This is a genomic window from Variovorax sucrosi (genome assembly GCF_051216635.1).
GTDB lineage: Bacteria > Pseudomonadota > Gammaproteobacteria > Burkholderiales > Burkholderiaceae_C > Variovorax.
Genome location: NZ_JBPJZU010000009.1, coordinates 225,141 through 280,136, shown reverse-complemented (window position 1 = coordinate 280,136; position 54,996 = coordinate 225,141). Strand labels below are relative to the sequence as shown.

General features: G+C 67.8%; 56 protein-coding genes (2 of these 56 running past the window's edge). 23 read left to right on the top strand and 33 right to left on the bottom strand.

Going from position 1 to position 54,996, the window contains the following annotated elements:
• The 3 genes from ACSFBE_RS19055 to ACSFBE_RS19045 all read left to right on the top strand — a co-directional run.
• On the top strand, positions 1-854 hold the 3' portion of the coding sequence (locus ACSFBE_RS19055; RefSeq protein WP_435491971.1) for a transglutaminase family protein. The gene continues 91 nt to the left of window position 1, outside the view; the window shows 854 of its 945 coding nt (coding positions 92-945); its start codon lies beyond the left edge, outside the window; its stop codon occupies positions 852-854.
• 61 nt (positions 855-915) lie between these two features.
• Positions 916-1,374, top strand: a complete 459-nt coding sequence (locus tag ACSFBE_RS19050; RefSeq protein WP_435491970.1) for a RidA family protein — start codon at positions 916-918, stop codon at positions 1,372-1,374.
• A gap of 18 nt (positions 1,375-1,392) precedes the next feature.
• Positions 1,393-2,070, top strand: coding sequence for a DMP19 family protein (locus ACSFBE_RS19045; protein ID WP_435491969.1), 678 nt, complete (start codon positions 1,393-1,395; stop codon positions 2,068-2,070).
• Here the strand turns inward: ACSFBE_RS19045 and ACSFBE_RS19040 are convergent.
• The 7 genes from ACSFBE_RS19040 to ACSFBE_RS19010 form a co-directional block, all read right to left on the bottom strand.
• Positions 2,067-3,221 carry a M20 family metallopeptidase gene (locus ACSFBE_RS19040; RefSeq protein WP_435491968.1) on the bottom strand — a complete coding sequence of 385 codons (1,155 nt, stop codon included), beginning with the start codon at positions 3,219-3,221 and terminating at the stop codon, positions 2,067-2,069. The genes ACSFBE_RS19045 and ACSFBE_RS19040 overlap by 4 nt on opposite strands.
• A complete protein-coding gene (locus ACSFBE_RS19035) occupies positions 3,218-4,621 on the bottom strand; it encodes a M20 family metallopeptidase (RefSeq protein WP_435491967.1) in 1,404 nt (467 codons plus the stop codon). Before ACSFBE_RS19035 ends, ACSFBE_RS19040 begins: the two co-directional genes overlap by 4 nt.
• Positions 4,622-4,658: 37 nt before the next feature.
• On the bottom strand, positions 4,659-5,525 hold the full coding sequence (locus ACSFBE_RS19030; protein WP_435491966.1) for an ATP-binding cassette domain-containing protein: 867 nt from the start codon (positions 5,523-5,525) through the stop codon (positions 4,659-4,661).
• Complete coding sequence (locus ACSFBE_RS19025; RefSeq protein ID WP_435491965.1) at positions 5,522-6,511, bottom strand: ABC transporter ATP-binding protein; 990 nt, start codon at positions 6,509-6,511, stop codon at positions 5,522-5,524. The genes ACSFBE_RS19030 and ACSFBE_RS19025 overlap by 4 nt, the downstream gene beginning before the upstream one ends.
• A gap of 11 nt (positions 6,512-6,522) precedes the next feature.
• Positions 6,523-7,443, bottom strand: a complete 921-nt coding sequence (locus ACSFBE_RS19020) for an ABC transporter permease (protein ID WP_435491964.1) — start codon at positions 7,441-7,443, stop codon at positions 6,523-6,525.
• A 118-nt stretch (positions 7,444-7,561) separates the two neighbouring features.
• Complete coding sequence (locus ACSFBE_RS19015; protein ID WP_435491963.1) at positions 7,562-8,479, bottom strand: ABC transporter permease; 918 nt, start codon at positions 8,477-8,479, stop codon at positions 7,562-7,564.
• Between the two features lie 25 nt (positions 8,480-8,504).
• Positions 8,505-10,034, bottom strand: coding sequence for an ABC transporter substrate-binding protein (locus tag ACSFBE_RS19010; protein WP_435491962.1), 1,530 nt, complete (start codon positions 10,032-10,034; stop codon positions 8,505-8,507).
• 174 nt (positions 10,035-10,208) lie between these two features.
• On the opposite strand from ACSFBE_RS19010, the gene ACSFBE_RS19005 reads away from it, so the two are divergent.
• Positions 10,209-11,132 (top strand): LysR family transcriptional regulator, encoded by a 924-nt coding sequence (locus ACSFBE_RS19005; protein WP_435491961.1) that lies wholly within the window; start codon positions 10,209-10,211, stop codon positions 11,130-11,132.
• Positions 11,133-11,134: 2 nt separating this feature from the next.
• On the opposite strand, the gene ACSFBE_RS19000 is transcribed toward ACSFBE_RS19005, so the two are convergent.
• Both ACSFBE_RS19000 and ACSFBE_RS18995 read right to left on the bottom strand, forming a co-directional pair.
• A complete protein-coding gene (locus ACSFBE_RS19000) occupies positions 11,135-11,566 on the bottom strand; it encodes a hypothetical protein (RefSeq protein WP_435491960.1) in 432 nt (143 codons plus the stop codon).
• A gap of 8 nt (positions 11,567-11,574) precedes the next feature.
• Positions 11,575-12,591, bottom strand: a complete 1,017-nt coding sequence (locus ACSFBE_RS18995) for a 1-aminocyclopropane-1-carboxylate deaminase (protein WP_435456903.1) — start codon at positions 12,589-12,591, stop codon at positions 11,575-11,577.
• 149 nt (positions 12,592-12,740) lie between these two features.
• Between ACSFBE_RS18995 and ACSFBE_RS18990 the strand changes: the two genes are divergently transcribed.
• A complete protein-coding gene (locus tag ACSFBE_RS18990; protein WP_435491959.1) occupies positions 12,741-13,253 on the top strand; it encodes an Lrp/AsnC family transcriptional regulator in 513 nt (170 codons plus the stop codon).
• A 165-nt stretch (positions 13,254-13,418) separates the two neighbouring features.
• Positions 13,419-13,655, top strand: a complete 237-nt coding sequence (locus ACSFBE_RS18985; RefSeq protein ID WP_435491958.1) for a hypothetical protein — start codon at positions 13,419-13,421, stop codon at positions 13,653-13,655.
• 27 nt (positions 13,656-13,682) lie between these two features.
• On the opposite strand, the gene ACSFBE_RS18980 is transcribed toward ACSFBE_RS18985, so the two are convergent.
• The 9 genes from ACSFBE_RS18980 to ACSFBE_RS18940 all read right to left on the bottom strand — a co-directional run bounded on the left by ACSFBE_RS18980 (position 13,683) and on the right by ACSFBE_RS18940 (position 20,928).
• The gene (locus tag ACSFBE_RS18980; RefSeq protein WP_435491957.1) at positions 13,683-14,741 is read right to left on the bottom strand and encodes a LacI family DNA-binding transcriptional regulator; all 1,059 of its coding nucleotides are present in this window, start codon (positions 14,739-14,741) and stop codon (positions 13,683-13,685) included.
• Positions 14,738-15,727: a 2-hydroxyacid dehydrogenase gene (locus ACSFBE_RS18975; protein WP_435491956.1), complete on the bottom strand. Its 990-nt coding sequence runs from the start codon at positions 15,725-15,727 to the stop codon at positions 14,738-14,740. The genes ACSFBE_RS18980 and ACSFBE_RS18975 overlap by 4 nt, the downstream gene beginning before the upstream one ends.
• Positions 15,724-16,674 carry a sugar kinase gene (locus tag ACSFBE_RS18970; protein ID WP_435491955.1) on the bottom strand — a complete coding sequence of 317 codons (951 nt, stop codon included), beginning with the start codon at positions 16,672-16,674 and terminating at the stop codon, positions 15,724-15,726. The genes ACSFBE_RS18975 and ACSFBE_RS18970 overlap by 4 nt, the downstream gene beginning before the upstream one ends.
• On the bottom strand, positions 16,671-17,420 hold the full coding sequence (locus tag ACSFBE_RS18965) for a sugar phosphate isomerase/epimerase family protein (RefSeq protein ID WP_435491954.1): 750 nt from the start codon (positions 17,418-17,420) through the stop codon (positions 16,671-16,673). The genes ACSFBE_RS18970 and ACSFBE_RS18965 overlap by 4 nt, the downstream gene beginning before the upstream one ends.
• On the bottom strand, positions 17,420-18,196 hold the full coding sequence (locus ACSFBE_RS18960) for an amino acid ABC transporter ATP-binding protein (protein ID WP_435491953.1): 777 nt from the start codon (positions 18,194-18,196) through the stop codon (positions 17,420-17,422). The genes ACSFBE_RS18965 and ACSFBE_RS18960 overlap by 1 nt, the downstream gene beginning before the upstream one ends.
• 22 nt (positions 18,197-18,218) lie before the next feature.
• A complete protein-coding gene (locus ACSFBE_RS18955) occupies positions 18,219-19,028 on the bottom strand; it encodes a transporter substrate-binding domain-containing protein (protein ID WP_435491952.1) in 810 nt (269 codons plus the stop codon).
• A gap of 49 nt (positions 19,029-19,077) precedes the next feature.
• A complete protein-coding gene (locus ACSFBE_RS18950) occupies positions 19,078-19,731 on the bottom strand; it encodes an amino acid ABC transporter permease (protein WP_435491951.1) in 654 nt (217 codons plus the stop codon).
• A 15-nt stretch (positions 19,732-19,746) separates the two neighbouring features.
• Complete coding sequence (locus ACSFBE_RS18945) at positions 19,747-20,418, bottom strand: amino acid ABC transporter permease (protein WP_435491950.1); 672 nt, start codon at positions 20,416-20,418, stop codon at positions 19,747-19,749.
• A 156-nt stretch (positions 20,419-20,574) separates the two neighbouring features.
• Complete coding sequence (locus ACSFBE_RS18940; RefSeq protein ID WP_435491949.1) at positions 20,575-20,928, bottom strand: hypothetical protein; 354 nt, start codon at positions 20,926-20,928, stop codon at positions 20,575-20,577.
• A 220-nt stretch (positions 20,929-21,148) separates the two neighbouring features.
• Between ACSFBE_RS18940 and ACSFBE_RS18935 the strand changes: the two genes are divergently transcribed.
• A complete protein-coding gene (locus tag ACSFBE_RS18935; protein WP_435491948.1) occupies positions 21,149-21,790 on the top strand; it encodes an antibiotic biosynthesis monooxygenase in 642 nt (213 codons plus the stop codon).
• Positions 21,791-21,856: 66 nt separating this feature from the next.
• Entirely contained in the window at positions 21,857-22,366 is a 510-nt protein-coding gene (locus tag ACSFBE_RS18930) for an ureidoglycolate lyase (RefSeq protein ID WP_435491947.1), read from the top strand.
• 187 nt (positions 22,367-22,553) lie between these two features.
• Here ACSFBE_RS18930 and ACSFBE_RS18925 read toward each other — a convergent pair whose 3' ends face one another.
• Entirely contained in the window at positions 22,554-24,497 is a 1,944-nt protein-coding gene (locus ACSFBE_RS18925) for a DNA/RNA non-specific endonuclease (RefSeq protein WP_435491946.1), read from the bottom strand.
• 46 nt (positions 24,498-24,543) lie between these two features.
• Positions 24,544-28,035 (bottom strand): hypothetical protein, encoded by a 3,492-nt coding sequence (locus ACSFBE_RS18920; RefSeq protein ID WP_435491945.1) that lies wholly within the window; start codon positions 28,033-28,035, stop codon positions 24,544-24,546.
• A 142-nt stretch (positions 28,036-28,177) separates the two neighbouring features.
• Between ACSFBE_RS18920 and ACSFBE_RS18915 the strand changes: the two genes are divergently transcribed.
• A complete protein-coding gene (locus ACSFBE_RS18915) occupies positions 28,178-29,275 on the top strand; it encodes an MBL fold metallo-hydrolase (RefSeq protein WP_435491944.1) in 1,098 nt (365 codons plus the stop codon).
• A 1-nt stretch (position 29,276) separates the two neighbouring features.
• On the opposite strand, the gene ACSFBE_RS18910 is transcribed toward ACSFBE_RS18915, so the two are convergent.
• Both ACSFBE_RS18910 and ACSFBE_RS18905 read right to left on the bottom strand, forming a co-directional pair.
• Entirely contained in the window at positions 29,277-29,942 is a 666-nt protein-coding gene (locus ACSFBE_RS18910) for a carboxymuconolactone decarboxylase family protein (protein WP_435492010.1), read from the bottom strand.
• Between the two features lie 88 nt (positions 29,943-30,030).
• Positions 30,031-30,486 carry a (R)-mandelonitrile lyase gene (locus tag ACSFBE_RS18905; protein ID WP_435492009.1) on the bottom strand — a complete coding sequence of 152 codons (456 nt, stop codon included), beginning with the start codon at positions 30,484-30,486 and terminating at the stop codon, positions 30,031-30,033.
• Positions 30,487-30,620: 134 nt separating this feature from the next.
• On the opposite strand from ACSFBE_RS18905, the gene ACSFBE_RS18900 reads away from it, so the two are divergent.
• Positions 30,621-31,526 carry a LysR family transcriptional regulator gene (locus ACSFBE_RS18900; RefSeq protein ID WP_435491943.1) on the top strand — a complete coding sequence of 302 codons (906 nt, stop codon included), beginning with the start codon at positions 30,621-30,623 and terminating at the stop codon, positions 31,524-31,526.
• A 12-nt stretch (positions 31,527-31,538) separates the two neighbouring features.
• Here the strand turns inward: ACSFBE_RS18900 and ACSFBE_RS18895 are convergent, their stop codons facing one another.
• Positions 31,539-32,444 carry a LysR family transcriptional regulator gene (locus ACSFBE_RS18895; protein ID WP_435491942.1) on the bottom strand — a complete coding sequence of 302 codons (906 nt, stop codon included), beginning with the start codon at positions 32,442-32,444 and terminating at the stop codon, positions 31,539-31,541.
• Between the two features lie 284 nt (positions 32,445-32,728).
• Between ACSFBE_RS18895 and ACSFBE_RS18890 the strand changes: the two genes are divergently transcribed.
• The 6 genes from ACSFBE_RS18890 to ACSFBE_RS18865 all read left to right on the top strand — a co-directional run bounded on the left by ACSFBE_RS18890 (position 32,729) and on the right by ACSFBE_RS18865 (position 39,752).
• Positions 32,729-33,763 (top strand): alpha/beta hydrolase, encoded by a 1,035-nt coding sequence (locus tag ACSFBE_RS18890; RefSeq protein ID WP_435492008.1) that lies wholly within the window; start codon positions 32,729-32,731, stop codon positions 33,761-33,763.
• 92 nt (positions 33,764-33,855) lie between these two features.
• Positions 33,856-34,983 (top strand): MFS transporter, encoded by a 1,128-nt coding sequence (locus ACSFBE_RS18885; RefSeq protein WP_435492007.1) that lies wholly within the window; start codon positions 33,856-33,858, stop codon positions 34,981-34,983.
• Positions 34,984-35,008: 25 nt separating this feature from the next.
• Complete coding sequence (locus ACSFBE_RS18880; protein ID WP_435491941.1) at positions 35,009-35,515, top strand: cyclophilin-like fold protein; 507 nt, start codon at positions 35,009-35,011, stop codon at positions 35,513-35,515.
• 230 nt (positions 35,516-35,745) lie between these two features.
• On the top strand, positions 35,746-36,567 hold the full coding sequence (locus tag ACSFBE_RS18875; protein ID WP_435491940.1) for a 2Fe-2S iron-sulfur cluster-binding protein: 822 nt from the start codon (positions 35,746-35,748) through the stop codon (positions 36,565-36,567).
• Complete coding sequence (locus tag ACSFBE_RS18870) at positions 36,554-37,546, top strand: FAD binding domain-containing protein (protein WP_435491939.1); 993 nt, start codon at positions 36,554-36,556, stop codon at positions 37,544-37,546. Before ACSFBE_RS18875 ends, ACSFBE_RS18870 begins: the two co-directional genes overlap by 14 nt.
• Before the next feature lie 13 nt (positions 37,547-37,559).
• Positions 37,560-39,752: a xanthine dehydrogenase family protein molybdopterin-binding subunit gene (locus ACSFBE_RS18865; RefSeq protein WP_435491938.1), complete on the top strand. Its 2,193-nt coding sequence runs from the start codon at positions 37,560-37,562 to the stop codon at positions 39,750-39,752.
• An 82-nt stretch (positions 39,753-39,834) separates the two neighbouring features.
• Here the strand turns inward: ACSFBE_RS18865 and ACSFBE_RS18860 are convergent, their stop codons facing one another.
• The 5 genes from ACSFBE_RS18860 to ACSFBE_RS18840 form a co-directional block, all read right to left on the bottom strand.
• On the bottom strand, positions 39,835-40,152 hold the full coding sequence (locus ACSFBE_RS18860; RefSeq protein WP_435491937.1) for a hypothetical protein: 318 nt from the start codon (positions 40,150-40,152) through the stop codon (positions 39,835-39,837).
• An 83-nt stretch (positions 40,153-40,235) separates the two neighbouring features.
• Positions 40,236-40,424: a hypothetical protein gene (locus ACSFBE_RS18855; RefSeq protein ID WP_435491936.1), complete on the bottom strand. Its 189-nt coding sequence runs from the start codon at positions 40,422-40,424 to the stop codon at positions 40,236-40,238.
• A gap of 2 nt (positions 40,425-40,426) precedes the next feature.
• Positions 40,427-42,811, bottom strand: coding sequence for a DNA topoisomerase IV subunit A (gene parC / locus ACSFBE_RS18850; protein WP_435491935.1), 2,385 nt, complete (start codon positions 42,809-42,811; stop codon positions 40,427-40,429).
• A 32-nt stretch (positions 42,812-42,843) separates the two neighbouring features.
• A complete protein-coding gene (locus ACSFBE_RS18845) occupies positions 42,844-43,716 on the bottom strand; it encodes a lytic transglycosylase domain-containing protein (protein ID WP_435491934.1) in 873 nt (290 codons plus the stop codon).
• Positions 43,717-43,746: 30 nt separating this feature from the next.
• Positions 43,747-45,723 carry a DNA topoisomerase IV subunit B gene (locus tag ACSFBE_RS18840; RefSeq protein ID WP_435491933.1) on the bottom strand — a complete coding sequence of 659 codons (1,977 nt, stop codon included), beginning with the start codon at positions 45,721-45,723 and terminating at the stop codon, positions 43,747-43,749.
• A gap of 157 nt (positions 45,724-45,880) precedes the next feature.
• Between ACSFBE_RS18840 and ACSFBE_RS18835 the strand changes: the two genes are divergently transcribed.
• The 6 genes from ACSFBE_RS18835 (at position 45,881) to ACSFBE_RS18810 (ending at position 50,745) form a co-directional block, all read left to right on the top strand.
• Positions 45,881-47,104: an MFS transporter gene (locus ACSFBE_RS18835; RefSeq protein ID WP_435491932.1), complete on the top strand. Its 1,224-nt coding sequence runs from the start codon at positions 45,881-45,883 to the stop codon at positions 47,102-47,104.
• Between the two features lie 4 nt (positions 47,105-47,108).
• Positions 47,109-47,249, top strand: a complete 141-nt coding sequence (locus tag ACSFBE_RS18830; protein ID WP_435491931.1) for a hypothetical protein — start codon at positions 47,109-47,111, stop codon at positions 47,247-47,249.
• 62 nt (positions 47,250-47,311) lie between these two features.
• Positions 47,312-47,824, top strand: coding sequence for a class I SAM-dependent methyltransferase (locus tag ACSFBE_RS18825; protein WP_435491930.1), 513 nt, complete (start codon positions 47,312-47,314; stop codon positions 47,822-47,824).
• A 1-nt stretch (position 47,825) separates the two neighbouring features.
• On the top strand, positions 47,826-48,752 hold the full coding sequence (dapA, locus tag ACSFBE_RS18820; RefSeq protein WP_435491929.1) for a 4-hydroxy-tetrahydrodipicolinate synthase: 927 nt from the start codon (positions 47,826-47,828) through the stop codon (positions 48,750-48,752).
• Between the two features lie 113 nt (positions 48,753-48,865).
• Positions 48,866-49,957: an outer membrane protein assembly factor BamC gene (gene bamC, locus ACSFBE_RS18815; RefSeq protein WP_435491928.1), complete on the top strand. Its 1,092-nt coding sequence runs from the start codon at positions 48,866-48,868 to the stop codon at positions 49,955-49,957.
• An 11-nt stretch (positions 49,958-49,968) separates the two neighbouring features.
• Complete coding sequence (locus ACSFBE_RS18810; RefSeq protein ID WP_435491927.1) at positions 49,969-50,745, top strand: MBL fold metallo-hydrolase; 777 nt, start codon at positions 49,969-49,971, stop codon at positions 50,743-50,745.
• Positions 50,746-50,772: 27 nt separating this feature from the next.
• On the opposite strand, the gene rlmB is transcribed toward ACSFBE_RS18810, so the two are convergent.
• A complete protein-coding gene (gene rlmB, locus ACSFBE_RS18805; protein WP_435491926.1) occupies positions 50,773-51,519 on the bottom strand; it encodes a 23S rRNA (guanosine(2251)-2'-O)-methyltransferase RlmB in 747 nt (248 codons plus the stop codon).
• Positions 51,520-51,567: 48 nt separating this feature from the next.
• On the bottom strand, positions 51,568-52,266 hold the full coding sequence (locus tag ACSFBE_RS18800) for an ABC transporter ATP-binding protein (RefSeq protein WP_435491925.1): 699 nt from the start codon (positions 52,264-52,266) through the stop codon (positions 51,568-51,570).
• A gap of 14 nt (positions 52,267-52,280) precedes the next feature.
• On the opposite strand from ACSFBE_RS18800, the gene ACSFBE_RS18795 reads away from it, so the two are divergent.
• Entirely contained in the window at positions 52,281-52,928 is a 648-nt protein-coding gene (locus tag ACSFBE_RS18795) for an arylesterase (RefSeq protein WP_435491924.1), read from the top strand.
• A gap of 78 nt (positions 52,929-53,006) precedes the next feature.
• Here ACSFBE_RS18795 and ACSFBE_RS18790 read toward each other — a convergent pair whose 3' ends face one another.
• The 3 genes from ACSFBE_RS18790 to ACSFBE_RS18780 all read right to left on the bottom strand — a co-directional run.
• Positions 53,007-53,210: a hypothetical protein gene (locus ACSFBE_RS18790; protein WP_435491923.1), complete on the bottom strand. Its 204-nt coding sequence runs from the start codon at positions 53,208-53,210 to the stop codon at positions 53,007-53,009.
• A gap of 69 nt (positions 53,211-53,279) precedes the next feature.
• Positions 53,280-54,473, bottom strand: a complete 1,194-nt coding sequence (locus tag ACSFBE_RS18785; RefSeq protein ID WP_435491922.1) for a PLP-dependent transferase — start codon at positions 54,471-54,473, stop codon at positions 53,280-53,282.
• Between the two features lie 37 nt (positions 54,474-54,510).
• On the bottom strand, positions 54,511-54,996 hold the 3' portion of the coding sequence (locus ACSFBE_RS18780) for a phosphoribosyltransferase (RefSeq protein WP_435491921.1). 39 nt of this gene lie beyond the right edge of the window; only the last 486 of its 525 coding nucleotides appear in the window; its start codon lies off the right edge, out of view; the stop codon is at positions 54,511-54,513.

Genomic DNA, 54,996 nt, shown 5'->3' with positions numbered 1-54,996 from the left:
CGGCGTCGCAGCGCCTGGTGAGCCATGCACTGTCGATCACCCCGACGCCGGCGCAACGCAACGAGTCCGCCGACCTCTACGGCAACACGCGCGCCTTCTTCGCGCTCGAATCGACGCACGAGGAATTGGTGGTCACGGCCGAGAGCGTGGTCGAGACCTCCACACCTACGCTGGCCGCCAGCATCGCGCGCGAGTTGCCCTGGGAAGAGGTGCGCGAGCGCTTCCGCTTCCGCAAGGGCTCGCGCTTCGATGCGGCGTCCGACTTCGTCTTTCCGTCGCGCTACGTGCCGCGCCACGACGACTTCGCCACCTATGCACGCCCCAGCTTCGCGCCCGGCCGACCGACCTTCGACGTCGCCACCGACCTGATGCAGCGCATGTACCGCGACTTCGAGTACGACGCGGGCAGCACCGAGATCAGCACCCCGGCCGTCGAGGCCCTGGCCCAGCGCCAGGGCGTGTGCCAGGACTTCGCGCACATCCTCATCGCCTGCTTCCGCACCATGGGCCTGCCGGCGCGCTACGTCAGCGGCTACCTGCTGACCCAGCCACCGCCCGGCCAGCCGCGGCTGGTCGGTGCCGACGCATCGCACGCCTGGGTGTCGGTCTACCTGCCGGGCGCCGAGGGACCCGGCGACTGGGCCGACTTCGACCCGACCAACGGCCGCCAACCTGGCGAGGACTATGTGACCCTCGCCATCGGGCGCGACTACGCCGACGTGTCACCGATGCGCGGCGTGTTGCATGGCGGTGCGCGCCACACGCTCGACGTCGGCGTCACCGTGCGGCCACTCGAGGAGCTGCGGGCCGCGACGGCCGGCAGCTCGCAGTCGCAGTCGCAGTCGCAATCCTGATCGCGCACCGGGTCACCGCGTGTCCGTTAACCTCGGACACTTTTCATCCGGAGCGATTTCCATGAGCGTTTACGACAAACTCACCCAACTCGGCATCGAACTGCCGCCCGTCTCGGTGCCCGCCGCGGCCTATGTGCCCTTCGCCAAGACCGGCAATCTGATCTTCCTGTCGGGCCACGTGGCGAAGAAGGACGGCAAGCCCTGGGTCGGCAAGCTGGGCGAGAACATCACGACCGAAGAAGGCAAGCTGGCCGCTCGCGCGGTCGCCGTCGACCTGCTCGGCACGCTGCATGCGGCCACCGGCGACCTGAACAAGATCACCCGCATCGTCAAGGTGATGAGCCTGGTCAACTCCACCCTCTCCTTCACCGAACAACACCTGGTGACCAACGGCGCGAGCGAACTGCTGGCCGAAGTGTTCGGCGCCGAAAAAGGCGCACACGCACGCAGTGCCTTCGGCGTGGCGCAGATCCCGATGGGGTGCTGTGTCGAGATCGAGCTGATCGCCGAAGTGGCCTGAGAAGCGCTGCCGTCGGCCATGAGCGAGTCAGCCCATGCCATCCGCACGATCGACATCGATGCTGGCGCGCTGACGCTCACACAGCGCGATGGGCGCGTGCTGCGCGAGCCGTTGAAGCGGCACGTCCGCCTTGAAAAAGCCACACCTGCACAGCGACTGCAGTGGGTGTTGGTCGACGATGGCCACGGGCTCGATTGGCCTGCGCTGTGGCCGTCCTCCAACGAGGGCATGGTGAACGTCTTCACCCTGTGCTGGGAGCATCTTCAAGACGAAGGCATAGCAGCATTGAAAGCTGCCGATTGGCGACTCGACGCCTTGCCGTTGCGCGAGCAGCAGCTTTCGGCACTGTGGCGCCTCGAGGCCGACGTCAATAATGGCGGCTTTCTTCAGTTCTTCTGCAATTGGGGCGAAACCACCTGCCGCACAGCCATCGCCGCACTGGCCGACATCGGCGCGCTGCAGATGCATTCCCTCGTGCAGCGAATGCGCGCCGTGCTGGACCGTCTCGATGGATCAACGCAGATTCAGGCGTTGATGGATCTTTACAAGCATCTGACTCCTGCCGAGCAGGACGCGCTCGGAGCGCTCGACGAAGCTTTCTGGGCGTACCCCGACCGGCTGTCGAAACTCGGGGTCTTGCATTACGGTCGGGCTTCTCCGCCTGGCCCTGACGGCCTGTCGGGGACGGGCGTCTAGACCAACGCCGCAATCGTGCGCAACAGCGCCTTTGCACGCGGCACCAGCGTATCCAGGCAGCAGTACTCATGATCGGTGTGCGCCTTGGCGCCGACCGGGCCGACGCCGCACAGCGTCGGGATGCCGAGCGAGGCGGTGAAGCCCGCATCGGAGCAGCCGCCGGTGAATTCGCCCTCGACCGTAAAGCCGATCTGCACGGCGCTCGCCTGGTAATGCGCCAGCAGGTCCTGGCTCCACTTCGGTTCGAGCGGCAGGAACTCCGATGTCTGCGTGACCGTGGCCTCCGTGCCCGGAACGCCCGGCTCCGCCACGATCTCCCGGATGCGCGCGAACAGCGTCTCGCGCTGGGCCAACGTGCAGAAGCGCACGTCGAGCTTGCCCTGCGCCGACGGCGCCACGGTGTTGCTCGACATGCCGCCGCTGACGAGCCCCACGTTGGCGGTGATGCCCGCGTCGTAGTCGGTCAGCGCATGCAGCGCCTGGATCTTGCGCGCCAGGGTCTCGATGGCGCTCGCGCCGTCGGCATGATTCATGCCGGCATGCGCGGCGCGGCCGGTGACGTCGATGACGAAATTGGCGCCGCCCTTGCGCGCAGTCACGAGGTTGCCGCTGACCCGCCCCGGCTCGGCGTTGAACGCGGCCCGCGCGCCGCGTGCATGCGCCTCGATGGCAATGCGGCCGCGCTGCGAGCCGATTTCCTCGTCGGCGGTGAACAGCCCCAGCACCGGGAACGGCAACGGCGCCATGCGGCGCAGCGCCATCAGCACGAAGCACTGCAGCACCAGGCCCGACTTCATGTCGGAGACGCCGGGACCATAGCCGCGATCGCCGTCGACACGCCACGGTCGTTGCCGCACCGTGCCCGTCGGAAACACCGTGTCGCGGTGGCCCATCAGCACCACCGGTGCCTGTGACGCGTCGATGCCCGGCAGGCGCGCGAGCAGCACGTCGCCGTCGGCCGGGTCGGCATGGTGCGTCGCCTCGATGTCGTCGGCGTGCAGCCAGCCACGCATGGCCTCGGCCACGCGGTCGGTGCCGGCCTTGTCATGGCTGTTGGAGTCGATGTCGACCAGGTCGGCCAGCGCCGTCTGCATCGCGCCGCGCTGGTCGGCCAGCCAGGCAGTGGCCGCTTCGAGATCCGGCACGCTCATCGACGATCCTTGAAGACGGCAGGCCCTTCTTCGGCCAGGTCCCAGAACAGGCCCGCCATGATGTGCAGCGACTCGCGCGTCACGTCGGCCAGGATGTGTTCGTTGGGCGCGTGCTGCGAGCATGCCGGGTAGGAATGCGGCACCCACAGCGTCGGCAGGCCCAGCGTTTCGGAGAACACCTCGTTGGGCAACGAGCCGCCCAGGTTAGGCAGCAGCGCGGGCCGTTGGCCGGTGCTGCGTTCGATCGAGGCGAGCCCCCAGCGCACCCAGGCGTCGTCGGGGTCGAGCCGGGTCGCGGCCATGCGCACGTCGGTCTTGCGCAGTTCGACGTCGTCGAAGCCGTGCGCGTCCAGGTGCGCGCGGATGTGTTCGAGAAAGTGGGCGTGGTCGCTGCCCACGACGTAGCGCATGTGGCAATGCGCGCGGGCTTCCGATGGGATCGCATGTACCGGCATGGCCGGGTTGCCGGTGGTGAAGGCCAGCACCTCGAAGCTGTTCCAGCCGAGCACCCGCTCGGCCGCCGACAGGCCGGGCTCGCCCCAGTCCGGATCGATTTCGGGGTCGTCCACGTCACCACCGACCGCGATGTCTTTCAAAGCGGTCCGCACGCTCTCCGGCAACTCCTTGGGCAGCAGGCCGGGCACGAGGATGCGCCCTTTGGCATCGACCAGGCTCGCAATCGCATGCGCCAGGCGGATGCCGGGGTTGCGCAGCAGGCCGCCCCAGTTGCCCGAATGGTGGCCGCCGTCACGCAGCTTCAGGTGCAGGTCGAAGTTGAAGACGCCGCGCGAGCCGAGGAACATCGTGGCGCGCGAGGCCGAGACGCGCGGGCCATCGGACGCGATGAACAGGTCGGCCGCGAGCAGTTCGCTGTGCAACGCGCAGACCTCGTTGAGGCCCGGCGAGCCGTCCTCCTCGCCCATCTCCAGAATGATCTTCACGTTGTAGCCGAGCTTGCCCTCACGCACCGCCAGCACCTGCTCCAGCGCCGTGAGGTTGATGGTGTGCTGGCCCTTGTTGTCGGCGGTACCGCGGCCATACCAGCGGTTGCCTTCGACCACGATCTCCCACGGCTTCAGTCCGGCGCGCCACTGCGCGTCGTAGCCGCGCACCACGTCGCCATGGCCGTAGGTGAGCAGCGTGAAGGCCGCGCCGGGCTCGATGCGCTCGGCCAGCAGGAAGGGACTCTTGCCGGCGACGGGGTTGTCGACCAAGCGGCAGGCGAAGCCCAGCGCCTCGAGCTGCGGTGCGATTTCGTCGGTCAGGTAGGCCCGCAGGATCGGCCCGCTGGCGGCGTCCTGGCTTTCGGTACGGAAGGCGACCCGGCGCGCCAGCGTCTGCTGGAAGCGCCCGTCGTCGAAGCGGGCCAGCGTCTGGTCGATGGCTTGTTGGCGGCTCATGGCGATGTCTCGGAAGAAGGGTTGAAGGAACAGAAGATCATGCGACGGCGAGCGGCAGTTCGCGCTCGATGTCGGGAATGCCCAGGCCCGGCTCGGGCGTGAGCGCCGACGCCAGCAGCATGCGCGTGTAGGCGTGCTCGGGCCGCGCGAAGATCTGCTCGCGGCTGCCGAGTTCGACGATCTGGCCGCGGTGCATCACCGCCACGCGGTCGACCAGGTGCTCGACCACGCCGAGGTCATGGCTGATGAAGAGATAGGTCAGGCCGAACTCGGCCTTCAGGTCGAGCAGCAGGTTCAGGATCTGCGCCTGCACCGACACGTCGAGCGCCGAGGTGGGCTCGTCGCAGATCAGGATGTCGGGCCGCAGCACCAGCGCCCGCGCGATGGCCACGCGCTGGCGTTGCCCGCCGGACAGCTGGTTGGGGTACTGGCTGTGCGTGCGCTCGGGCATGCCGACCAGGTCGAGCATTTCCTTCACGCGCTGGCGCTGCTCGGCGTGCGTGCCGACCTGGTGCAGCCGCAGCGGCACGCCGACGATGTCGGCCACGGTGCGGCGCGGGTTCAGCGACGAATACGGGTCCTGGAAGATCGGCTGCACCGAGCGCGCCAGTGCCTTGCGCCGGGTCGGGTCGATTTCACGCCCGTTGATCAGCACGTTGCCCGAGGTCGGTGCCAGCAGCCCAAGCAGCATCTTCGCGAGCGTGCTCTTGCCGCAGCCCGACTCGCCGACCAGGCCCAGCGTCTCGCCCTTGCGGATGCGCAGCGACACGCCGTCGACCGCCTTGATCTCGCCGGGCGCGCGAAACAGGCCGCGCTTGAGTTGGTAGACACGCGTCAGTGCGCACAGCTCCAGCGCGATGTCGTCGCCGGACGAGGTCTGAGCGGGGACGGTCACTGTGCTCATGCCGCCTCCGCCATTTCGGCCTGCGCGCGCACGCAGCGCACGGCATGCCGGTCGTTCAAGGCCACGTACGGCGGCGTCTCCGCACAGGCCGGCTGCACCATCGAACAGCGGTTGGCGAAGGCGCACCCCCGCACCTCGCCCACCAGGCTCGGCACCACGCCGGGAATGGCCTGCAGGTGGCTGCCCGGCAGCGTCTTGCCGCGCACCGGGATGCAGTTGAGCAGGCCGCGCGTGTACGGGTGCGTCGGCTGCGCGAACAGCTCGCCGACGGGCGCCGTCTCGATCACCTCGCCGGCGTACATCACGGCCACGCGGTCGGCGATGCGCGCCACCACCCCGAGGTCGTGGGTGATGAAGACCACGGCGGTGCCGAACTCCTTCTGCAGCTCACGAATCAGCCGCAGGATCTGCGCCTGGATGGTCACGTCGAGGGCGGTCGTGGGCTCGTCGGCAATGATCAGGTCGGGGCCGCACATCAACGCCATGGCGATCATCACGCGCTGGCGCAGCCCGCCCGAGAGCTGGTGCGGGTACTGGCGCATGCGGTCGGCGGCCTGCGGCACGCCGGCGCGCTCGAGCAGGTGCACGGCACGGTCGCGCGCCTCGGCGGCCGTCACCTTGCGGTGTGCGCGCAGCGCCTCGCAGAGTTGGTCGCCCAGCGTGTACGAGGGGTTCAGCGACGTCATCGGCTCCTGGAAGATCATGGCCATGCGCGCGCCGCGCAGCGCGGTCATGCCCTTCTCGGGCAAGGTCTGCAGGTCCACGCCGTCGAAGCGGATGTGGTCGGCGGTGCGCACCGCCTTGCGCGGCAGCAGGCCCATCAGCGCGAGCGAGGTCATCGACTTGCCGCAGCCGGATTCGCCGACCAGGCACAGCATCTCGCCGCGGTTCACGTGGAAGTCGATGCCGCGCACGGCATGCAGCAGGCCGCGTTCGGTCGGCAGGTCGACGCGCAGGTTCTTCACGTCCAGCAAGGGAGTGTTCATGGCGATGCCTTTCAGTTGCGGCCGTCGGGCGCGGTCAGGTCGCGGATGCCGTCGCCCACGAGGTTGATGGCCAGCACCAGCAGCGCCAGCACCACGCCCGGGATCAATATCACCCAGGGCTGAAAGAACATGTAGGCCTTGCCTTCGGCCACCATCAGTCCCCACGACGGCGTGGGCGGCTGCACGCCGAGGCCGAGAAAGGACAGCGTGGATTCGAGCAGGATGGCGTGCGCCATCTCCAGCGTGGCCACCACCGTCAGCGCGCTCATCAGGTTGGGCAGCAGCTCACGCAGCAGGATGTAAGGCGTGGACGCGCCCAGCGCCTTCGCCGCGGCGATGAACTCGGCGTCGCGCAGTTGCTGCGTGGCCGAACGGGTGACGATGGCGAAGCGGTCCCACAGCAGCAGGCCGAGCAGCAGGATCACCACCTGCAGCGAGCCGCCGACCAGCGAGGCCATGGCCAGCGCCACCAGTACCACCGGCATGGCCAGGCGCGTGGTGATGATGTAGCTGATGACCGCGTCGACCCGGCCTCCGTAGTAGCCGGCCAGCACGCCGAGCGTGGTGCCGATGGCGCCGGCGATCACGGCCGTGACGAGGCCGATGATGAGCGACACGCGGGCACCGAACAGCAGCCGGCTGAGATAGTCGCGGCCCAGCTTGTCGGTGCCGAGCAGGTGGTCCCAGCTGCCCTTGTCGTGCCAGATCGGCGGGATGAGGCGACGCGTGACGTCCTGCGCGTACGGGTCGTGCGGCGCGAGCCAGGGTGCGAACAGCGCGGCCAGCACGATCAGGCCGAGGATCACCGCGCCGATGGTCAGGCCGTGTTGGCCGAGCACGCGGCGCAGCAGGCGTCGCCAGGCGGGGGTGGGCGGCAGGGCCGACAGCGCAGGCACCGGCATGGTGGGAGAGATGAGTGTGGAAGCAGTCATTTCAGTTTCCAAATCTGGCGCGGCTGAATACCAGGGATACCGTGGAACCGGCTTTGCCGGGCCACTGGTATCGCCCCCTTGAGGGGGAGGCACCGCAGGTGCTTCGGGGGTGTTCCATTTATCGCGTACGCATGCGCGGGTCGAGCGCGGCATTCAGCACATCGGCCACGAAGGTCAAGCCGATGTAGAACACCGCGATGATCAGCACCACCGCCTGCACCACCGGATAGTCGTTGCGCGAGATCGAGTCCCACGCCAGCTGCCCCAGGCCCTGCATCGAATACACCGACTCGATGACCACCGAGCCGCCGAGCATGAAGCCCAGCTCGACCGCGGCCAGCGCCACCACCGGGATGATCGCGTTGCGCAGCGCATGCTTGAAGACCACGCGTGCCGGGCTCAGGCCCTTGGCGCGCGCGGTGCGGATGTAGTCGGAGCCGAGCACGTCGAGCATGCCGGCGCGCGTGAGCCGCATCATGGCCGGCATGGCGTAGTAGCCCAGCGCCACGGCCGGCAGCACGAAGTGTTGCCAGCTGGTGTTGCCGGCCACCGGCAGCCATTTGAGGCCGACGGCGAACACGATGACCAGCGTCAGCGCGAACCAGAAGGTGGGCATGGCCTGGCCAATCACCGCCACCGCCAACGACAGCCGATCGATCCAGGTGTCGCGGTAGATGGCGGCCAGCACGCCCAGTGGAATCGCCACCACCACCGCCAGCAGCAAGGCGATGCCACCGAGCTTGAGCGTGATCGGCAACCGCTCGCCGATCAGCTCGACCACTGTGTTCTGGAAGTAGAAAGAACGCCCGAAGTCGAACCGTGCGGCCGCACCCAGCCAGTCGAAAAACTGCGACGCGATCGGCCGGTCGAGCCCGTACTGGACGCGGATCTTCTCCACGTCGGCCGCGGTGGACTCGGGCCCGGCGATGGCCGTGGCCAGGTCGCCTGACAGGTGCAGCAGCATGAAGCTGATGACGGCCACGGTCAGCATGACCGAAAGCGCCACCAGCAGCCGGCGGAAGATGTAGATCAGCATGGCAAGGGCCCTCGCTCGGCGCGTCTTACTTCCAACTGGCCGCGAAGAAGCGCGGCAGCTCGTCGGGCTGGGCGTCGAACTTCAGGTCGGACGTGAACGCGTAGTTGGTCGAGTACGAGAACAGCGGCGCCCACATGGCCTGCTCCGAGATGCGCTGCAGCGCCTGTGCGTACTTGGCTTTGCGCTCGGTCTTGTCGACGGTGGCGTCTGCCGTCTGCAAAAGCGCAATGGTCTGCGGGTCCTTGGCCGTGTCGTCGGGGCCGCCCTTGAAGAAGTTGCCGGCGAAGGCCGAGGCGTCGTTGATCGAGAACGAGCCCCAGGCCTGGAAGGTCAGCGGTGCCCGGCCGGCTCGAACCTCGTTGCGCAGCGCCGGGTACTGCACGAAATGCAGTCGCGCGCGAATGCCGATCTTGCGCAGGTCGCCGATCATGGCCTCCGCATAGTCCCGCTCGCGGTAGGCCCAGAGGTCGGTGTCGAAGCCATTGGGGAAGCCGGCCTCGGCCAGCAGCGCCTTCGCCTTGGCCGGGTCGTAGGCGTACTTCACCACCTTGGCGGTCTCGCAGCCGTACTGCGTGCGGAAACAGGTCGCGTACACCGGCTGGCTGCCGCCGCGCACCAGGCTGTCGGCCAAACCCTTGCGGTTGATCGCCATGTTCAGCGCCTGGCGCACCCGCACGTCCTTGAAGGGCGTGGATTCGGGCGTGGTGCCGTTGTTGTTCATGCTGATGAAGCCGACGCGCATGGTCTCGCCACTGAGCACGGAGAGGTTGGGCGCGGCCTTCAGCGACTCGGCCTGGTCGGCGGGCACGCGCCAGATCCAGTCGACCGCGCCAGTCATCAGCTGCGCCATGCGCGCCTCGGGGTCGCGGATGACGACGAACTTCACGTTGCCGATCTTGGGCTGGCCGATCGGGCTGTCCTTGAAATAGGCGGCGTTCTTGACCATGGTCACGCCCTGGCCGGGAATCACGGCGGTGATCTTATAGGGGCCGGTGCCGATGGGCGCCTTGCTGTAGCCCTCGAGCCCGACCTTCTTGAAGTAGGCCGCGGGGTAGATCGGCGTTGGGCCCGACAGGTATTCGAGCGCAGCGGGGAAAGGCGTCTTGAGATTGATGCGCACCTGGTACTCGCCGATCTTCTCGACGTTCTTGATCCAGTCGGTGTTCTGCCGGGTGGCGATCTTGGCGTCGGGGCCGGTGACCTCGTTGAAGGTGTAGGCCACATCGTCAGCCGTGAACTTGTCGCCGTTGTGGAAGCTCACGCCCTGGCGCAGGGTGACATTGAGTGCGGTGGGCGAATCCCACTTCCAGGCGGTGGCCAACTGCGGCTTGAACTCGCCGGTCTTCGTGTCGCGGTAGATCAGCGTGTCCCAGGCCATCGCGGCCAGGATCACGCCCTCGCGCAAGTTGTTGTGGTACGGGCTCACGCTCTCGACCTCGTTGTCGGACGCGTAGGTGAGCGTGTCGTTGGACTTGCCGGCGTGCGCGGTCGCGCCGGCCGCCAGTGCGATCGACAGGAGTGCGCGCCGCACCAGCGTGGTGGATAGATGCCCCATGACAAGCTCCTTGCAATACGTTGACGAAAAGTTGAACCGGATCGCCCGAACAATTGCAAGAATGGCGCCTCGACAGCGTTTCAGGCCTTACAGAATCTCGACGTGAGCGATGCCAAAAAGGCAAGGCTCCGACATCCGATCCAAAGGCCACGCGCCGGCACACCTCCTTCCCCCATGCCCACCTCCCAACTCGTCGCCCGTCAGCTCCAGGACACCGCCCTGCGCTACTTCCTCGAAGTCGCTCGTTGCGGATCGATCAGCGAGGCCTCGTCGCGGCTCAATGTCGCCAGCTCGGCCATCAGCCGACACATCGCGCAGCTGGAAGCGCTGCTCGAGGTGAGCCTGTTCGACCGGCATGCGCGCGGCATGGTGCCGAGTGCGGCGGGTGAACTGCTCGCCGTGCATGCCATCCGGTCGGCGCACGATGCGGAGCGGGTCGTCGGCGATGTGCAAGCCTTGCAAGGCATGCAGCGGGGCCGCGTGCGCCTGGTGGCCACGGAAGGCTTCTCGATGGAATTCCTGCCGCGCGTGATCAACGACTTCGTGGCGCAACACCCCGGCATCCAGTTCCACCTGGGTGTGCATCCACCGGCCGACTGCACCCGGCGCATCCTGCTCGGCGATGCCGACATCGGCTTCGTCATGAGCCGCGGCGCGGAGAAGGACATCAAGGTCGAACACCTGCAGCCTTCGCCGGTGCTGGCGGTGATGCGGCCGACCCATCCGCTGGTGCGCTTCAAGCAGATCAGCCTGCGGCAATTGGTGCCCTACCCGCTCGCCTTGCCGGAGCCGGACACGACGGTGCGCCAGCTGTTCGATATCGCCTGCCATCGGCAGCGGCTGCCTGTCGAGCCGGTGCTCACCAGCAGCTACATCAGCAGCCTGCTGGGCTTCCTGCGGCACGCCCCCCTGGGCATCACGATCTGCGGCGAGATCTCGGTGCGCGAAGCCGTCGAGCGCGGCGAACTGGTGGCGATGCCGCTGAAGGACCGTGGGCTGGACCTGCGCAACATCGAGGTGCAGACGCTCGTGGGCCGCACCTTGTCACGCACGGCGCAGGCCTTTCTGGATTACCTCAAGACGCAGCTCGCCGGGTAGCGTCAGATGGCAGACAGCTTCGCCCATTCGATGTCGGTCTCGCCATCGAGCCGCAGCGCGGTCGCAAGCAGCGCATCGACATCCGGCCCGCTGAGGCTGAGATAGCGGCGCCCCGCCGGGGCGAAGGCGCGGAGCATCTCGGGCCCGTCGCGCGGCCCGCGCGTGACCGCGAGGATCGGCCCTCGCGTCGGGGCCAGCAGGCGTTCGAAGCGGCTGCCCACCTCGGCACCTTCGCCCTGCCGCCAGCGCCGTTCGCAGGCGATGCCCTCCTGCGCCATACCGGCCCAGTCGTCGATGCGCCAGAGATCGACCCCAATGCCGTGCGACCGCGCCAGCACGGTCGCGACCGCCAACGCTTCGTCGACGACCTCGGCCCCGCAGAGCCACTGCATGCGCCGCCCCGACGCTATGGTGGCGTGCTGCAGCAGTTCCATGGCCCCGCTCAACCGTTGCGGAAGATGAAGCTGTACGCGCTCAACGCCGGCACGCCGCCCAGGTGCGCATACAGCACCTTCGAGCCCGGCGGGAACTCGCCCAGCCGCACCTTCTCGATCATCCCGTGCATCGACTTGCCTTCGTACACCGGGTCGGTCAGCATCGCTTCGAAGCGCGCGCTCAGGCGGATCGCCTCGAGCGTTCCTTCGCTGGGCAGACCGTACTCCGGGCCGCCGAAGCGGGTGTCGAGCACCACGTCCTTCTCCGTGATGTCGCGCCCGAGTTCGACCAGCTCGGCCGTGTTCTTCGCGATGCGAAGCACCTGGTCATAGGTCTTCTCCGGCTTGGCCGATGCGTCGATGCCGATCACGCGGTCGGCACGGCCATCGGCCGCGAAACCGACCACCATGCCGGCCTGCGTGCTGCCGGTGACGGCGCAGACGACGATGTAGTCGAACTTGAAGCCGAGCTCGGCCTCCTGCTGGCGCACTTCTTCAGCGAAGGCCACGAAGCCCAGGCCGCCCTTCGGGTGCTCGGAGCACCCGGCAGGAATCGGGAAAGGCTTGCCGCCGGCCTGGCGCACGCTGTCCATCGCGTCTTCCCAGCTCTTGCGAATGCCGATGTCGAAGCCCGCGGCATCGAGGCGCACGTCGGCGCCCATGATGCGGGACATCTCGATGTTGCCGACCCGGTCGTACACCGCATCGGAGTAGTTGACCCAGTTCTCCTGCACCAGCACGCACTTGAGGCCGAGGTGGGCCGCCACCGCCGCCACCTGGCGCGTCTGGTTCGACTGGATGCCGCCGATGGACACCAGCGTGTCGTAACCGCCTTCGAGCGCCTCGGGGATGAGGTACTCGAGCTTGCGCGTCTTGTTGCCGCCAAAGGCCAGGCCGCTGTTGCAGTCCTCGCGCTTGGCATAGAGATCGACCTTGCCGCCGAGATGCGCGCTGAGCCGCTTGAGCGGCTGGATGGGCGTGGGGCCGAAGGTCAGCGGGTAGCGGGGGAATTTCTGCAGATTCATGGCATGTGGTCCTGAGTGCGTTCAACAGCAAATGTGTGGCTTGATCTTAGGAAATAGACTGCGCCACAGGGTTGCAAAATGCGCGGCCTTCGCCGAACGGATTCGCCGTCAGAATCCACTTCTCGTTCTTTAATTTCCTGATTTCAACGATGAGCGCAACAAAACGCCGACCGCCAAGCGTCGCCACCGCAGCGACCCTGAAAGACACCCTGGACCGCACCGACCGGGCCATCCTGCGTGCGCTGCAGCGCGACGCCTCGGTCTCCAACGTTGCGTTGGCTGCCAAGGTCAACCTGAGCGCGCCGGCCTGCCTGCGCCGTGTCGAACGGCTCAAGACCATGGGGATGATCCGCGGCATCGTCGCGCTGCTCGAACCCCGTGCGCTCGACGCCGGCATGCTGGTGATGATCGGTGTGGTGCTCGACCGCTCCACGCCCGAGTCCTTCGCCGAATTCGAAAAGGCCGTGCACAAGGTGTCGGGCTGCCTCGAATGCCATGTGGTGACCGGCGAGTTCGACTACTTCATGCTGCTGCGCACGCGCGACCACGAGAGCTTCAACCGGCTGCATGCCGAGCAACTGCTCTACCTGCCCGGCGTCCGGCAGATCCGCAGCTTCATGGTGCTCAAGGAAGTCCTGTCGACCACGCAGCTGACGGTGTAGCGCTGCCCCCTGCCATGCCGGTTCTCACATCGATCGGCCGTAGCGCAAGGGCCATAACTCCGGGGTCATAGGCCTTCCGTGGTCTGGTGGGCGCCGCGTGGTTGGCGGACCATCGGCGCCCGGCATCGTCCTGTTCCGACATGCCGCGCAACCTGGTAGCCCTTCATGTCCACGCACCCGATTTCAAAAGCCTTGTTCACCCTCGCGTTCGCCACCACCCTCGCCGGCTGCGGCCCGTCGAACAAACCACCGACCTCGCTGTTCTGGGACGTCCCGCCGCCAATCGCCAGCACCGATGCCGTGCTGGTGGCGAGCGCCGCCTACATCGGCGACCTGTTCGCCGAAGCAGAGCAGCAGCTCAAGCAGGCCGGCGAGCCCTCGGAGCCGGCGCCGAGCTTCTGATGCCCACCCGCGCGCGGCAGCGCGACGCTAGGGTGCGCGCAAGGCAGACGAGCCTCGCACCACGAGCTCTCCGGGCAACAGCAGCTGGCGCGCTGCGCCTTCGAGCCCGCGCAGGCGCTCGATCAGGCAGCCCGCCGCGGCGCGACCGATCGCGTCGGTCGGCTGAGCCAGCGTCGTGAGGCCCGGCCCGATGAGCGGCGCCCATTCCGGATCGTCGAAGCCGACGAAGCCCAATTCGCTGCCGAACTGCCAGCGGAGTTCGGCCACGGAAGTCGCCACGCGCAGGGTCACCACCGCATTGCCGGCGATGACCGCGGCCTGACGCCGGCCCCGCCGCGCGCGCTGGTGCAGCGCCCGCAGTGCCGCCGCGAGGCCGGTGGCGTCGCCCTCCTCGCTCTCGAAGACCTCACCCTTGACCTGGGGCGCATGCGCGGCCATGCAGTCGTTGAAGGCGGCCGTGCGCTCGCGCCGGGTGCTGACGCCCTTCTGCGGTTCGGTGATGTAGAGCAGTTCGCGCCAGCCACCGTCGAGCAGATGCTCGCAGACCTGCGCCATCGCACCGGGGTTGTCGAGCGACACGAAGTCCGCCTGCATGCCGGCATGGCGCCGGTCGACCAGCACTGCGGGCTTGCCATGCAGCGCCACCGCATCGACCACGCCCGCGCCGCGGCCCAGCGTGTTGAGGATGAAGCCATCCACCTGGTAGCCGGCCAGCGCGTCGATGGCTTCGCGCTCGCGCCCGCTCTCGTTGCCGAGGTTGAACAGCATCACGAGGTAGCCGGCGTCCTGGCAGGCCTTCTCGGCACCACGCAGCACCGCCACCGAATAGGGGTTGGTGATGTCGGCGACGATGAGGCCGATGAGGCGTGACTTGCCGCGGCTCAGCGCCTGCGCCATCGGGCTGGGCGAATAGCCGAGCGCGGCGATGGCGGCTTCGACGCGCGCCGCGATGTCGGGGCTCAGCAGGCGCTCGCGGTGGTTGAAGAAGCGCGACACCGTCGCCTTCGACACGCCCGCCGCCGCCGCCACATCGGCGATGGTGGCCCGCTGGCCGGCCGGCTTCTGGCGCGGCGCGCGGGTGCTCACACGACCGCCGTGTCGTAGACGGCGGTCGGCCTTTCGCCGGCCAGCGCCTGCAGCAGATTGGTGGTGGCCAGCTCGGCCATCGCGTGGCGCGTCTCGTGCGTGGCGGAGCCGATGTGCGGCAGCGGCGTGACGCGCGGATGCGAGCGCAGGGCCGAGTCCATCGGCAGCGGCTCCTTCGCGAAAACGTCCAGCCCGGCGGCCCGCAGATGGCCGCTGTCGAGCGCGGCGAGCAGCGCGGCCTCGTTCACCGTGGCGCCGCGGCCCCCGTTGATGAAGACGGCACCGGACTTCATCGCGGCGAACATGCTCGCATCGATCATGCCGCGCGTGCCATCGGACAAGGGCAGCATCGCGACCACGAAGTCGGCGCGTGCCAGCAGCTCGTTCAACGGCGTGTGGGTCGCGCGGCCCTGCAGTTCAGGCGCCTGCACGGCCAGGTCGACCGGCCGGCGTGCGTGGTACAGCACCGGCATGCCGAAGCCCAGCGACGCACGCCGCGCGATGGCTTGGCCGATGCGGCCGAAGCCCAGCAGGCCGATCGTCTTGCCGTGCACGTCGAAGCCGAACAGGTCTTCGCCGATGTTCTTCGTCCACTGCCCCTCGCGCACGAGGTTCGCGAGCTCGACGACGCGGCGGCTGGTCGCCATCAGCAGCGCGAACACGGTGTCGGCCACTGTCTCGTCGAGCACGCCGGGCGTGTGGCACAGCACGATGCCGCGTGTGTGAAGGTCGGCCAACGCGTAGTTGTCGACGCCGACCGACACGCTGGAGATCACTTCCAGCTGCGGCGCGCGGTCGAGCAGCGCGGCATCGACCGGGTAGCTGGAGCCGATGAGCCCCTGCGCCGTCGGCAGCGCGGCCTGGAAGGCCGCGAGGTCGCGCTTCGGGTCGGCCACGACGACGTGGTGCGCAGCCTGCAGACGCGCCAGCTGGTCGGGCGGCAATTCGCGAAAGACGACGATGTTCTTCTTGCTCGATGCGTTCACAGCCCAGCCTCCTCCAGTTGCGCCCGCGTCGGCAGGCCTTCGGTATCCCCCAGCACCTGCACGGCACGCGCGCCGATCCAGCTGCCGCGCCGCACGGCATCGGGCACGCTGCGGCCTTCGAGCAGGGCGCTCACCACGCCGGCCGCGAAGCCGTCGCCGGCGCCGACGGTGTCGATGACTTCCTTGACCGGGAAGCCCGCCACGAGACCGGTGCCGGCCGTGTCGCCGTCGTAGTACGCACCGTCGGCGCCGAGCTTGACGACGACCAGCTTCGCGCCGAGCTTTCGATAGAAACGGGCAACGCCTTCGGGCGTGGTCTCGCCCGTGAGCAGCAGGCCCTCCTCCATACCCGGCAGCACCCAGTCGGCCCGCGACGCGAGGTCGTTGATGGCGCTGCGCATGGCATCGGTCGACGCCCACAGCGTAGGACGCAGATTGGGGTCGAAGGAGATGGTGCGTCCCGCGGCGCGCATCGCATCCATGGTCTTGATCGCAGCCGGCAGCGTGGTGGCAGAGATGGCCGGAAATACGCCGGTGGCATGCAGGTGGCGCGCCGAGGTGAGCCAGGCCACGTCCACATCGTCGACCGTCATCTGGCTGGCGGCTGAACCCTTGCGGTGGTACTCGACCGGGGGGTCGCTGCCGTCGGTGACGCGGCCCTTGAACTGGAAGCCGGTCTTCTGCGTCGCGTCGCAGATCACATGCGAGCAGTCGATACCCTCGGCCTTCATCGTCGCGAGAAGGCAGCGGCCCATCGAGTCGGTGCCCAGCCGGCTGGCCCAGCCGACCTTGAGGCCGAGGCGCGACAGGCCGATGGCCACGTTGGTCTCGGCACCGGCGGTGCGCTTGTGGAAGGACTGCGCGTCCTCCAGCGGGCCGGGCCGGTCGGCCACCAGCAGCAGCATGGCTTCGCCGAACAGGGCGACGTCGAAGGCGGTGTCTGTCATGGCAAGGCGCGCGCTGCGCGGATGATGTCGATCTGCTGCTTCGTGACGGCCAGCAGGTCGTCGCCGATCAGCGGGTATTCGATGGCGTGCGGCACGTTGGCCGGCAATGCGCGCAGCACGGCGCGCCACGGCGCGGCCGACTCCATCAACGGCACCGCCACCCACTTGGCAGGCAGCCGCTGCACGCCCTTGCAATGCACATAGCGCACGCGGTGGCCCAACGCCTTCGCCGCTTCGAGCGGGCATTCGCCGACCCAGTGCCAGTTGCCCATGTCGAAAGTCATGCCCAGGTTCACGCCGGCCCGATCGGCCACGTCGAAGAAGGTCTGCAGCGCGGGCAAGGTGCCGGCGGCGACGGTCTGGTCGTTCTCGATCAGCAGCTCGATACGCGTCTCAGCCAGCGCGACCTTCAGGCCCCACAGCGAGCCATGCGAGGAGGCGCGGAAATCGCCGATCGCCATCTTCAGCCGCTTGGCGCCGAGCGTCGTCGCCGCGGCGATGCCGCGCTGCAAGGCCGCGTTGTCGAGCCAGCCGCCTTCGGCCCACAAGCCCTCGGGGCTGCTGTAGACCCAGGCATGGCCGGCCAATGCGGGCAACTCGGCAACCGGGTCGCGCAGCAGTTCTCCGCGCACCTCGACCGAGTCGGCACCGGCCGCGCGCGCGAGTTCGGAACACCACAGCTGGCCGTGCCGGCCCACCTCGGCCGCGCCGAAGGACGACAGCGAGATCAATACGGAAGTCGCCATCAGTGCGCCTGGTGCGACGAAAGGATCTGGCCAAGGAACTGCCGCGTCTTCTCGTTCTGCGGATTGCCGAAGAACTCGGTCGGCGGTGCCTGCTCGACGATCTTGCCGTCGGCCATGAAGATCACGCGGTCGGCCACGCTGCGGGCGAAGCCCATCTCGTGCGTCACGCACAGCATGGTCATGCCGTCTTCGGCCAGCGAAATCATGGTGTCGAGCACCTCCTTGACCATCTCGGGGTCGAGCGCCGAGGTGGGCTCGTCGAACAGCATGATCTTCGGCGTCATGCACAGCGCGCGCGCAATGGCCACGCGCTGCTGCTGCCCGCCGGACAGCTGGCTCGGGTACTTCTTGGCCTGCTCGGGAATGCGCACGCGCGTGAGGTACTTCATCGCCACCTCTTCGGCCTCTGCCTTCGTCATGCCGCGCGAGCGCATCGGCGCCAGCGTGCAGTTCTCGAGGATGGTGAGGTGCGGGAACAGGTTGAACTGCTGGAACACCATGCCGACCTCGGCACGCACCGCGTCGACGTTCTTGCCACCTGCGGTGAGCTCGATGCCGTCGACCACGATGCGGCCCTTCTGCACCGTCTCGAGCCGGTTGATGCAGCGGATGAGCGTCGACTTGCCCGAGCCCGACGGGCCGCAGATCACGATGCGCTCGCCCGCGCGCACCGCGAGGTCGATGCCGGTCAGCACCTGGAATTCGCCGTACCACTTGTTCACCGCCTCGAGGCGGATGATGGGCTCGGCGCCGTTCGTCGTCACTGCGTCGGTCATGGATGTTCCGTCAGGTACTTGCTTACTGCAGCTTGGGCAGGTCGGCGCCGAGCCACTTCTGGTAGAGCTTGTTCAGCTCGCCGTTGGCGGTGTTCTTCGCCACGAAGTCGTTCACCGCCTTGGTCAGCTCGTCCTGGCCCGGACGCATCGCGATGCCCATGGCCTGCTGCACCAGGTTGAACTTGTTCTCGAAGGTGTTCGGCGGCACGCGCTTGGCGATCTGCGCCGCCACGGTGAGCGAGCAGCCGATGGCATCGACCTGGCCGGACATCAGAGCCTGCATGGCCGATGCGTCGTCGTCGAAGCGGCGGATCTCGGTGCCTTCCGGTGCGGCCTTGGTCACGGCGACGTCCTGCGTCGATGCACGGGCCACGCCGATGCGCTGGCCCTTCAGGTCGGCCGGGGCCTTGATGGTGGCGCTGGTCTTGCCGTACAGCACGATGGTCGCGGCCGCGTAAGGCGTGGAGAACTGCACCTGCTTGGCGCGCTCGGGCGTGACGGCCAGCGACGCGACCAGCAGGTCGACCTTGTTGGTCAGCAGGAAGGGAATGCGGTTCGGGCCGGTGACCGGCACGATGTTGGCCTTGACGCCCCACTCCTTGGCCAGCAGCTTGGCCACGTCGGCGTCGTAGCCGTCGGGTTCGTTCTTGGCGTTGGTCGTGCCGTAGGGCGGGAAGTCGACCAGCATGCCGATGGTGATCTCGCCCTTCTTCTTGATGTCGGCCACCGATTGCGCGGCGGCGAAGGGGGCGAACACGGTGAGCGCGGCGCCCAGGCCGAGGGCGGCCAGGGCTGCGGTGGTGCTGCGGCGGGTGGTGTTGAACGAGGTCATGTCGAAGTCTCCTTGGTTGGAATCGAAACAGGAAAGATGGGAAGCGTGATCAGCGTGCGAGCGCCAGGTTGCGCTTGCGTTCCATGCGCGCGGCCAGCAGCGACAGCGGCCAGCAGATCGCGAAGTAGATGGCCGCCACCGTCGTGAAAACGTACAACGGCTGGAAGGTCGCGTTGTTGATGATCTGGCCGGCGCGCGTGATCTCGGTGAAACCGATGATGGCCGCGAGCGAGGTGCCCTTGATGATCTGCACCACGTAGCCGACCGTCGGCGCCAACGCGATCTTGAAGGCCTGCGGCAGCACCACGTCACGCATGCGTGCGCCGTACTTCAGGTTGAGCGCATGCGCCGCCTCGATCTGCCCGCGCGGGATCGCCTCGATGCAGCCGCGCCAGATCTCGCCCAGGAACGCCGCGCTGTTGAGGATGAGCGCCGCGCCCGCGGCGATCCACGGGTTGATGTCCAGCCCCAGCACCGGCGCGCCGAAGAAGATCAGGAACAGCTGCAGCAGCAGCGGCGTGCCCTGGAAGATCTGGATGAAGCCGATCGCGAGGCCCCGCGCGGTCTTGCTTTCCGACGTGCGGGCCAGCGCGATGACCAGGCCCAGGACCGCACCGCCGATGAAGGCGATGAGCGACAGCGCCAGGGTCCACTTGGCGGCTTCGAGGATGAAGAGGAATTCGGGATAGCCGAAGGTACGCATCGATGTTCTCCCGGCTTACCGGCGGTCCGGGTAGTTGAGCGTGCGCTGGTAGATCAGCTTGAACAGGCCCGAGAAGGCCATCGCCAGCAGCAGGTAGATGCCGGCGACCACGATGTAGATCTCGAAGCTGCGGAAGGTCTGCGACTGCAGGTTGGCCGCGACCGAGGTCAGGTCGTCGGCCGAGATGACCGACACCACTGCCGAGCTGAGCATCAGCAGGATGAACTGGCTGGTGAGCGCCGGGTAGATCGCCTTGAGCGCCGGCTTGATGATGATGAAGCGGAAGATTTCCCACGGCTTGAGGTTGAGCGCCCGGCCCGCCTCGATCTGCCCGCGCGGGATCGACTCGATGCCGGCGCGGATGATCTCCGTGGCATACGCGCCGAGGTTCACCACCATGGCCGTCAGCGCCGCCGTGTAGGGCGACCAGCGCAGGCCGATGGCCGGCAGCGCGAAGAAAAAGAAAAACAACTGCACCAGGAAAGGCGTGTTGCGGATCACCTCGATGTAGGCGTTGACGATGAAGCGCAGCCATGCCGGCCCGGAGGTCTTGCCCCAGGCGCAGACGATGGCGACGACGAGGCCCAGCAAGGTGGCGATGAGCGACAGCTGGATGGTGATCCAGGTGCCTTTGAGCAGCAGCGGCCAGGCCGCAAAGACCGCGTCGAACTGGAATTGGTAATTCACGGGGCAAGCCCTGCGGACAGGGTTCGGTGCATGGGCTGGGCAGTGTATGAAACCGGTTTCATAGTGACATCAGTGTTTACCCTGTATGCACGATGAGCGATGCCGAAGACGGCGACCCGGTTGCGCGCGGGGCGGTTGAGCTGCTCGAGCCCCGGCTCAGCCCTCAGTGCGCGCCGCCTCGGGTTCCTTGGGGTTCTTGCAGAGGTATTCGGCCGCGAAGTACAGGCAGGAGAACACCCGGTACTCGGGCGACGGCAGCCGCGCCATGGCCTCGTCGCCGGTGAGCCATTGATCGACTTCCACCGGGAAGTTCTTGCGGAAGAAGAGCAGCGCCCGCCGGTCGTTTTCGCTCAGTGCGGCGACCGCCTCGCGCTCCGCGCCCTCCTCGAACACACCGAGTCGCAGCGCCAGGCCGAAAAACGGCCGCCCGGTCTCGGGCACCGCGTCGCGGCGCAGCGTCGAGGCGTGCCAGGACTCACCGGCGACGCAAGGGACAGCAATGGCATCCATGGTGAATCCCGATCATGAAGGCAGCACTGCCCACGTCGTGTCAGGGAAACTCTCGTTGTGCCGCCGCCGGCCAGTGCAGCGCGCCGGCCGGCTTCATGGCGATGTCCCGCGACACCGGGACGCTTACAGATGCAATGCGCCGGCAGCCTGCCCGTCAGGTGCGCTCGCTATGCTGTCGCCGGGCCTGTGCCGCCCGAGCAACGAGCCGAAGCGACAGGTCATGAACACCGACGACTCCCCTCGCGCCACCAACGACGACCACCGCGAGCCTTCACTGCGAAGTGCCACGCTGTCGGACGTGGCGTCCCGCAGCCTGCCGCGTGCCGAAAGCATCACTGCGGTGATCCGGCACCACGTTCGGGCCGACGCGGCCAGCGCCTACGAGCAATGGCTGCAGCGCATCGTGCCGATCGCCGAGCGCTTCCCGGGGCACCGCGGGGTGCACGTGATCCATCCGCCGGCTGGCTCGACGCTCTACACGGTGACGATCCGCTTCGACTCGCTGTTGCACGCGGACGATTGGTTCCAGTCGGCCGCGCGGCATGCGCTCCTCGACGAGGTGCTGCCCCTGCTTGACGCCGACGAGGAGGTGAAGACCGTGACCGGCCTGGAGTTCTGGTTCCACCCCGGGCCCGGGCAGAAGCCGGCCCGGCGCTACAAGCAGTTTCTCCTCACGCTCTGCGTGATCTTTCCGCTGACACTGGTCGTCCCGGCCTTCGTGCACTGGCTCGACGCATGGGTGCCGGTGCTGCGCAACGCCTACATCGGCCATCTCGCCGCCTCGGCCATCGTGGTGGCGTCGATGACCTATGTGCTGATGCCGCGCATCACGCGGCGCCTGGCCGGCTGGCTGTACCGCTGAGCGCTCCCGCGACGGCCCGTGCCGCAGCGTGGTGAGACGGCGACGGGAGGATCGAGAATGCAAGGCATGCGAACCCTCCGACCCGAAGCCCTGACCGCCGCTGCCTTCACGCCCTTCGGCGACGTCATCGAACTGGCCGGCGCCCGGCAGATTCCGATCAATGCAGGCACCACCCTCCGCTTCCACGACCTCGCCCAGGTGGACGTGCTGGCCGAGGGCGGCCGCACGCTGATCAACCTGTTCCGCGCCCAGCCACGCGACGAGCCGGTGCGCCTGAGCCTGATGGAGCGGCACCCGCTGGGCTCGCAGGCCTTCCTGCCGCTGGCCGAGGCGCCCTACCTCGTAGTCGTCGCCGAAGACGACCACGGCCGTCCCGGCGAACTTCGCGCCTTCGTCAGCAGCGGCTGGCAGGGTGTGAACTACGCGCGCAATGTGTGGCACCACCCGCTGCTCGCACTCGGTGCGGTGCGCGACTTCATCGTGGTCGACCGCGGCGGCGCCGGCGTCAACCTCGAGGAATGCCTGCTGGACGAAGCAGTGTGCGTGGCCACCGACTTGTTCGGCGCACCGCGCTGACCGGCGCGATTCGTTCCCGCCGCCGACTGGGAGATGGACGTAGCCCGCTCGAAGTCGGGCAACACGCTGACCCTCTTCAAGGGCAGCCACAAGTTCCCGGTGACCAAGGCTTCGTGAGAGGGCGGGCCGAACGGGCCGATGGCGCGGCGACTCCGCGCCGAACTGGATGCGCTGGTCGGCGCGGACGCTACGCGAAGTAGTCCGCAGGCCCGGCGAGCAGCTTCAGCGCCGGCGCATCGTCCAGCTGCTGCACCACGCTGAACGGGCTCTCGCGCGTGTGCAACGCCTTCGCGAAGCGCACACCGGTGCGCGCCTCCAGGTCGCGCAGCGTGATGCGCGCCCACACCCAATCCTCGAGATCGAGCGCGAGCGACTCCGGCGTGGTCAACGGCGCCACCAGATGCTTTTGCGTAAGCAGGAAGCCATAGACCTTCTCCTTCTTGTCTTCGTCGTCGATGAAGGCCACCACCTTCCAGAACTCGTCGGGCACGCGACAGCTTTCGCCGTTCTGCGTGAAGGTGCGGTCTTTCTTGCCGAACACCGGGCCGGCCATCAGCGCGATACGCAGGCCGTGCGGCGCCTCGGTGTCGAGCAGCGTGTTCTCCAGCCGCCCCCAGACGCCGCCTTCGGCGTCGTCGTCCTGGTGGGTGCTCTCGTTGAAGGCCTCGTGCTGCGGCACGATGTTGCTGTAGAAGCTGCTGTCGAAGTTGCCCTGCCGCGCCTCTTCCGGTGCGCCCCAGCACAGGTCGGCGCGCCGCGCGATGTGGCCCTTGTCGAAGGGGTTGCGCACGTAGATCGCGTCGGTCAACTGGAAGTCTTCCAGGTCGCCGCGCCGGTCGGCGCGAAAGCCGGTGCGCTGGATGCGCCTGAAGCCGTTGCCGTCGATGTTCCAGGCCACGCACAGCGGGTACTTGCGCGTGCGGCTGAGCCAGGCCGAGAAGTGGCAGTAGCGAAGCTCGACCTCGTCGTCGAGCACGGCGAGGTCCTTGCGCCGGCTCGCGGTGAAGGTGGGCACTGGCACGGCGAATCCCGCGAAACGCGGGTCGAAGCCGGTGCGCAGGGCCTCCTCGTCGGTCGCAGCTTGCGCGGCGAGCGCGGTCGTGAAGGCGCCGGCGGGCTCGACGTCCAGCGCGGTCATCACCGACTTCGCGTAGCAGGCCAGCGCGAACTCGGCCGCCGTGCCTTCCGCGTCGCCCGCGAAGTGAAGCCCCAGCATCACGCCCGTCGGCTTGCCACGCGCGACGGCGAGCCAGGCCGCACCCGAATCGCCGCCGCGCGAGATCTCGCGCTCCGGTGGCACCGCGTCCTCGTCGACGCCGATCTCGAAGCCGCCCACCACGGCCGACACGCCGTCGGGGTAGCTCATCTTGGTGTTGACCTCGATGCGCACCACGCGGCCGCGCGTGACCGCAGTGGTGCGACCGCTCTTGACGACACGGTCGCCGATTTCCGGATCGGCAATGCTGTCGACCGACACGCCGAGCCCCATCACCTCGCCGGACAACGCACGCCCGAAGACCGAGGCGATGGCGCAATCGCCGGCCGGGCCGAGATGGCTGCGCAACAGCGTGCCCATGGTGTTGCGATCGACCCGGTTGTCGTCGTGCCGCCCCGGCTGCACGATGTCGGCGCCGACCTGCGCCTGCCCGCCGTGCAGCACATGCCAGTTCGACAGGAGCACGACGGCGCCGCTCGTGCGGTCGCGCACGAGCGCGCCGATGGTGCCGGCCGTGGTGAAGCGGTTGCCCACGCTGAGGCCGGGTACGACGGTGTCGGCATGCACCTTGCGCGGGTCCTTGGCCTCGATCTGCACGGCGATGTAGCTCGGCTTGTAACTGCGCTCGATGACGTCCGTCGGCACCGCGACGCCATCGATCTCGATGTGCTCGGGAATCGGCGTGCTGCCGATGCCTTCGACCTGCTCGGGTGCGACCTTGCTCTTGACGGTGAACTGGATCGCCAGTGCGCCATCGGCCTTGCCCGCCGTCTGCTTACGGCCGATGCCGACGCTGGAGATGTTCGGGTCCGCCAGCAGTTGCGTGGCCTTGGTGCGCACGTAGCTGCGCATCTTGTCGAGCAGTTGCTGTTGCTGCGTCGCGCGCGCGGTTGCAGCGGTTTTCTTCGTAGCCATCGAAAAGCTCCAGGTTCGTTCGGCGGGCCGGGTGGCACCGCGGCTTTCAGGACGCGGGTGACGACGCCGTCGGCCGCGGTAGCCAGACCTCGACCGTGCGCGGCTGCGCCTTCAAGCCCACAGGCAGAGGCTTCACGTCCCATGGTCCGGTCGGTGCTGCCGCCGTGACCCTGAGCGCTTCGGCACAGGCCCGCATCCCTTCGCCGTAGATCAGGGTCGGCGTGGCGTGGCCCGGGGGTGGCGAGCGACCGGCCTTGCGCGAACTCGCCAGCACGTCTTCGACGGCCGGCACGTTGGCACCAAGCCCTTGCCACGGTGCGCGAAAGCCGTTGGCCGCGCCCAGCGATTCGGGGCCGAAGACCTGGATGTAGACCGTGGCGTTGGCGCATGCGGTACGGCTTACGGCGGTCGGCCGCGCCGGTACCACGGCACCGCTCGTGGGTGCCGTAATCGACGACGCGCCCGGTGCAGCGCCGGTCACTGGCGGTGACGGCACGGGCGCGGTGTAGGGCGTGGTCGGCGCCAGCGCCGGCGTCGACCCAGCGACCGCGGTGCCGACGGCGGACGGCGACCCCATGCAGTTCTCCAACGCGGGCACGCTGCCGGTGTAGTCGCGCGCCCAGTAGCGCGGCGTGCAGGCGGGGGCGCTGGCGGGCTGCAGGCAGTCGATGCCGTTGTTGGTGTCGAGCAGTCGGGTGCAGGCCGGGTTCGGGCTCAGGCCCGACGCGTCGCCGGTCGCGGGTGCCTTCGCCAGCGCCAGCCGGCAGGCGGCTTTGGCGTCGTCGACGATGCTCACCGACAGCTTGAAGTTGGCCATGAAGTTGTCGGCGCCCTGGCGGCACAGCAGCTCGCCGGTGCGCAACAGCTCGGCCGCCAGGGACGCCGGCGCCTCGCCGGGCGGCGCGTCCACGCGCAGGCGCGACCAGCGCTCGCTCAGGTCCTTGAAGGCCAGGCCTTCGGCGGCGCGCTTCTCTGCCGCCTGCGTGCGCCAGCTGTCGATGCCCTGCCAGGCCGCGACGCCGATCGTCGCCGCCGTGCCGAGGCCGATGGACGCGGTGACGGCGCCCGCCTTCAGTACGCGGGCCTGCAGGCGGCTCATGGTGGCTGCGGCGCTGGCCGTGCCGGGGGTCGCCGGCACCTGCATCGGTTGACCGTCGTCGGCCTCGAACAGGCCCTGCGTGCCTTGCACGATGCGCGCCAGCAGGCCGCCGTCGAGGCGTTGGCCGATCTCGCTGCCCAGGCGGAAGTAGCTTTCCCATTGCGCCTCGTCGAAGAACTGGTCGGTGGTCGGCTGCTGCGGGAACAACGGGTGGGCCGCCTTGAAGTTCACCAGGTCGACCGGCAGCGAGGCCGACACGTTCGGCTTGACCAGCACGAGGTGGCCACGCAGCCCGCTCGCGTAGTCGACCCTCGCCAGCGCCAGGCAGGCCTGGCTGGTCGGCGACGCCAGGTCGTTGAGCGAGCCGAAGAGTCCGCTGTAGGGCCAGTCGGCGTCGCAGCAGGGCTTGAGGAAGAGGATGTCGGCGTTGAGATCGATGCGCGCGCGGCGGATCAGGATCTCGACATCGGTGAAGCGGTAGTCGGGGTCGGCACCGCAATCGGCCACGACGATCAGCTCCGCCTCCTGCCGCAGCAGCGCGTAGGCGGCGGTGTTCTCGAAGTGGCCGCCATCGCTCAGGTACCAGTTGGCCGAGCCGCTGCCGGGGAAGGCGCCGAAGCATTCGAAGAGCAGGAAGCGCGTCTTCATCAGCAGCTTGCTCACGCGCGCCGCCGCGCCGGCCTGCAGCAGACCGGCGCGCTCGCTGTTCCACCAGTAGCCCAGGCGGAGGCCCGCAAACACCGACAGCGCCGCGATGCCGCGCTGGGTGAGGCGCCCCAGGCCCGGCGCGAAGGCCGCGCCCGAGATGGCGGCCCACGCCCCCAGCGTGAGCGCGTCGTCGCCCTGCGCACGCGTCCACGGCCCGCCCACGGCCTGCATCCAGCCGCGCGGGCCGATGGTCAGCGGCAAGCTGCGGCGGTCGCGGTTGAAGAGCTTCTGCTGGGGGTCGTGCGTCTGGTTGATGCACACGTTGATCAGGTGCACCGGCCCGCCCTGCGCGTGCGGTGCGTAGTCGCGCTGCGGCAGGTCGTCGCCGGCATCGACCTGGCCCACCGGCACCGCCGGCGGCGTGAGGCCCGACACATCGCCCATCGGGTCGCCGCCCAGCCGGTGCGCATTGGCCGCGCCCAGGTAGCCGCGCACGATGCGCGCCTTGTAGAACATGTGCAGCGACGACAGGTTGAGGAAGGCGAAGTGCGGCCCGGTGACCAGTGCGTAGGTGCCGACGATCACGCCGATGGTGCCGAGCCAGACCCAGCCACGCAGGAAGTCCAGCCCCACCTCGGGCCGGAACACCGGCAGCAGCACGCCGGCGTAGAGCACGCCGATCCACCAGGCGGCGAGGCAGAAGGCGACGAGCAGGCCGAACACGCTGGCCAGCGTCATGAGGAACTGCTTGCCGAGGCCGGGCATCTCGCGCTTGCTGCCGAAGAAGGTGGGCAGCACGCCGCGCAAGGCGGCCGCGGCCACCAGCAGCACGGCGCCGTAGGACGCACGGTTCTCGCGCGTCTCGGCCGCCAGCCACCAGGCCAGGCGGTCGAGCGCGCCGAGCAGCGCGATCACCAGCACCGCATGCAGCATGCGGGCGAGCGCATCGGTGAGTTCGTTGCGCAGCGTGGCGGCGTCGCGGTCGCGGCCACGCCACATCACCCAGCCCAGGCCCGCGACCCAGGCCGCGCAGAACGCGATGAAGGCCGGCGCCAGCCAGAGCGGGCCGCCGAAGTCTTGCTCGAACTGGGGCTGGAACCACCGCGCCGCCACGCCCAGCCCACACCACATCGCCAGGTTGCCGAACAGGTGACGCCACGCACGCCGGTCGCGCACCGACCAGTAGGCGCAGGCCGCCACGATCGACAGCGCCCATGGCACCAGCGCCAGCAGCCAGAGCGTCGGCAGGCCGGTCGCGATCTGCAGCGCCCGTGGCGGCGCCTGCGCATTGCCGAGGTCGATCCAGGCCGCCGCCGCGCCCCATGCGCCGAGGTTGACCGCGGCCAGCGCCAGCCCGATCAGCGTGGCCGCGATGGCGATCTCGATGTGCGTGCCCAGCAGGTTGCGCAGGTACAGCGCGACGGCGAAGAGCGTGTCGCGCATGCCGCCGGGAATCAGGTAGCGTCCATTGCCGCGCAGCCACCAGCCGAAGCGCACCTTGTCGACCTCGGCGAAGGCGCCCTCCACCGCGCGCACGTCGTCGGGTGTCTTCGCGCGGCTGCACAGCCGGCCCCATGTCGCGCCGATGTAGCCGCCGCCCGAGACGGTCGACAGCAGGTCGAAGGCCAGCAGTTGCCGGCGCTGCGCCAGGGCCTTGAGCAGGCCGAGGCAGAAGGTCGCGCTGCGGATGCCGCCGCCCGACAGCGCCAGCCCCCACGGCCGCCGTCCCTCGTCCACGCCGTGGAGCGCACGGCGGCGCTCTTCGACGAGTTCCTTGATGGTGTCGTCCATCCGGCTCCTCTCGATGATCGGCGCAATATTTCACGGAGGCCCGCTGGGGACAATGTAGCGAACGGACTAGGCCGCGCCAGCACGCCCGATAAGCTCGCCCGCACCTTCACCCTCCGACGCCGACGGCGCGTCCCCGCTTCCCATGCGCATTCCCCGACGACGCCTCGCAGCCTGGTTCATCGCCGGGCTGGCCGGACTTGCCGCGGCGGGCTGCGCCACCGGTGGAGATTGCGCCGCGAGCCTCGCGGCATCGGCGCAGCTCAATGGCGATTGCCGGTTCCAGAATCCGCCCAACCCGCAGGCGCAGCCGTCGCAGAGCGGCTGGAAGATCTGGTCGCGCTTCTTCACCGCCGACAAGACCGGCACGGTGCCGGTCGACCCGATCCCCGTGCGAAAGCTCGACCGTGCGGCGCTCGACGCGCTCGACAACGGCGCCAACCACGTCGTGCGGCTGGGCCACTCGTCGCACCTGCTCAAGCTCAGGGGCAAGTACTGGCTGATCGACCCGGTGTTCAGCGAACGCGCGTCACCGGTGCAATGGGCCGGGCCCAAGCGCTTCCACCCGCCGCCGCTCACGCTGGCCGAGCTGCCGCCGATCGAGGGCCTGATCCTCTCGCACGACCACTACGACCACCTCGACCTAGCCGCCATCGACGCGCTGCGCGAAAGGGTGCAGCGCTACTTCGTGCCGCTGGGCGTGGGGGCGCGGCTGCGCGACGCCAAGGTCGCACCCGAGCGCATCCAGGAATTCGACTGGTGGCAGCAGGGCCGACAGGGCGAGGTGCAGGTCACGGCCACGCCGTCGCAGCACTTCTCGGGCCGCACGCTGTGGGACCGCGACAGCACGCTGTGGGCGTCATGGGTGATCGAGAGCGGCGGCGAACGCATCTTCTACAGCGGCGACTCGGGCTACAACCCGGGCTTCAGGCAGATCGGCGAACGCTTCGGCAGTTTCGACCTGGCGCTGATGGAGAACGGCGCCTACGACACCTACTGGCCGTCGGTGCACATGACGCCCGAAGAAACCGTGAAGGCCTTCCAGGACCTGCGCGGCAAGCTGCTCTACCTGGTGCACAACAGCACCTTCGACCTCGCCTTCCACACCTGGCAGGACCCGCTGGACCGCGTCGCCGCGATCACCGAACGCGAGAAGGTCCCGCTGGCCACGCCGGAGATCGGCGAAGTGCTGACGATCGGCCGAGTGCGCACGAACGTGCTGTGGTGGAAGGGGTTGCGCTGAGCTATCGGCCCGGCCGCGCTGCGCGCTGACGCGCCAGCGCATCACGCGCTCTCCCTGCCGTGTCCGCGTCCACCCGTTCGGCCAGCACCTGCGTCAGCTGGGTCAACTGACTCGCCGTGATGCCGACGTTCATGCTGATGCCCATGTGCGACTGCAGTTGCGCGTCGGCGCCCTGTAGCGCGGACAACATGCTGACGGTGGCCAGCTCGCGGCTTTGCCAGTCGAGGTTGTCGCGCTCGAAGATGTCGCCGAAAAGATGCGTCTTCAGGTATTCGTCCGCCGCGGGTGCGAATTCGAAGAGCGCGCCTTTCACGGGGCTGCCGACGAGCCTGGTTTGATTGGCCGTGCCCGCCGCCAGGAGCGCATCGCCCTTCGGGATGGCACGGCTCGGCGCCCGCCCCTGCGCATCCTGCAGACCGCGTTGCTTGCGGGCCTCGACCACCTTCATCAACTCGCCCAGTGCATTCAGGCTGCGCGGAAATCCGGCATAGGCGTAGAGCTGAACCAACACTTCCTTGGCATCGTTCACGGTCAACCCGGCGGCCAGGCCCTGGTCGAGTGCGGCCCCGAGGCGCGGGATGTCGCCGGCCGCGCCGAAAGCGGCGATCGGGATGATGGCTTGTTGGCGAACCGACAACGTTTCGGAGGCGGGTTGGGGTTGGGACATGGCGGTCGCATCCGGTGAGGTGGAGGCCGCGTACACACCGACGGCCGACAGGCCGAGCGCGAGGCCGAGGGCCATCTGCGCGCAGCGCTCAGCGAGCCGTGTACTGCGCATCGCTGACCTTTTCCATCCATTCGACGTTCTTGCCATCGAGCGTGCCCGTGACCGCAAGGTGCGTCATGGCCGACGTGGGAGAGGCGCCGTGCCAGTGCTTGACGCCCGGCGGGCACCACACGACATCCCCGGGCCGGAGTTCCTGCACCGCCCGGCCCCACTCCTGCGTGAGGCCCACGCCCGACACGACGACCAGTTGCTGGCCTTTGGGATGGGTGTGCCAGGCCGAGCGCGCACCGGGCTCGAAGGTCACGTGGGCACCGGACGCGTTGATGTCGTTGCCGGCGGCCCAGACCGGATCCACCCGCACGAGGCCGGTGAAGAACGCCTCCGGCCCAGCGGCCGATGGCTGGGACCCTGCGCGGGTGATTCTTTGTTGACCGCCTGCGGCTGCTGGCGACGGCTCCACGGCGTGAGCGGTGCATGCCTGCATGACACCGAGGCAGGCGACGAGTCGATAGAGGGGCTTCATGGCTGGTTTCTCCTGAGGGATGTCCCACTTTATTTCCGGCGTCTTTGGTTGAGAAGACAGCAGAATCGGCATACACCTGTGAAATGAGATCACCAATGGCCAAAGAGAACCTGAACGATCTGCAGGCGTTCGTCCTGGTGGCGCGCGAGCGCAGCTTCACGCGGGCGGCCGCGCAGATGGGCCTGTCGCGCTCCGCGCTCAGCCATGCGATGCTGGCGCTGGAAGCGCGCCTGGGCGTGCGGCTGCTCGCCCGAACCACACGCAGCGTCTCGACCACGGAGGCCGGCGAGCGGCTGCTGAACACCGTCGCGCCGCGCCTTCAGGAGATCGAGGTCGAGCTGACGTCGCTCAGTGCGATGCGCGACAAGCCTGCCGGCACGGTGCGCATCACGGCGCACGACCACGCCATCACCACCGCGCTCTGGCCTCGCCTGCTGCCCTTGCTCCGACAGTACCCGGACATCCAGATCGAGTTCAGCGTGGACTACGCTTTCACCGACATCGCCTCCCAACGCTTCGACGCCGGCGTGCGCGTCGGCGATCGGGTGGACAAGGACATGGTCGCGGTGCGCATCTCGCCCGATCTGCGCATGGCCGTCGCCGCCTCGCCCGGCTATTTGGCGGGCAAGGCGCTGCCCAAGAAACCGCAGGACCTCACCGCCCACCGCTGCGTGAACCTGCGCCTTCCCACCCGCGGCAACCTCTACGCCTGGGACTTCGAGAAAGGGAAAAAATCGGTCAACGTGCGCGTGCAGGGGCAGACGGTGTTCAACAACACCGGCCTGATGCTGCAGGCGGCGCTGGACGGCATGGGTTTCGCCTATGTGCCGCTGGACCTGATGCAGCCGCACATCGAGGCCGGCCGGCTGGTCCCGGTGCTGGAAGATTGGTGGCCCCGTTTTCCTGGCTATCACCTGTACTACGCAAACCGGCGCCAGATCGCGCCCGCCCTGGCGCTGGTGGTCGAGGCGCTGCGGTATCGCGAAGGGGTCCAGCGATGACCGCACGCAACATCAGGGCTGCCTCGCGCCACTGAAACGCAGCGCTTTCACCACCAGCGAAAAGGCCGGCGAGGGTTGGCGCTTGCTGGGGTAATACAGGTGGTAGCCGGCGAATTTGGGGCACCAGTCCTGCAGCACGCGCACCAGCTGGCCCGATGCGATGTGCGAGATGAGTTGGTCTTCCGGCAGCAGTGAGATTCCCAGCCCGGCAAGCGCCGCATCCACCTGCGGTGGCGCCGTGTTGAAGATCAGCGGGCCGTCCACGCGCACGTTGACCTTGCGGCCTCGCTTCTCGAAGTCCCAGACATACAACCCACCCGACGTCGGCATGCGCTGGTTGATGCACTGATGCCTGGCGAGGTCGGCGGGCGTCTTGGGGATGGGATGGACCGCGAAGTAGTCGGGTGAGGCCACCACCGCCAGCTGGAGCGGCGGGCCGATGGGCACGGCGATCATGTCGTTGTCGATCGTGTTGCCCATGCGGACACCGGCGTCGAAACGGTCGGCCACGATGTCGCGAAAACCGTAGTTCATGTCGAACTCGAGCTTGATGTCCGGGTACTCGCGCAGCAACGGCGTGAGCTTGGGCAGGAGAACGGTGTGCAGCACATGGTCGCCACAGGTGATGCGCACGGTGCCTGCGGGCTTGTCGCGCAACTCGGTCAGCGCCTCGAGCTCCGCCTCGATCTCGTCGAAGCGGTGGCCGATGGCCTTCATGAGGCGCTCGCCGGCCGAGGTGGGTGCGACGCTGCGCGTGGTGCGCGTGAGCAGGCGGATCTGCAGCCCTTCTTCGAGCCCGCGAATCGCCTGGCTCAGCGCCGACTGGGTCACGCCGAGCGTGCCCGCGGCCTTGGTGAAGCTGCCCTCACGCGCCACTGTCACGAAAGCCAGCAGGTCGTTGAGATTGCGTCGTGGCATGTAGATTTTCGTTTCACCGTCGAATTAGTCTATTCCTCTAATAAATGTATTAAGCATTCATTACCTAGTCAATGCTCGGCCCGATCGGCAAACTTTCGGGCAAGGCTCACGAGGGCGTGTTTTCGAGCACGAGAACACCAGCACCTCGTCGCATCTCCCAAGGAACATCGACCATGAAAACCACCGCAGACCCCACCTTCACCGCGGACGCGGACCCAACCGGCAACGCTTCCGATCGACGCGAATTTCTGAAGCTGGCCGGCACCGGTGTCGCTGCCGCGAGCATGTTGTCGACGACAGGCGGCACGGCCTTCGCGGCAGCGCCCCGGAAGGAAACCCGCCTCCCCAACGGCGCCGACAACTTCTACATGAGCGACAAGGTCACCGTGCAGCGGGTCGCCTTCAAGAATCAATACCAGATGACCGTCGCGGGAAACCTCTTCGTTCCCAAGGCGCTGGACCGGAATAAGCACAACCCGGCGATCGTCGTGGGCCACCCCATGGGGGCCGTGAAGGAGCAAAGCGCGAACCTGTATGCCACCAAGATGGCCGAGCAGGGATTCGTGACCCTGTCCGTCGACCTGGCGTTCTGGGGCGGCAGTGCCGGTCAGCCGCGCAATGCCGTCTCGCCGGACATGTATGCCGAGACGTTCAGCGCCGGCATCGATTTCCTCGGCAGCCAGGCCTTTGTCGACAAGCAGCAGATCGGCGCCATCGGAATCTGCGGCAGCGGCAGCTTCGTCATCAGCGCCGCGAAGATCGATCCGCGCATGAAGGCCATCGCCACGGTGAGCATGTACGACATGGGCGCTGTCAACCGCAACGCGCTGAAGCACTCACAGACCCTGGCACAGCGCCAGCAGCTCATCGCAGCGGCTGCCGAGCAGCGCACGGCTGAGTACGCCGGCGGAGCGCTCAAGTACACCAGCGGCACCGAGCATGTCTTGACTGCAGAAACCCATCCGATCCAGCGCGAGTTCTACGACTTCTATCGGACGCCGCGCGGCGAATACACGCCTCCAGGGGCGTCGCCGCAAACCACGACCCACCCGACCTTGAGCAGCAACGTCAAGTTCATGAACTTCTACCCATTCAACGACATCGAGACGATCTCGCCACGCCCGATGCTGTTCATCACCGGTGACCGGGCGCATTCCAGGGAGTTCAGCGAAGACGCCTACCAGCGCGCCGCCGAGCCCAAGGAGCTGTACGTCGTCCCAGGCGCCGGCCATGTCGATCTCTACGACCGCGTGCCCCTGATCCCGTTCGACAAGCTGACGTCGTTCTTCGGCAAGCATCTCGTCGCGCCGAGCGCCTGATGACTGCGCAGTCCATGGGCGCACCCGCAGGCAGCGCTTCCTCCGAACGCCAAGGCGAAGCGCAACACGCGCACTGGGGCGGCGTCTTTGCGATGACGCTGTGCGTCTTCGCACTGATCGCGTCGGAGTTCATGCCCGTCAGCCTGCTCACGCCGATGGCATCGGATCTGCACGTCACCGAAGGCATGGCTGGACAGGGCATCGCCATCTCGGGCGCTTTCGCGGTACTTACCAGCCTGTGCATCTCGACGATCGCCGCCGGGATCGACCGCAAGACCTTGCTGCTTTCTCTGACGGCGACGATGTGCCTCTCCGGCGCCATCGTCGCGCTCGCGCCCAACTACCTGGCCTACATGGCGGGTCGGGCGCTGATCGGCGTTGTCGTGGGCGGCTTCTGGTCAATGTCGGCAGCCACCGCCATGCAGCTCGTGCCGGCTTCCAAGGTGCCTCGCGCCCTGGCGATCTTCAATGGCGGCAATGCGCTGGCCACGGTGGTGGCGGCGCCGCTGGGCAGCTACCTCGCCTCGATCGTCGGCTGGCGCGGCGCGTTCTTCTGCCTGGTGCCGGTCGCGGTGATCGCGTTCGTCTGGCAGTGGTTCAGTCTGCCGGCCATGCGAGCCCAGCCACGCGTGCCAGGTTCGAGCCATGTCTTCAGCCTGCTCAAGAACCGTTTGGTCGTGCTCGGCATGCTGGCGGTGGGCGTCTTCTTCATGGGCCAGTTCGCGTTGTTCACTTACCTCCGGCCCTTTCTGGAGACGGTGACGCAGGTCGACGTGTCGACGCTGTCGTTCATCCTGCTGACGCTGGGCATTGCGGGCTTCGTCGGCACGACAGCCATCGGTCGATTTTTGAAGTTGAGCTTCTACGGGACGCTGGCGGTCATTCCAGTACTGATGGCTGCCATTGCCGTGACGCTCATCGCCGTCGGAAACTCACTCACCGCAACGGCTGTGCTGCTGGGCGTCTGGGGACTGCTGGCCACCGCCGCACCGGTGGGCTGGTGGACATGGATCGCACGGACCCTTCCGCAGGATGCCGAGGCCGGCGGCGGACTCATGGTGGCCGTGGTGCAACTCTCCATCGCACTGGGTTCGACCGTCGGTGGCCTGCTGTTCGACGGGAGCGGCTACCGGAGCACCTTCGCCTTCAGCGCAGCGCTGTTGATGATCGGCGCGTTCCTGGTGTTCTTCACGGCACGCGCGGACCACGCGAGACCATGATGACCCAGCACCATTGCGGTTTGCCGTGACGAAAGAGCCTTGCCGCCCCTGGCGCCTGCGCTTCGCGGGTTTGCTGCTCGGCCTGCTGGTGCTCGACGGTGCCCAGGCCGTCGAGAAGCCGATCCCGAATTCACGCGTTGTCGCCGCTGCGGATGCCGGGCCACCGCTGATCCAATTGAAGGAGTTGCGCATGTGGATGACTGTTGGCGAACGTCGCTTCGCCGTGACCTTGGCAGACAACGCTTCTGCCATTGCGTTTGCCGCGAGGCTGCCTCTGACGCTCGATATGGCCGAGCTCAACGGCAACGAAAAGCACGCCGATCTACCGAGGCCGCTGCCTTCGAATGCAACCCGGCCGGGAACGATCCGCAATGGGGACCTGATGCTGTACGGCACAAGCACCGTGGTGGTCTTCTACGCGACCTTCGACTCTTCCTATTCGTACACGCCCCTCGGCCGGGTGGAGGACCCTGCAAGCTTGGCCCAGGCGCTCGGGCGACGTGACACGCGGGTCGTGTTCTCCAGAAATTAGCACGTCGACGTTCCATGCACGGTGCGTCCCGGCTGGTCGCTCGGAACTGATTAGCGGAGGTAATAAACCCATTAAGCATTGATCAGGTAGTCGTTCTGCAACGCGTTTGACAAAGTCGAGCGCGGCAACAACCACCCGAAGAATGCGCACATCCCGGGCCATACACGGCGAGACGGCGCTGGGTTGGCCAACGGCCAACGCCTTCGATCTTTCACAAAGGACAAAGTCCCATGCCCCACGAAATCGATACCCACCTGCCGGCCGAACTGAGCGCCGACGAAGCGGCGCTCCTTCAGCAGATGCCGGAACTGAACGACGTCGGCCAGGCGCGACGCACCTTCATGATGCAGACCGGCGGCGGCGGCATCGGACTCTTCGCTGCCAACCTGCTGGCAACGGAGTCGGCGCTCGCGCAGATGCCGCCGGTGCCGGGTGCAGCGTCCGCGCCTGTCGTTGCGCAAAACGTTGTGAAGGTCAACTTTCAGGTCAACGGTGTGCCGCAGACGCTGGAGGTCGACTCGCGCGTCGTGCTGCTCGATGCCCTCCGCGAACGCCTCGCGTTGACCGGCTCCAAGAAGGGCTGCGATCAGGGCCAGTGCGGCGCCTGCACCGTGCTGGTCGATGGGCAGCGCGTCCTGTCCTGCCTGACCCTGGCCGCCACGCTCGAGGGCCGCGCCGTGACGACCATCGAAGGACTGGCGAAGGGCGATCAGCTGCATCCCATGCAGGCCGCCTTCATCAAACACGACGGTTTCCAGTGCGGCTACTGCACGTCGGGACAGATCTGCTCGGCCATCGGCATGCTCGGCGAGGCGCAGCGCGGCCAGGTCAGCCACGTCACCGAGAACGTCGGCAAGACCACGACGCGCCTGACCGATGACGAGATCAAGGAGCGCATGAGCGGCAACATCTGTCGCTGTGGTGCCTATCCGGGCATCGTCGCGGCCATCCAGGAAGTGCACTCGGGCCGACAGGCCGCGCAGACCTGGGGCTTCGCCACCGAAACGCAATTGGCCACGGCCCGGAAGGAGGACGGCCATGCGACCGTTTGAATACGTACGCGCGTCCGACGCCGCCTCCGCAACGGCCGCCCTGTCGGCCATGCCGCAGGCCAAGTACCTCGCCGGTGGCAGCAACCTGCTCGACCTGATGAAGGAAGATGTGGAGCGCCCCACCCGCCTGGTCGACATCACACGCCTGCCGCTGCGCGAGATCCAACGGACACGCTCCGGGCTGTCCATCGGTGCCCTGGCCACCAACACCGAAACGGCCAACCACCCGCTGATCCGCGAGAACTACCCGCTGCTCACGCAGGCGATCGTTGCCGGTGCGTCGGGTCAGCTGCGCAACATGGCCACCAATGGTGGCAACCTGCTGCAGCGCACGCGCTGCAACTACTTCTACGACACGTCGATGCCCTGCAACAAGCGCGAAGCCGGCAGTGGCTGCGGCGCGCGCGAGGGCCTCAACAAGATCCACGCGATCCTGGGCTGGAGCGAGGCCTGCGTCGCGACCTATCCCGGCGACATGGCCACGGCGCTCTACGCGCTCGATGCCAAGGTGCGCGTTCGCGCGCCGGATGGACGCGAGCGGCTGATCACCATCACCGACTTTCACCGGTTGCCGGGCGACACGCCGCAACGCGACAACAATCTGGAGCACGGCGAACTGATCGTCGCGATCGAACTGCCCGTTTCCTCGGGTGACTTCGCGCGCAATTCGCACTACCTGAAGGTCCGCGACCGTTCTTCGTACGCCTTCGCGATGGTCTCGGTGGCCGCCGCACTGGACATGGACGGCAGCAAGATCCGGCAGGCGCGCGTGGTGATGGGCAGCGTCGCCCACAAGCCCTGGCGCAGCGCCGAGGCAGAAGCGGTGCTCGTGGGCCAGCGTGCCGACGAGGCGACCTTCCAGCGCGCCGCGCAAGCCGCGCTGAAGGATGCACGCCCGCTGGCGCACAACACCTACAAGGTCGAACTGGGTCGCCGCTCCGTCGTGCGGGCACTGACGCGCGCGGCGAACCTGGCCTGAGAAAGGGAATCACATGTCACGCTATCTAGGCAAAGAAACGACCCGGGTCGATGGGCTCGCCAAGGTCACGGGCAAGGCGAAGTACACCGCCGAGTTCCAGATTCCTCATGTCACTTACGGCTTCATCGTGTTGAGCGCGGTGGCCAAGGGCCGCATCTCCGCGATCGACACACGCGAGGCCGAGAAGGCCGGCGGCGTGATTCGCGTCTTCACGCACCTGAACGCTGGCAAGCTCGGCCCGGCACCTGCGGCCGGTGCGCCGCCGGCGTGGACCTGGCCGCTGCAGTCCGACCGCGTGTTCTTCAACGGCCAGCCGATCGCGCTGGTCGTGGCCGAGAGCTACGAACAGGCCCGCTACGCAGCGCGGCTGGTGAAGGCCACCTACGAGACCGAGCCGCACAACACCGACTTCTCGAAGGTGCTGGACCGTGCGCAGCCGGACCCCGCCACGGCCAAGGGCACGCCACGCGGCAATCCGATCGCCGCGATGCAGGCGGCGGCGGTCAAGGTCGAAGCGGAATACCGCATTCCGATCAACCATCACAACCCGATCGAGCCGCACGCGGCCATCGCGTTCTGGCAAGGCGATCAACTCACGATCTTCGACAAGACGCAGGAGGTCTACGGCGTTCAGAAGCACCTTGCGGAAGCCCTGGGCGTGCCGGCTGCCAACATCCGCGTGATATCCCCGTTCGTCGGGGGGGCCTTCGGCGCATCGCTCAAACCGAACTACTACCCGTCGTTGACCGCCATGGCCGCGCGTGAACTCAAGCGCCCGGTCAAGGTGGTGTACACGCGGGCTCAGATGTTCACCGGGCATGGCTACCGGCCCGACACCATCCAGAAGATTGCGCTGGGTGCCGACCGCAACGGCAAGCTGTCGTCCATGATCCACGAGGCCTTCCACAACACCTCCTCTTTCGAGCCTTTCTCGGATTCCACCACGGGCTTCAGCCGGCAGGTCTACGCATGCCCCAACCTGCATGCGCCGCTGAAGGTGGCGGCGACCGACCTGGCCACACCCACCTGGATGCGCGCACCGGGCGCCGTGAGCGGCATGTTCGCCCTGGAAAGCGCCATGGACGAACTGGCCTACGCGCTCAAGATCGATCCGATGGAGCTGCGCCTCATCAACTACGCCGAAGTCGACCCGGAAAGCGGCAAGCCCTTCTCCAGCAAAGCCCTGCGCGAGTGCTACCGGCTGGGCGCCGAGAAGTTCGGCTGGAAGAACCGCAAGGCCGAGCCGCGCTCCATGCGCGACGGGCGCCTGCTGGTCGGCTGGGGCATGGCCTCGAGTGTCTGGGGCGCGATGCAGATGCCTGCCAGCGCGCGCATCACGTTCAAGGCCGATGGCACGGCCGGCGTGACCAGCGCCACCAGCGACATCGGCCCGGGCACGTACACCGTGATGACCATGATCGCGGCCGAATTCCTCGGCCTTCGTCTGGACCAAGTGCACTTCGAACTCGGTGACACGCGGCAGCCCAAGGCGCCAGCACAAGGCGGCTCGTGGACGACGTCCAGCGTAGGCTCAGCCGTGCGAGGCGCGGCGCTGACCATCGTCGCGAAGCTGTTGGACCTGGCGAACCGGGATGCCGCGTCGCCGCTGAAGGGCGTGAACGCAGCGGACGTGGAAATGCTCGATGGTCGCCTGCGTCTGAAGAGCGATTCATCCCGTGCGGTCGACATCGCCGACCTGATGCGTCGCACCGGCACCAGCGAGATCGCCGAGACCTACGATTCGATACCGTCGCCGGAGCGCGCAAAGTACGCAACGCTGGGTCACGGCGCCCAGTTCGTCGAGGTGAAGGTCGACCCGGACCTCGGCACGGTGAAGGTCACGCGCGTGATCGAGGTCACGGCCTGCGGCAAGATCCTCAACCCGCTCGCGTCCCACAGCCAGGAGATCGGCGGCGTGGTCTGGGGCATCGGCATGGCATTGGAGGAAGCGACCGAGATCGACCACCGCTACGGCCGCATCATGACCGCAAGCCTGCAGCACTACCACGTGCCGGTGAACGCCGACATCCATTCCATCGAGACCATCTTCGTCGAGGAGGAGGACACCATCGTCAATCCGCTCGGCGTGAAAGGCATGGGTGAACTGGGCATGGTGGGCATTCCGGCGGCCATCGCCAATGCCGTCTACCACGCGACCGGCAAGCGGGTGCGCGATCTGCCGATCACGCCAGAGAAGCTGCTGTGACGGAACTGCAACCGCACGCGCAGCGTTCGGGGCGACGACGGTTGGGTGCACCTGGCGACCGGCACCTCGCCGGTGCAGCCCCTCAGCCCTCGTCGGGACGCGAGGGAATGTCGCCCAGGGCCTCGTCGTTGCGCACCTCGCGCGCTGCCTTCATGAGACCGATCGACAGACCGTCGCCATGGCCGGCGAAACCCTTGGCGATGCCCTCGAGCGCCGTCGCGAGGGCCGCGTCGCCATCATCCGCCGCATCCATGCTGACGTTCAGGACGCGCGCAGCCATCTGCCGATAGCTCACGACGCCCGCCTTCTCGAGCACCGCCACCAGGTCGAGGTACAGCGCCAGGTTGAGGTCGAAGGCCAGCTTGGCCGTCACGTCGAGGTTCTCGTCATCGTTGTTCATGGGTGCTCCTGCGGAGCGCCATTATTGGCATGGGCTCGGCGCCCGACGCGTCAGAAAGTTGCCACACCTGCCGCCGCACTCGCTCACTTGCGGTTGCTGCGCTCGCGCGCGCGGCGCACTTGCCGGCTCTGCGTGGCGTATTCGGCGGCGCGTTGCTGGCTCTGCTTCTTGGCAGCGCGGCCCTTGCGCAGGTAGCGGCCCAGGAGAAAGCTGCCGATGCCGGTCACGCCGGCGAGCACCAGGCCGACGATGCTGAGGTCGAGGTTGCCCATGCTCACTGCACCCGCACGATCTGCGCCGGCTTGAAGCCGAGATCGGCCGCCTTGCCCTTGCGGCCTCGCGCGGCCTTGGCGTTGTTGAGCGAACGGATCTCGAGCGTCTCGTCGCGTTCCTTGCCGCCGCGGCCGATGCCTTCGATCTTCACGCTGCGGGTGTAGGCCGCGGCACCGGCCAGCGTGTCCTTGGGTTCGAGGTCGATCAACGTGAGGCCGCGGCCGCCCTTGGGCAGCGCCTTGAGTTCGGTGATGTCGAAGGTCAGGATGCGGCCGCCGGTCGATGCGCAGGCCACGTGCGTCGCGGCCGGCATCGGCTCCGCGCCGCTCGCGCCGCCCACCAGCGACGGGCGGCAGAGCTGCTCGCCCTCGCCCACGTCGATGAAGGCCTTGCCGCCGCGCTGGCGCGACATCATGTTCTCGACCGAGGCGATGAAGCCGTACCCGCCGCTGTTCGACAGCAGCAGCTGCGCACCCACCGGGCCCGAGAAGTAATGCGCCAGTTGCGTGCCGCTGTCGAGCTCGATCAGCGTGGTGACCGGCTGGCCGTCGCCGCGGCCGCCCGGCAGCGATGCGACCGGCACGGTGTAGACGCGCACGCCCTTGTCCTTGGCGGTGCCGAAGACCAGCAGCGTGTCGACGCTGCGGCATTCGAAGGCGCCGTAGAGCGTGTCGCCGGACTTGAAGCTGTATTCGGCCGGCGCGCCGTTCGCTGCTTTCTCGCTGGCCCAGCCCTTCTGCGTGCGGACCCAGCCCTTCTGCGACACGATGACGGTCACCGGCTCGTCGACCACCTTCACTTCGGCCACGGCGCGCTTTTCGGCCTGGATCAGCGTGCGGCGCGCGTCCTCGAAGGTCTTGGCGTCGGCCTCGATTTCCTTGACCAGCAGGCGCCGCAATGCGGCCGGGCTGCCGAGGATGTCCTCGAGCTTCTTCTGCTCTTCCTTGAGGCCCTTGAGTTCCTGCTCGATCTTGATGGCTTCCAGCCGCGCCAGTTGGCGCAGGCGGATTTCAAGGATGTCCTCGGCCTGGCGTTCGCTGAGGTTGAAGCGCGCGATGAGCGCGGCCTTCGGGTCGTCCGCGGCGCGGATGATGGCGATCACCTCGTCGATGTTCAGCAGCACCAGCTGCCGGCCCTCGAGGATGTGGATGCGGTCCAGCACCTTGCCCAGGCGGTGCTTCGAACGTTTCTCGACGGTGAGCTCGCGGAAGGCGATCCACTCGTTGAGCATCTGGCGCATCGACTTCTGCACCGGCTTGCCGTCGATGCCGACCATCGTGAGGTTGATCGACGACGAGCTCTCCAGCGAGGTCTGCGCCAGCAGCGTGGTGATGAATTCTTCCTGGCTGATGCGCGAGGTCTTGGGCTCGAACACCAGGCGCACCGCCGCGTCCTTGCTCGACTCGTCGCGCACCACGTCGAGCACCGACAGGATCGCGGCCTTGACCTGCATCTGCTCGGTCGACAGCGCCTTCTTGCCGGCCTTGACCTTCGGGTTGGTGAGCTCTTCGATCTCTTCGAGCACCTTCTGCGTGCTCACGCCCGGCGGCAGTTCGTTGACCACCAGCTGCCACTGGCCACGGGCCAGTTCCTCGATCTTCCAGCGGGCGCGCACCTTGAGCGAGCCGCGGCCGGTGCGGTAGGCCTCGGCGATATCGCTCGCGCTGCTGATGATCTGCGCGCCGCCCGGGTAGTCGGGGCCGGGCACGATCTGCAGCAGTTCCTCGTCGCTCAGCTTGCCGTTCGACTTGATGAGCGCCACGCAGGCGTCGGCGATCTCGCGCAGGTTGTGGCTCGGGATCTCGGTAGCCAGGCCCACCGCGATGCCGCTGGCGCCGTTGAGCAGCACGAAGGGCAACCGCGCGGGCAGCAGGCGTGGCTCCTCGGTGCTGCCGTCGTAGTTGGGGATGAAGTCGACCGTGCCTTCGTCGATCTCGTCGAGCAGCAGGCTGGTGATGCGCGCGAGGCGTGCCTCGGTGTAGCGCATCGCTGCGGCGCCGTCGCCGTCGCGGCTGCCGAAGTTGCCCTGGCCGTCGACCAACGGATAGCGCTGCGAAAAATCCTGCGCCATGCGCACCAGCGCGTCGTACGCGGCCTGGTCGCTGTGCGGGTGGAAGCGGCCGAGCACGTCGCCGACCACGCGGGCACTCTTCACCGGCTTGGCGCCGACCGTGCCGTTGGCGCCGCCGAAGCCCAGGCCCATGCGCGACATCGAATAGAGGATGCGGCGCTGCACCGGCTTCTGGCCGTCGCTCACGTCGGGCAGCGCACGGCCCTTGACCACGCTGAGCGCGTATTCGAGGTAGGCGGTCTGCGCGTAGTCGGCCAGCGTCAGGGCGTTCGGGTCTTCAGGGCTCTGGAGGTCGAGCGTGGGTTGGTCGTCCATGTCTTGCTTGCTTCTCTTCTGACTCTGTCTGTTTATTCGATGGCCGGTGCGGCGGGCGCGGGGCCCTCGCCTGCCGACGGCGTCTGCATCTGGAAGGACTCGTCGGGCGGCAGGTTGCCGCGGCCCAGGGCGCCGCCGCGTGGCGCGGGCAGTTCCATGCGGATCCGGTCCGGCGCCTTGCCACGGCCGCTGGTCGTACCAGGCTTGAGGTAGGCGTAGAGCTGCAGCACCGTCTTCACGTAGTTCTGCGTCTCGCGGTAGTTGGGGATCTTGTTGCCGGCGCGCTGGACCGCGCCCTCGCCGGCGTTGTAGGCGGCCAGCGCCAGCTCGAGCCGGCCTTCGAACATCTCGATCAGGTCGTCCAGGTAGCGGGCACCCGCCGCGATGTTGATGCGCGGATCGAACAGCTTGGCCTCTTGCGTCTTGCGCTTGTCGCCGCGCACGCCGTAGCGCTCGGCCGTGCCGGGCATCAGCTGCATCAGCCCCAGGGCACCCTTTGGCGACACGGCCTGCGCGTCGAAGCCCGACTCGGTGGCGATCAGCGCCTGCAGCAGTTCGTAGTCGATCGAATGCGTGCGCGCGGCGTCGTGCAGCGCCGCCTTGGCCGTCTTGTAGTTGGGCGAGGCCTCGAACAGCGCCAGCAGCGTCTGCGCGGCCGGCGTCACGCTGCCCCCGCTGGCACCCTTCGGCGCGCGCGCGATGCCCAGCGGGGCGATGCCATTGGCCGTGTCGAACTGCTGCCCGCCCTTGAAGAAGAGCTGATAGCGCGCATCGAGCTTCTCGGCGGCGAAATGCGCCACGCCCTGCCCGTCGACGTAGCCGTAGATGTCGGCGGCGTGCGCGAACACCGGCGCGGCGAGCAGCACGAGGCTGGCGAGCAGGATTCGGAAGCGCGACGCAGACATCAAAAGGATTCGTTCATTCGGTGACGGGCGTCAGACATCGATCTCGATGTCGTCGGCCCGGATTTCCATCAGCTCGCGGCGCGCCGCCGCCTCGCCCTTGCCCATCAGCTTGGTGATCTCGACTTCGGTTTCGCCGAAAGCAAGACGCCCGAGGCCGACCTGCAGCAGGCGGCGCGTGTCCGGATTGAGCGTGGTTTCCCACAATTGTTCCGCACTCATTTCGCCCAGGCCCTTGAAGCGGCTGATGCTCCAGGCGCCTTCCTTGACGCCGTCCTTGCGCAGCTTGTCGAGCGTGGCGACCAGTTCGCCCTCGTCCAGCGCATACACCTTCGACGCCGGCTTCTTGCCGCGCGCTGGCGCATCGACGCGGTACAGCGGCGGCTTGGCGACGTAGACGTGGCCGGTCTCGATCAGCTTCGGGAAGTGGCGGAAGAAGAGCGTGAGCAGCAGCACCTGGATGTGCGAGCCGTCGACGTCGGCATCGGACAGGATGCAGACCTTGCCGTAGCGCAGGCCGCTCATGTCGGGCGTGTCGTTGGGGCCGTGCGGGTCGACGCCGATGGCCACCGAGATGTCGTGGATCTCGGTATTGGCGAAGAGCCGGTCGCGCTCCACCTCCCACGTGTTGAGCACCTTGCCGCGCAGCGGCAGCACCGCCTGCGACTCCTTGTCGCGACCCATCTTGGCGCTGCCGCCGGCGGAGTCGCCCTCGACCAGGAAGACCTCGTTGTGGCTGATGTCCTTGCTCTCGCAGTCGGTCAGCTTACCGGGCAGCACGGCCACACCGGAGCCCTTGCGCTTCTCGACCTTCTGGCCGGCCTTCTGGCGCGTCTGCGCCGCCTTGATGGCGAGCTCGGCCAGCTTCTTGCCATAGTCGACGTGCTGGTTGAGCCACAGCTCGAGCGCCGGGCGCACGAAGCTCGACACCAGCCGCACCGCATCGCGCGAGTTCAGGCGCTCCTTGATCTGGCCCTGGAACTGCGGGTCGAGCACCTTGGCGCTCAGCACGTAGCTGGCGCGTGCGAACACGTCTTCGGGCAGCAGCTTCACGCCCTTGGGCAATAGCGAATGGAACTCGATGAAGCTCTTGACCGCCGTGAACAGGCCGTCGCGCAGGCCGCTTTCGTGCGTGCCGCCGGCGCTGGTCGGGATCAGGTTCACGTAGCTCTCGCGCACCGGCTGGCCATCTTCCGTGAAGGCCACGCACCAGTCGGCGCCCTCGCCTTCGGCGAAGTTGTCGGCGTTCTTGTCGGCATGGCCGCTGCCTTCGAACAGCGGGATCACCGGGTCGCCGTTGAGCGTCTGCATCAGGTAGTCGCTCAGGCCGCCCTTGTAGAGCCACTGCTGCGTTTCCTTGGTCTTTTCGACCGTCAGCGTGACGCTCACGCCGGGCATCAGCACGGCCTTGCTGCGCAGCAGATGCGTCAGTTCGTGCATCGGCAGCGTCGCGACCTCGAAGTACTTGGCGTCAGGCCAGGCGCGCACCGTGGTGCCCTGGCGGCGTTCGCCGGCTTCGAGCTTGCGGATTTCGAGCGCCTCGATCACGTCGCCGGCGCTGAAGACCAGCTTGGCCACCGAGCCTTCACGGTGCGAGGTGACTTCGAGCCGTTTCGACAGCGCATTGGTCACCGACACGCCCACGCCGTGCAGCCCCCCCGAGAAGCTGTAGGCGCCGCCCGAGCCCTTGTCGAACTTGCCGCCCGCGTGCAGGCGGGTGAACACCAGCTCGACCACCGGGGCCTTTTCTTCGGGGTGCAGGCCGAACGGAATGCCGCGGCCGTCGTCTTCGATGCTGACCGAGTGGTCGGCGTGCAGCGTGACCTTGATCTTCTTGCCGTAGCCGGCCAGCGCCTCGTCGGCAGCGTTGTCGAGCACTTCCTGGATGATGTGCAGGGGGTTGTCGGTCCGGGTGTACATGCCCGGGCGCTGCTTGACCGGCTCGAGGCCCTTGAGGACGCGGATCGAGCCTTCGGAATATTCGGGGGGAGTCTTGGGGGAAGTCGCCATGGGGGCGGATTGTAGTGAGCAACGCGTCGGGGAACTGGATGCTCATACAGTACCCCGCCGATCGATGCACGGGCGGCATCGGAATGCGGACGAAATATCAAGAATGCCAGTCGCCCGGGTAACGGCAGCGGCCGGGCCGATTGGCTACAGTCGCCGGATGTCTCCGTCCACCCCCGCCCAACCCTTGTCGCTCAAGCAGGTCCTGATCTGCGGCGCCATGATCGTCACGCTCTCGATGGGCGTGCGCCATGGCTTCGGGCTCTGGCTGCAGCCGATCACGCAGGACCAGGGCTGGACGCGGCAGACCTTCTCATTGGCCATCGCCATCCAGAACCTTTCCTGGGGCGTCATGGGCGTCTTCGCGGGCATGCTGGCCGACAGGCTGGGCGCCTTTCGCGTGCTGCTGATCGGCGCGGTCTTCTATGCGCTGGGACTGGCCGGCATGGCGCTGTCGCCGACGCCGCTCGTCTTCGCCCTGACGGCCGGTGTGCTGATCGGCGCGGCCCAGGCGGGCACGACCTATGCCGTGATCTACGGCGTGATCGGTCGGCAGATCCCGGCGGAGCGACGCTCCTGGGCGATGGGGGTGGCGGCGGCGGCCGGCTCCTTCGGCCAATTCCTGATGGTGCCGATCGAGGGCCAGCTGATCGCCCGTCTGGGCTGGCACACCGCCCTGCTGGTGCTGGCCGCCGTGGTCCTGCTGATCGTGCCGCTGGCCTTCGGGCTGCGCGAGCCGATGCGGGTGGCCGTGCCCGGCGCCAGGCGCGAGCAGACCATCGTCCAGGCGGTGGCCGAGGCCTTCAAGTACCCCAGCTTCGGCCTGCTGATGGCGGGCTACTTCGTCTGCGGCTTCCAGGTGGTGTTCATCGGCGTTCACATGCCCAGCTACCTGAAGGACAAGGGCCTGTCGCCCGAGGTGGCCAGCTACGCGCTGGCGCTGATCGGCCTGTTCAACGTGTTCGGCACCTACGCCGTTGGCACACTCGGGCAGACGCTGTCCAAGCGGAAGATCCTGGCGTCCATCTACTTCGGGCGCGCCATCGCCATCTCGCTGTTCCTGATCGTGCCGCTGTCGCCACTGTCGGTGTACGTCTTCGCAGCGGTGATCGGCTTCCTCTGGCTGTCGACCGTGCCGGCGACCAACGCGCTGATCGCGCAGATCTTCGGCGTGGCCCACCTGTCGATGCTCAGCGGCTTCGTGTTCCTGGGCCACCAGGTGGGCTCTTTCCTCGGCGTGTGGCTGGGCGGCTACCTGTACGACCGGACCGGCAGCTACGACATCGTCTGGTACCTCGCCATCGCGCTGGGCGTGATGGCGGCGGTGGTCAACCTGCCGGTGAAGGAAGGGGCGATCGCCCGACCGGCACCGCAACCTGCCTGAACGCATGAACGCGCCCGCACGCCATCGCTGGATGCAGGTCGCCGCGCTGATCGCGGGCTTGGCGGCGCTCGCCGGTGTGTTCATGCTCTACACCCAACCGGCCTTCATGGTGACGCTGATCGACCAGGTCTGGAGCTGCTTCTGAGCACCGAAGCGCACACCGCCCTGCAGGCGCCCTCGCCCTGGATCGTTCGCTGGTCGCACCTGGTGCCGCCCGCCGGCGCAGTGCTCGACGTGGCCTGCGGCAGCGGACGGCACATGCGCTGGTTCGCCGACCGCGGCCATCCGACCACCGGCGTCGACCGCTCGGAAGAAGCCGTGCGGGTGGCGTCCCGCCACGGGCGGGTGCTGCAGGCCGACATCGAAAACGGGCCCTGGCCCTTCGAAGGGCGGCAGTTCGCGTCCGTCGTGGTCACGAACTATCTCTGGCGCCCCCGGCTACCGGACATCGTGGCGGCGGTGGCGCCAACTGGCGTGCTGCTGTACGAGACCTTCGCCGCCGGCAACGAAAGTGTGGGCAAGCCCTCACGGGCCGATTTCCTGCTGCAGCCGGGTGAACTGCTGGCCACCTGTGCCGGACTGCGGGTGGTGGCCTACGAAGACGGCTTCCTGCCGTCGCCGGACCGCTTCGTGCAGCGCATTGCCGCGATCCGCCCGGCGGCGGCCCCCGGTGAATCCCCTGAGCGCCACCCTCTCGGCGGCCCCGCGCCGGGTCAGTAGAATGCATCCTTTCGTCCCAACCGACAAAGAGACCCCCTTGGAGCAACTCACAGGCAGCATCGTCGCGCTCGCAACGCCGATGCATGAAGACGGCAGCGTCGACTACTCCGCCCTGCGCCGGCTGATCGACTGGCACATCGACGAGGGCACCGACTGCCTGGGCGTGGTCGGCACCACCGGCGAATCCCCCACGGTCGACGTCGAGGAACACTGCGAGATCATCCGCGCGGCCGTCGAGCAGGCCAAGGGCCGCGTCCCGGTCATGGCCGGCTGCGGTGCCAACTCGACCAAGGAAGCGATCGAGCTGGCCAAGTTCGCCAAGGGCGTCGGTGCCGACTCGCAATTGCAGGTCGTGCCCTACTACAACAAGCCGACGCAAGAAGGCCAGTACCAGCACTTCAAGGCCATCGCCGAGGCGGTGGGCGACCTTCCGGTCGTGCTGTACAACGTGCCCGGCCGCACCGTGGCCGATATGGCGCACGACACCGTGCTGCGCCTGGCGCAGGTGCCGGGCATCATCGGCATCAAGGAAGCCACCGGCAACATCGAGCGGGCGCAATGGCTCATTCGCGACCTGCCCAAGCACTTCGCCGTCTATTCCGGCGACGACCCGAGCGCGGTCGCGCTGATGCTGTGCGGCGGCCAGGGCAACATCAGCGTCACGGCCAACGTCGCGCCGCGCAAGATGCACGAACTGTGTGTGGCGGCGCTCGCCGGCGATGTCGCCACGGCCATGCGCATCCAGTTCGAGCTGATGCCGCTGCACCGAAACCTGTTCATCGAGCCCAACCCCATCCCCCTGAAGTGGGCCATGGCGCGCATGGGCCTGTGTGGCGGCGCGCTGCGCCTGCCCCTCACAGAACTCGGCGAAGCCAGCCGGCCGGCTGTCGAAGCCGCCCTGCGCGCCACCGGACTGCTCAAAGACTGAGCGGTCCGCCGGGCCCACCGCATTCCCCACGCAACCTTTTGCGCGCGGCCGACTCCGACAAGGCGGCCGATGCGGCCTCGATTGATCGAACCATTCCACCAAGGAAGACGACGTTGAAGAATTTTTCGCGAATCGCACTGCTGGCCCTGATCGCCAGCCTGACCGCCTGCTCGGTGCTCGAGAGCGACAAGATCGACTACAAGAGCGCCGGCAAGGCCCCCACGCTCGAGGTGCCGCCCGACCTCACGCAGCTGTCGCGCGAGAACCGCTACGCGGTGCCCGGCGGTGCCGTGTCGGCCAACAGCTTCCAGGCCGGCAAGGCCGATGCGCCGAGCATCCCGACGGCGGTTTCGACGCTGGGCGACGTGCGCATGGAGCGCGCGGGCAACACGCGCTGGATCGTCATCAACCGCCCGGCCGACCAGCTCTGGGAACCGGTGCGCGACTTCTGGCAGGAGAACGGCTTCCTGCTGACCACCGAGCAGCGCAACCTCGGCATCATGGAAACCGACTGGGCCGAGAACCGCGCCAAGCTGCCGCAGGACATCATCCGCGGCACCCTGGGCAAGCTGATCGAATCGGTCTACTCGACCAGCGAACTCGACCGCTTCCGCACCCGCATCGAGCGCACGCCCGCCGGCACCGAAATCTATGTCAGCCACCGGGGCATGGAAGAGGTCTATACCAACAACACGACCAAGGACCAGACGGTCTGGCAGCCGCGCGCGAGCAACCCCGAACTCGAGACCGAGTTCCTGCGCCGCCTGATGGTCAAGCTGGGCGTCTCGCAAGAGCAGTCGAAGGCCCTGACCGCCAGCGCCGCCAACGTGAGCACCGTGAGCAAGGTCGCAAGCGTCGACGGCCGACCGGTGGTGCAGATCCCCGAAGGCTTCGATCGCGCCTGGCGCCGTGTCGGCCTGGCGCTCGACCGCACCGGCTTCACCGTGGAAGACCGCGACCGCAGCGCCGGCACCTACTTCGTGCGCTATGTGACGCCGAACCCGGACAAGAAGGAACCCGGCCTGTTCGCGAAGCTGCTGTCCTTCGGCAAGGCCGGCAAGGACGAGAGCCCGCTGAAGTACCGCATCCTGGTCAAGAGCCAGGGCGAGACCAGCACGGTCTCGGTGCTGAACGAAGCCGGCGTGCCCGACACCACGGAGAACGCGCAGCGCATCGTCAAGGTCATTGCCGACGACCTGAAGTAAGGGCTGCCCGCGTGCTGCGCTTTCGCAGTCTGGGCAGCGGCAGCACGGGCAACGCCACGCTGGTCGAAGCGACCAGCGGCGGGCGCACCTCGCGTCTGCTGGTCGACTGCGGCTTCGCCCTGCGGCACCTCGATGCCCGCCTGGCCCGCGTCGGGCTGGCGGCGAGCGATGTCGACGCCGTTTTCATCACCCACGAGCATGGCGACCACATCGGCTGCGCGCATGCACTGTCGCGCCGTGAGCGGCTCCCCGTCTGGATGAGCGAAGGCACCTGGCTCGCGACCGGCGCACGCGATTTCGAAGGCCGCCTGCGGCTGGCGCGCGATGGCACCGATTTCGAAGTCGGCGACCTCTCGGTCCACCCCTTCACCGTGCCGCACGACGCGCGCGAGCCACTGCAACTGCGCTGCACCGACGGCGCCCGCAGCCTGGGCGTGCTGACCGATCTCGGCCATGTCACGCCCTACGTGCTCGCGCAACTGGCCGGCCTCGACGCGCTGCTGCTGGAGTGCAACCACGACAGCGAGATGCTGGCCGCTTCGGCCTACCCGCCCTTCCTGAAGCTGCGGGTCGGGGGCAACTACGGCCACCTGTCGAACGGCGCGGCCGGCGAGATTGCGCGGGCGGTGCACCACGCCGGGCTGCGCCATGTGCTGGCCGCCCACCTGAGCGAGCAGAACAACCGGCCGGAGATCGTGCGCCGCGTGCTGGCCGAGGCACTGGGCGCGAGCGAGCACGAGATGCTCACCGCCACCGCGGCCGACGGCTCGCCCTGGCTGGACGCCTAGCGCGGCCGCGGCGACGACGCGCGCGGGTCAGCCGATGCGCTGGCGCATCGCCTCGTACAGGCAGATACCGCTGGCCACCGAGACGTTCAGGCTCTCGACCGCGCCCATCATCGGAATGCTGATCAGTTCATCGCAGCTCTTGCGCGTGAGCTGGCGCATGCCGTCGCCTTCGGCGCCGAGCACCAGCGCCAGCGGTCGCTTGAGGTCGCTCTGGTAGAGCGTGCCTGGCGCATCGTCGCTGGCCCCGACGCACCAGATGCTGCGTTCCTTCAGTTCGCCCAGCGTGCGGGCCAGGTTGGTCACCATGAAGTACGGCACGGTCTCGGCGGCACCGCTGGCGACCTTGGCAACCGTCGCATTGATGCCGGCGGCATGGTCCTTGGGGGCGATCACCGCATGCGCGCCGGCGCCGTCGGCCACGCGCAGGCAGGCGCCCAGGTTGTGCGGGTCGGTCACGCCGTCGAGCACCAGCAGCAGCGGCAGGGTGCCGGCGGCTTCCAGGCCCTCGAGCAGTTCGTCGAGCGAGTGGGTCTGAGGGATCGCCTCGACGCGGGCGGCGACGCCCTGGTGGCCGTGGCTGCCGGCGAGCTTGGCAATGCGCAGGGCGTCGGCCTCGACCAGGCGCACGCCCGCATCCTGCGCGCGGGCCTTGAACTGCTGCATGCGCGCATCGCGGCGGCTGGCATCGAAGAGCACCTCGATCACCGACTTCGGCGCGGTCTTGATACGCACGCCCACGGCATGGAAGCCGAAGATCACTTTGGGAGAAGACATGCGGGGATTATCCCCGCGGGCCCGCCGCGCTCCGGCGGCCCGGCGCGCTCAGACGCTCTTTTCGTCGGCGCCGACGCGGCCGGCTTCGATCGTGATGCGCCGCTCGCACTGCGCGGCGATGCCGCGGTCGTGCGTGACGAGCACGAGCGTGGTGCCGAGCTCGCGGTTGAGGTCGAACATCAGCGTCATCACCTGCTCGCCGGTGGCGAAGTCCAGGCTGCCGGTCGGCTCATCGGCCAGGAGCAGTTGCGGCTGCACGACGAAGGCGCGTGCCAGCGCCACGCGCTGCTGCTCACCGCCCGACAGCACCTTGGGGTAGTGGTTCAGGCGCTGACCCAGCCCCACCCGTCCGAGCATCTCGGTGGCGGCCTTGCGGGCATCCTTGCGGTCGGCGAGTTCGAGCGGCAGCATCACGTTCTCGAGCGCCGTGAGATTGGCGAGCAGCTGGAAGCTCTGGAACACAAAGCCGACCTTCTGCGCGCGCAGCGCGGCACGATCGTCTTCGTCGATGGCGAAGAGGTCCTCGCCCGCCAGCTTGACCGTGCCGCGGGTCGGCGTGTCGAGCCCGGCGACGATCGACAGCAAGGTGCTCTTGCCGGAGCCCGAAGCACCCACGATCGCCGCGGTTTCCCGCGCGCCGAGGGTGAAATGGATGTCCTGCAGAATGTCCAGCGTGCCGGCCGAATCGGTGACGGACTTGAAAACATGGTCGACGACAACAATTGCTTCGGAACGGGGTGGGGACATTGAAAGGCTTTGTGGTGAATCGACGTGACTTTATCGCGGTGAGCGCCGCGCTCGGCAGTACGGGGCTATCTCTTGGGGCCTTCGCGCAGGCGCCCGCCGCCAAACCCGTGATCCTGGTGGTGGGCGATTCGCTGTCGGCCGAGTACGGCCTCAAGCGTGGCGAAGGTTGGGTGCCGCTGCTCGAGAAGCGGCTGGCCGAACAGAAGATCGCGGCGACGGTGGTCAACGCCAGCATCAGCGGGGATACCACCTCCGGCGGGCGCGCACGGCTGGCCTCGTTGCTCAAGCAGCACCAGCCGACCCATGTGGTGCTCGAGCTTGGCGGCAATGACGCGCTGCGCGGCCTGCCGATCCAGAACACCGAGGACAACCTGACGCAGATGACCAAGGCCGCGCAGGCCGCAGGTGCCAAGGTGCTGATCGTCGGCATGCAGGTGCCGCCGAACTACGGCGGTGACTACCTCAAGCGTTTCGAGGCGATCTTCCAGAAGGTGGCGACAGCGACGAAGGCGGCCGTGGTGCCCTTTCTGCTGCGCGGCGTGGCCGATGGCCCGGACGCCGCAACCCTGTTCCAGCCCGACCGCATTCACCCGGTGGCGGCGGCACAGCCGCGGATGCTCGACAACGTCTGGCCCGAACTGAAAAAGCTGCTCGGCCGCTGATGGCCGCGCAGCCAAAGAAAAAGCCGCCGCTGCAATCCTGCAGGGGCGGCCGTTTCAAGGCTTCGAAGGCACCGGCGATCAGCCGTTCTTGGTGGGAATGTCCGGGACCGTGGGCGGGTCGCGTTCCAGCGAGGCCACGTCCGTTTCCGGGTCCCCGGGAGCGAGCCCCTCGCTGCTCGGATTGAGCTTGCGGTCGGCTTTTTCCCGCAGCTTTTCTTCCTTCTTTTTCTTCTTGGCCAGTTCTTTCTGGCGCTTCTCGTAGCCGTAGTTGGGTGTTGCCACTGCTTCTCCTTGAGCGAGGCAGTCCGGGTGACTGCGTGTAGGTTGACTGTAAGCGATAACCGCCGCGATTCAGAGCGCCGCCAGTGCCTGCGCCAGGTCGGCCTGAAGGTCTTCCACGGCCTCCAGGCCGACCGAGAATCGGACCAGCGTGCCACGGTGCGGCCAACGTGCGACGGTCGCGTCGCGCATCAAGCCGATGTCGTAAGGCACGACCAGACTGATCGGTCCGCCCCACGAATAGCCGAGCTTGAACAGGCGCAACCCGTCGCAGAACCGGTCGACCTCCTCGGCGCTGAAACGCTCGTCGAACACGACCGAGAACAGCCCCGCGGCCCGGTCGACCCCGCCACACAGACGTTGCCAGTTCGCGTGGCCAGGCGAACCCTCCAGCGCCGGATGCAACACCTGGGCGATCTCGTCTCGGCCCCGCAGCCAATGCGCCAGTTCCCGCGCGCTGCGGTCGTGTGCCTCGTAGCGCAGCGCGATGCTCGGCAGCGAACGCAGCAGCGTCTCGACGTCACCCACCCCCACGCCGAAGCCCATGCGCATGTGCGTCAGCTTGAGGGCCTGGTGCAACCGCGTGTCACGCGTGATGACGCTGCCCATCAGCACGTCGCCGCCACCGCTGGGGTACTTGGTGAGGGCATGGACCGAGATGTCGGCGCCCTGCCCGCTGCCGTCGAAATCGAAGGGCGGGAAGGCCAGCCCAGCGCCCCAGGTGTTGTCGAGGGCGGTGACCACACCCCGGTCGCGACAGACCGCCGCCAGCGCCGGCAGATCGGGGAACTCCATCGTCACCGAGCCGGCCGCCTCGAGCCAGACCAACTGGGTGCGGTCCGACAACTTGGCCGCCAGATCCTCCGGATCCATCGCGTCGTAGAAGCGGTGGCTCACGCCGAAGTTGGCCAGTTCGCCCGCTGCAAGCGCCTTGTTGGGGCCGTAGGCGTTGTCGGGGATCAACACCTCGCCACCCGTCTTCAGCAACGCGAAAGCCACCAGCGAGATGGCCGCCAGGCCGCTGGGCACCAGCAGGCAGTCGGTGCCGCCCTCCAGCGTCGCCAGCCGCTCCTCCAGCGTGAAGGTGGTCGGCGTGCCGTGCAGGCCGTAGGTGTAGCCGGCCTTGGTCTTCCAGTCGCGCGCCCGCATGGCGGCCACATCGGCGAAGAAGACCGTCGAGGCCTTGAAGACTCCGGGCTGCGGTGCGGCGAATTTCGCCGGCGGTTGGTAGGGGTGGTGAATCAGGTCGGTGATGGGCTCGGACATGCCGCGATGCTAGAGCATCGGCAGCAGCCGAACAGGTTCACACGGACCACTTCTGGATCAGCTTCTCCGGGCGCATGCTGTCGTAGCCTTCGAAGGGCTGGTGGATCCAGGGGTTCGTCGGCAGGAACTCCACCGAGTAATCGGGCGTGAACGTCGACAGCGCCTTAGTCCAGAGCACCGCGCTGCGCAGCTCGGTGATCGGCGTGTACTGGGTGCGCAGCATGTCGACCACCGCGTGCAGCGTGTGGCCCGAATCGGCCAGGTCGTCGACCAGCAGCACCTTGCCCGCGATCTCGCCCTTGGGCGTGGTGATGAAGCGCGCGATGTCGAGGTGGCCCTGCACCGTGCCGGCGTCGGCGCGGTACGAGCTGGTCGACATGATCGCCAGGGGCTTGTCGAAGATGCGCGAGAGCACGTCGCCCGGGCGCATGCCGCCGCGCGCCAGGCACAGGATGGTGTCGAACTCCCAGCCCGACTGGTGCACCTTGATCGCGAGCTTCTCGGTCAGGTTGTGGTACTCGTC

Excerpts from the sequence above, each read along its gene's own strand:
- ACSFBE_RS18920 (WP_435491945.1), bottom strand. The coding sequence starts at position 28,035 with ATGGACGACACCATCAAGGAACTCGTCGAAGAGCGCCGCCGTGCGCTC.
- ACSFBE_RS18890 (WP_435492008.1), top strand. The coding sequence starts at position 32,729 with ATGTTGTCGACGACAGGCGGCACGGCCTTCGCGGCAGCGCCCCGGAAG.
- ACSFBE_RS18855 (WP_435491936.1), bottom strand. The coding sequence starts at position 40,424 with ATGGGCAACCTCGACCTCAGCATCGTCGGCCTGGTGCTCGCCGGCGTG.
- ACSFBE_RS18940 (WP_435491949.1), bottom strand. The coding sequence starts at position 20,928 with ATGGATGCCATTGCTGTCCCTTGCGTCGCCGGTGAGTCCTGGCACGCC.
- ACSFBE_RS18910 (WP_435492010.1), bottom strand. The coding sequence starts at position 29,942 with ATGTCCCAACCCCAACCCGCCTCCGAAACGTTGTCGGTTCGCCAACAA.
- ACSFBE_RS18955 (WP_435491952.1), bottom strand. The coding sequence starts at position 19,028 with ATGACCTCGTTCAACACCACCCGCCGCAGCACCACCGCAGCCCTGGCC.
- ACSFBE_RS18865 (WP_435491938.1), top strand. The coding sequence starts at position 37,560 with ATGTCACGCTATCTAGGCAAAGAAACGACCCGGGTCGATGGGCTCGCC.
- ACSFBE_RS18835 (WP_435491932.1), top strand. The coding sequence starts at position 45,881 with ATGTCTCCGTCCACCCCCGCCCAACCCTTGTCGCTCAAGCAGGTCCTG.
- ACSFBE_RS19035 (WP_435491967.1), bottom strand. The coding sequence starts at position 4,621 with ATGAGCCGCCAACAAGCCATCGACCAGACGCTGGCCCGCTTCGACGAC.
- ACSFBE_RS19020 (WP_435491964.1), bottom strand. The coding sequence starts at position 7,443 with ATGACTGCTTCCACACTCATCTCTCCCACCATGCCGGTGCCTGCGCTG.
- ACSFBE_RS19015 (WP_435491963.1), bottom strand. The coding sequence starts at position 8,479 with ATGCTGATCTACATCTTCCGCCGGCTGCTGGTGGCGCTTTCGGTCATG.
- ACSFBE_RS18830 (WP_435491931.1), top strand. The coding sequence starts at position 47,109 with ATGAACGCGCCCGCACGCCATCGCTGGATGCAGGTCGCCGCGCTGATC.
- ACSFBE_RS18960 (WP_435491953.1), bottom strand. The coding sequence starts at position 18,196 with ATGACCGACGCAGTGACGACGAACGGCGCCGAGCCCATCATCCGCCTC.
- ACSFBE_RS18925 (WP_435491946.1), bottom strand. The coding sequence starts at position 24,497 with ATGGCTACGAAGAAAACCGCTGCAACCGCGCGCGCGACGCAGCAACAG.
- ACSFBE_RS19045 (WP_435491969.1), top strand. The coding sequence starts at position 1,393 with ATGAGCGAGTCAGCCCATGCCATCCGCACGATCGACATCGATGCTGGC.
- dapA (WP_435491929.1), top strand. The coding sequence starts at position 47,826 with ATGCATCCTTTCGTCCCAACCGACAAAGAGACCCCCTTGGAGCAACTC.
- ACSFBE_RS18860 (WP_435491937.1), bottom strand. The coding sequence starts at position 40,152 with ATGAACAACGATGACGAGAACCTCGACGTGACGGCCAAGCTGGCCTTC.
- ACSFBE_RS18950 (WP_435491951.1), bottom strand. The coding sequence starts at position 19,731 with ATGCGTACCTTCGGCTATCCCGAATTCCTCTTCATCCTCGAAGCCGCC.
- ACSFBE_RS18800 (WP_435491925.1), bottom strand. The coding sequence starts at position 52,266 with ATGTCCCCACCCCGTTCCGAAGCAATTGTTGTCGTCGACCATGTTTTC.
- ACSFBE_RS18985 (WP_435491958.1), top strand. The coding sequence starts at position 13,419 with ATGTCCACGCACCCGATTTCAAAAGCCTTGTTCACCCTCGCGTTCGCC.
- ACSFBE_RS18870 (WP_435491939.1), top strand. The coding sequence starts at position 36,554 with ATGCGACCGTTTGAATACGTACGCGCGTCCGACGCCGCCTCCGCAACG.
- ACSFBE_RS18845 (WP_435491934.1), bottom strand. The coding sequence starts at position 43,716 with ATGTCTGCGTCGCGCTTCCGAATCCTGCTCGCCAGCCTCGTGCTGCTC.
- ACSFBE_RS18840 (WP_435491933.1), bottom strand. The coding sequence starts at position 45,723 with ATGGCGACTTCCCCCAAGACTCCCCCCGAATATTCCGAAGGCTCGATC.
- ACSFBE_RS18965 (WP_435491954.1), bottom strand. The coding sequence starts at position 17,420 with ATGGCGACTTCCGTATTGATCTCGCTGTCGTCCTTCGGCGCGGCCGAG.
- ACSFBE_RS18990 (WP_435491959.1), top strand. The coding sequence starts at position 12,741 with ATGAGCGCAACAAAACGCCGACCGCCAAGCGTCGCCACCGCAGCGACC.
- ACSFBE_RS18930 (WP_435491947.1), top strand. The coding sequence starts at position 21,857 with ATGCGAACCCTCCGACCCGAAGCCCTGACCGCCGCTGCCTTCACGCCC.
- ACSFBE_RS18900 (WP_435491943.1), top strand. The coding sequence starts at position 30,621 with ATGGCCAAAGAGAACCTGAACGATCTGCAGGCGTTCGTCCTGGTGGCG.
- ACSFBE_RS18935 (WP_435491948.1), top strand. The coding sequence starts at position 21,149 with ATGAACACCGACGACTCCCCTCGCGCCACCAACGACGACCACCGCGAG.
- ACSFBE_RS18785 (WP_435491922.1), bottom strand. The coding sequence starts at position 54,473 with ATGTCCGAGCCCATCACCGACCTGATTCACCACCCCTACCAACCGCCG.
- ACSFBE_RS18905 (WP_435492009.1), bottom strand. The coding sequence starts at position 30,486 with ATGCAGGCATGCACCGCTCACGCCGTGGAGCCGTCGCCAGCAGCCGCA.
- ACSFBE_RS19040 (WP_435491968.1), bottom strand. The coding sequence starts at position 3,221 with ATGAGCGTGCCGGATCTCGAAGCGGCCACTGCCTGGCTGGCCGACCAG.
- ACSFBE_RS19005 (WP_435491961.1), top strand. The coding sequence starts at position 10,209 with ATGCCCACCTCCCAACTCGTCGCCCGTCAGCTCCAGGACACCGCCCTG.
- ACSFBE_RS18970 (WP_435491955.1), bottom strand. The coding sequence starts at position 16,674 with ATGACAGACACCGCCTTCGACGTCGCCCTGTTCGGCGAAGCCATGCTG.
- ACSFBE_RS18895 (WP_435491942.1), bottom strand. The coding sequence starts at position 32,444 with ATGCCACGACGCAATCTCAACGACCTGCTGGCTTTCGTGACAGTGGCG.
- ACSFBE_RS18995 (WP_435456903.1), bottom strand. The coding sequence starts at position 12,591 with ATGAATCTGCAGAAATTCCCCCGCTACCCGCTGACCTTCGGCCCCACG.
- parC (WP_435491935.1), bottom strand. The coding sequence starts at position 42,811 with ATGGACGACCAACCCACGCTCGACCTCCAGAGCCCTGAAGACCCGAAC.
- rlmB (WP_435491926.1), bottom strand. The coding sequence starts at position 51,519 with ATGTCTTCTCCCAAAGTGATCTTCGGCTTCCATGCCGTGGGCGTGCGT.
- ACSFBE_RS19050 (WP_435491970.1), top strand. The coding sequence starts at position 916 with ATGAGCGTTTACGACAAACTCACCCAACTCGGCATCGAACTGCCGCCC.
- ACSFBE_RS19030 (WP_435491966.1), bottom strand. The coding sequence starts at position 5,525 with ATGAGCACAGTGACCGTCCCCGCTCAGACCTCGTCCGGCGACGACATC.
- ACSFBE_RS19010 (WP_435491962.1), bottom strand. The coding sequence starts at position 10,034 with ATGGGGCATCTATCCACCACGCTGGTGCGGCGCGCACTCCTGTCGATC.
- ACSFBE_RS19025 (WP_435491965.1), bottom strand. The coding sequence starts at position 6,511 with ATGAACACTCCCTTGCTGGACGTGAAGAACCTGCGCGTCGACCTGCCG.
- ACSFBE_RS18875 (WP_435491940.1), top strand. The coding sequence starts at position 35,746 with ATGCCCCACGAAATCGATACCCACCTGCCGGCCGAACTGAGCGCCGAC.
- ACSFBE_RS18915 (WP_435491944.1), top strand. The coding sequence starts at position 28,178 with ATGCGCATTCCCCGACGACGCCTCGCAGCCTGGTTCATCGCCGGGCTG.
- ACSFBE_RS19000 (WP_435491960.1), bottom strand. The coding sequence starts at position 11,566 with ATGGAACTGCTGCAGCACGCCACCATAGCGTCGGGGCGGCGCATGCAG.
- ACSFBE_RS18885 (WP_435492007.1), top strand. The coding sequence starts at position 33,856 with ATGACGCTGTGCGTCTTCGCACTGATCGCGTCGGAGTTCATGCCCGTC.